Below are 57,671 nucleotides of genomic sequence, written 5' to 3' on the forward strand. Positions count from 1 at the left end.
TCCCTCAAATTTAAAGATGGAGCCAAATACCAGCGGTTTATTCAGTGCAACACAACTATCGTTTACCAGATAGCGGGTAGGGAAGTTATCAGATCCATCAATCACCAGATCGTATGCAGCGATGATTGCCATTGCATTTTCAGGACTTAAATGATGCGGATAAGCCTGTAGCTGAATCCCGGGATTGAGCCTGCTGAGCTTGTCGGCAGCAGTTTGCGCTTTGTTTTTTCCGATGTCATTCATCTGATAAAGCACTTGTCTGTGCAGGTTACTTTCTTCTACCACATCCCCGTCAATGATGCCTATTTTTCCCAGTCCGGCTCCCGCCAGGTAGAGTAGGAGCGGGCAACCTAAGCCTCCTGCACCAATTACGAGTACCGAAGTCTGATGTAGCTTTTCCTGCCCCTCAAAGCCTATTTCTTCCAGTAACAGCTGTCGGTCGTATCTTTTAAGTTCCTGATTATTCATTTTTTCACTTCGTTAAGCTCATGTCCCAGTCTTTCCAGACTGCTTCATATCCTTGTTTATGAATCATTTCTGCAATCTCAGCTGCCGTTCTTTCGTCCGAGATTTCAAACTGTTCCAGGGATTGAGGCTCTACAGCATAACCTCCCGGATTGGTTTTTGAGCCTGCACTGATGGAGGTAATCCCGAGTTTGATGACGTTGTCCCGGAAAGCGACAGACTCCCTTGTAGAGATCGACAATTCTATTTCCTCATTAAACAGACGGTAGGCGCAGATGAGTTGCACCAGCTCTCTGTCGTTCATAGCCACCTTAGGTTCCAGGCCACCACTAAAGGGACGAAGTCTGGGGAAGGAGATGCTGTATTTGCTCTGCCAGTATTTTTTTTCCAGGTAATTCAGGTGCAGGGCCGTAAAAAAGGAATCTGTCCTCCAGTCTTCCAGACCAATTAATACCCCAAGTCCCATTTTGTGGATACCGGCCTGTCCAAGGCGGTCGGGCGTATCCAGGCGGTATTGAAAATTGGATTTTTTTCCCTTTGGGTGATGTTTTTTGTAATCCTCTTCATGGTAAGTCTCCTGATAAACAAGTACCGTATTTAGCCCGTATGGGGTTAATTCCTGATAATCTGAAAGGTCTAGTGGCTGGACTTCCATGGAAATATGGGCAAAATGTGGCCGGATCAGCTCCAATACTTTTTTGAAATAATCGGTATGCACACTTTGATTGGCCTCTCCTGTGACCAGCAATACATGGTCATAGCCCATTTCTTTAATGACGGCGACCTCTTCCATAATCTCCATCGGCGACAATGTCTTGCGCCTCACTTTGTTATCGTAGCTAAATCCGCAATACGTACAGATGTTATTGCATTCATTAGACAGGTACAGCGGAACGTACATCTGTATCGTATTTCCAAAGCGCTTTAAAGTCAGCTGCTGGCTCAGCTGGGCCATTCTTTCCAGATAAGGTGCAGCTGCGGGAGAGATCAGCGCTTTAAAGTCCTCCAAAGTCCTTTTTGAAGCATTTAATGCCTGTTCTACATCTGCGCTGGTTTTTGCATAAATGCTCCTGCTGGTTTCCTCCCAGCTATGGCACTCAAAAATATCGTTAAAACTCATCGTCAAGGAATGCCGTTAAAGGGCTGCTGGCTACAGCCTGTGAATACACCTGACCTAATCTTGCCTCGTAGGCCATTCTGCCCGCCTGAACCGCTATTTTAAAGGCTTTGGCCATTTTTGTCGGGTTTCCGGAAACGGCAATCGCCGTGTTCACCAATACCGCATCTGCACCGATCTCCATTGCCTTTGCAGCGTCCGAAGGCGAGCCGATTCCGGCGTCAATGATCACCGGTACATTGCTCTGACTGATGATGATTTCCAGGAAATCTATGGTTTTCAGGCCTTTGTTGCTGCCAATAGGGGAGCCCAAGGGCATTACTGCTGCTGTCCCGGCGTCTTCCAGTCGTTTACACAAAACCGGGTCCGCATGGATGTAAGGAAGTACGATAAAACCCAGTTTAGCGAGTTCTTCCGTAGCTTTTAATGTTTCTATAGGGTCTGGCATCAGGTATTTAGGATCCGGGTGAATTTCCAGTTTCAACCAGTTCGTTTCCAGTGCTTCCCGCGCCATTTGGGCGGCAAAAACCGCTTCTTTGGCATTTCTGACGCCGGAAGTATTTGGCAACAGGTTGATGTGTGGGTAATTAAGGTGCTTTAAGAGGTCGTCGCTCTCATCCTGCAGGTCTACACGCTTCAGTGCAACCGTTACCAGTTCCGATTCTGAAGCAAGCAATGCACTTTCCATCGCGGCCGGAGAACTAAACTTTCCGGTGCCGGTGAAGAGGCGTGAGCTGAATATTTTGTCGGCTATTTTTAACATCGTTTTTAAGAATTTAGGGTGGTTGAAAGTTGGTGTTTCTGAAGCTCGGAATACATCCTCTTTATCCGGTTTTCAGCATCGGTTTTTCCGGTTAATATCCCCGAAACGGCAACACCGTGAAGACCGGTTTTCAGGAGTTCCGGAAGGTCCGCTTCGGTGATTCCTCCGATGGCAATTATGGGTAAAGTAAAGCCTGACTTTTTGACTTGTTCCATGATTTTTGCATACCCTTCGAAGCCGATAACCGGGCTTAAATTTTTCTTGGTACTGGTAAAGCGAAGGGGACCCAGTCCGATATAATCCGCACCTTCTGCAACTCTTTTTTGCAGGTCTGCAAAAGTGTTTGCCGTTCCGCCTATTTTTATTTTATTACCTGCTATTAATCTGGCTTTTGCAATGCTCATATCATTTAATCCTAGATGTAGTCCATAGGCAGAAACAGCCTTTGAAACTTCCGGAAAATCATTGATGATTAAGCGGGCTGCAAATTTTTTGCAGAGCTCATTTGCAGCTTTAGCCAGTTCTAAAACCGTCGTTTCCGGCTGGTCTTTTACGCGGAGCTGAATCCACTTTCCGCCGGCCTGAAGGACCTGCTCGATGGCCTCCAGATGGCTCGTGTTTTCGGTGGATTGGGAGATGTAATGAAGTTGATCTATCATGAGGAATGGTAGCCCAGAAGGCTCGTGTTACTGTTTAAAAAATGTTCGATATATTTCTTGCCCTGAAGGCAGGATTCTTCCAAGGAATTTCCCCTGGCCAGTGCTGCGGTGATGGCTGCCGAAAGCACGCAACCGGAACCGTGTTTCTGAAAGATTTCCGATACTCCTGGCTTGAGCTCCAGCTGTCCTTTTTTCCGGTACAGGTAATCCGTACCAGGGGCATCCGGATTGTGTCCGCCTTTGAGCAGTACGGCACAGGTTTCAGACCAGGACCGGCAAAGCTGATGGACATCCGGCCGGCCGCTCTCATCGCTTTCCTGTGCGCCAGCCAGGCTTTCCATTTCCTGAAAATTGGGTGTAATCAAATAAAGCTGTTTTAAGACCTTATTTAATTTTTCCGGCGCTAGGTTCCATTCATGGAATTTATATCCTGCACTGGCCTTTAAAATGGGATCTACGACAATTTTAACCTCTGGGTTCATTGATTTCAAAATAAGGCAGACTTCTTCCAGGGTATCCAGGTCTTTGATCAGTCCGATTTTAGCCAGGCCAACCGGAAACTTTTTCATCAGGGGCTGGAACTGATCGATGATCTGCCCGGCATCCAGCCAGTCGTTTTTTAAAAACTCCGAGTCCGTCTGAACCGTCAGGGCAGAGCAGATGCCGAAGCCGTACACGCCCAGTGCTTCGAAACATTTCAGGTCCGACAACACTCCTGCACCGGCCGTAGGGTCGAAGCCGGCAATGCTGATTACGTAGGGTCTTTGTGATGACATTTTTCTAAGATCTTTTTAAAAGTTTTCAAGGCCTGTTCCGGTTCATTCCAAAGGCAGCCTAAAATGGCGATGCCATCGAAATTCATCTTCTTCAGCAGCGTTGTTTTTTCCTGGTCGATACCTCCCAGTGCGATCACCTTTAACCCGGGAACAGGAGGCAAACGGAAGTCTGAATCCACTGTTCCCGGATAGTCCTTTTTAGAGATGCTCTGGAATACGGGGCCATAGAAAGTATATTTAAAATTTTCTAATTCAGTTAATTGTTCGGTTTGATGTATAGAAGTACTTAAAGTGAGGTATTTCGATTGGCTGAAGGGGAGGTGTGCTCCTATCTTTCTTTTTGCTTCCGGAAAATGTAACCTTTGGATGCCAAAGTCCGGAGCTATTTCATGGAACTGGTGTAGGGCAACACGCTCCAGGTATTCCGGTTTGATATTGCCCAGCAGTTGTTCATACCCTCGTCTTTCCGAGCCTTCTTTTCTCAAATGAAAACGTTGCATTCCCGACTCAAAGAGCTGGTTGATCAGCAAGGCCTCTCCTTTAAAAAAATCGGGTTTCGAAATTACGATCAGTTCCATTTATAAATAAATTTCGCTTCCTTTTTCAGCAAACTCTTTAGACTTTTCGGCCATCCCTTTGGATAAGGCATCCGCTTCATCTACCCCCTGTTTGGCTGCATAGTCCCTCACATCCTGTGTGATTTTCATCGAACAGAAGTTAGGGCCACACATCGAGCAGAAGTGCGCGATCTTGGCGCCATCGGCAGGAAGGGTTTCATCATGAAACTCTTTTGCGGTATCCGGATCCAGGGAAAGGTTAAACTGATCTTCCCATCTGAACTCGAATCTGGCCTTGCTCAAAGCATTGTCCCGGTATTGTGCACCCGGATGTCCTTTGGCAAGATCCGCGGCATGGGCTGCAATCTTGTAAGTGATTACCCCGTCTTTTACATCTTTCTTATTCGGAAGTCCGAGGTGTTCTTTTGGCGTCACATAACACAACATTGCCGTTCCAAACCAGCCAATCATCGCCGCTCCAATGGCAGAAGTGATGTGGTCATAACCAGGAGCGATGTCTGTGGTGAGTGGCCCTAAGGTATAAAAAGGAGCTTCAGAGCAATGTTCCAGCTGTTTCTCCATGTTTTCCTTGATCAGGTGCATCGGCACATGGCCAGGACCTTCAATGATCGTTTGCACATCATGTTTCCAGGCAATTTTGGTCAGTTCACCCAATGTTTCCAGTTCGGCAAACTGCGCTTCATCATTCGCATCGGCAATACAACCTGGCCTTAGGCCATCTCCAAGTGAGAAAGCGACATCGTAAGCCTTCATGATTTCGCAGATTTCTTCAAAATGGGTGTAAAGGAAACTTTCCTTATGATGTGCCAGACACCATTTTGCCATGATCGATCCCCCGCGGGACACGATTCCGGTAACTCTTTTTGCCGTTAAAGGAATGTAGCGAAGCAATACCCCAGCATGGATCGTGAAATAATCGACTCCCTGTTCTGCCTGTTCAATCAGCGTATCCCTGAACAATTCCCAGGTTAAGTCCTCCGCTTTACCATTTACTTTTTCCAAAGCCTGGTAAATCGGTACTGTGCCAATCGGAACAGGGGAGTTGCGGATGATCCACTCTCTGGTTTCATGAATGTTTTTACCTGTAGAAAGGTCCATGATCGTATCTGCACCCCATCTGCATGCCCATACTGCTTTTTCTACTTCTTCCTCAATCGAAGAGGTCACCGCAGAGTTTCCGATGTTCGCATTGATTTTTACCAGGAAATTACGGCCGATGATCATCGGTTCCAGTTCCGGGTGGTTGATGTTGCAGGGGATCACTGCCCTTCCTGCCGCCACTTCCTCTCTGACGAACTCCGGGGTGATGTAACCCTTTGGTGTATTTGCGCCGAAGCTATGACCCTGGTGCTGGTGACTCATCACACCATATTGACTGCCCAGCTGTTCGTTCAAAAGATCGATCCTTTGATTTTCCCTAATGGCAATATATTCCATTTCTGCGGTGATGATTCCTTTTTTAGCGTAATGCATCTGAGAAACATTACTGCCTGGAGTCGCTTTGTATGGTTTGTTGATGTAAGCGAACCTCAGGTCATCCAGTTTGGCATCTGCCAGTCGCTGTTGCCCATAATCTGAAGAGATGTGATCCAGTTGTTCCACATCATTCCGGTCGGTGATCCACTTCTCTCTCAGTTTCGGCAAGCCACGTTTCACATCGATATCCGCATTCGGATCGGTATAAGGGCCACTTGTGTCGTAAATGGTTACCGGTGGATTAGGTTCTGTGGCTCCGAATCCGTTATGGATTTTGGTATCACTTAAGGTAATTTCACGCATTGCCACCTGGATATCATGGAGCTGGCCTTTTACAAAAATCTTTTTGGATGCCGGAAAAGGAGTTCGGCTGATGACTTGTTCGTCTGGCGTCTTTTCGTGTTTCATAATTTGTGATTTCTTGGTTAAGAAAATTTATGTTGGATGGATTGGTATGTTTCGATGGGTTTAACCGCCCTGGGTGGCTTTGATCACCGTGATGCGGTCGCCATGCTGGACTTCTCGTCCGGGCCAGTCGGTTTTAGGAATGATGGTCTGGTTAATGGCCACAGCAATCCCCTGAACAGGGATTTTTAAGACCTCTGCAAGCATTTGTTCTACGGAACAATTATCGTTAAGCTGGTAGTTTTTTTGATTTACAGTTATTTCCATATTTTGAAAAATTGGAAAAACTATAGGCATGACCTTTTTACAGGCATGAAAAGACGGCAACTTAAGTTGCTTCTACTTTTCCCTTCGGCAGTACTAACTGCATCAGGTTCAAAGGGTATTTCTCAGCGCAAGGCACCCCTAAAGTTTTTTTGTAAAACTAGATTATTTTTTTGAAAAAAAGAAACCCCGGTTTTCGGGGTTTCTTTTCATTGTCATTTTTTAGTTTTCCAGTTAGGATAAAACGATCATGATGTTATTCTGATGTTGTCTCCTGGTTTGAAAGATCGTCCTGGTTTTTCGGTCTGAATCTAATTGCCGCATAATGCCAGCTGACATCCCAGGGTAGATTGAATTTTCCATTGCTAACTGTCGCATTTACGATTACCGCGGGGTTAAATTCTTTATGATTAACCGGGACGGTTAGATTTCCCTGATTGCGATAATAGTGTAATGCCAGACCGGTAACACAGATGCATCCGTCCGGGATCTCTATTTTCCATTCCCTGGAAGGTACCATTTTTTGTGCATTGGAAATTTGCAACGCTTCCAGACGTATTTGTTGTTGGTAACAGGTTTCGATAGAAAGAAGGTAGATACTTAATTCCACACTGCAGATGTTGCTGTGCGGTGGAAATTTGAAATCGGACGGGATTTCAAAATCAGGAATTCGGATCTGGAGCTCCTGCCCGACCAGTTGTACGGAAGGTTCCACCCATAAGCTATCCTTCAATGGTGATTTGGTGTTAAAATCAAAACCATTTAATCTTCTGAAACTATCCGGTTTAAATTCGTAACTTTCCGTTTCAGGCTGGTAGCATTGTTTAAAGATTGCGAAGTTTTCTTTATTCAGGCGGTTCACCATTCCTCCGTCGTAACGGTCTTCAATCAGGAAGCCGAAGCTCTGACGGAGACAATTAGAGAACCTGCTCGCTTTGCCAAATACAAGTGCTGCCTTTTTTGTTTCTTTAGTTTGTTTTACGCCACCCTTTCCAGGTTTTGTCTGCACAATCTGTTCTTTTCTGTGTTTTTTGAATGTGAGGTTTCCTATTGCACCAATAAGAAATTTTCCTTTTAATCTTGCCATATTTATTTGAGTTTATTTAATTTGAAGTTAAGTATAATTCGGGACGCGTCCAAGTTACCTTCGTAATGAATCCACTGCTTGTCCAGGCCAGGTACACGGCTGGTTCAGGTTTTTCCGAAAAAAACGTGGACTCACTGTGGACTCAGTGTGGACTTACTGTGGACTCAGTCCGGCGTCATATCGGGCTGAATACGGAGGATAACCTATGGATTATGGGGTAAAAAAAGGAAAGGACCGGGAAGGGTTTTTGGAAGAAACGATCTGTTTTCAGATTAAAACAAAGTACTTATTATTGATAATTAATCTTCTTATGATTAATTTAATTGGCGAATAATGACTTTATTCCAACAAATTTAGTTTCATTTTCGATTTAGGGTCTGTACCATAAAGACTTAGCGCCTGTATCATAAAAAAGTACTTCTGTAAGCCTGGTTTGAACCGTCTTGATCGAAAGCAGTTTCTGTTGCAAATTTAGTAATAGAAATATTTGTTTTTGCCCGGGATTTTGTGTTCCGTATTTCCGGGGGTAAATTCATCCATCCTGAGTATCTTTTTAAAAGGATAGCTGAAATTCAGGTACTCATCTTCTGGAGGTGTCCTGCCTTCATCACAATCTCCATACGTATACGCTACATTGACCTTTTTGGTGGAAAAATTGATGTCGTATTGAAAATCATACTCGCAGGTATCAAAATCATTGTAGGTCGCGCCAATCAGGAACCAGTCTCCGTTTTGATAGCGGAAAATGTTTTTATACTTATGAGAATGTCTGGAATTGGAATTGAAAGTTTGTTCAACGATCAAAGTATTATTTTTAATGCTAATGGTCAGGTCCGGAACTTCTTCAAAGATACGGCCATAACGCTGGTACTCCCAGATCACAGAATGATTTTCCTTCCAGAGCCTGATGGTCCCATTTTGCCTTTTGCAGATATACAATACCCGGTAAAAGCCATTTTCTCCACTTTTGCGGTTGGTGTTGTAGATGTAGACGATCTCATTAATCCCATCCTTATCCAGGTCCCCTTCGGCCTTCGTTACCTGTTTAAAGCCGGCAGGAGGGCGGAACTCTTTCCGTTCTTGTCCGTATCCGTTTAAACAAAAAAATAGCAGGAGGATGAGGATGTTTTTCATTGGAACATTATTGTTGATGTTCCACAAACATAATATCTCCTGCTATAATTACACAAGTTATTTGCTGATTGTCTTGTTTTAACTGTTTTTCGTTAACCGGAACTTCTTTTTTGCTAAAAATACGGACCGGTTTACTTTGGTAATTCAGGTGAACGCTCTTTCCAGGATTCTCCGGAAATGGCTTCCATAAAAGAAATCACCGCATCTTTTTCCATTTTGCTCAACATCAGGCCACGGAGTAATTTGTCATTTTTGGGATAGAGCGGATCATTTTCCTGTCCGGGTCTGCGTTTTTGATTTGGCATGCCCACATTGTACATGTTCATTACCCCATCCATATTGCCAAACAGGCCATTATGAAACCAGGGCGCCGTACGCATCACGTTGCGTAATCCGGGAGTTCTGAACTTTCCTACATCTTCCGGTTTTTTGCTGATGTTGTACAGGCCGAGATCTTCGTATTTACGGCCATAATAGGTCAGGCCCAGATTGTGAAATTCACCATCAGTAAATAAGGGGCCATTGTGGCAATTGACACAGCGGGCTTTGGTACGGAACAGGTGTAATCCCAGAATCTGCTGATCGGTCATTCTTTTCTTATTGCCTTCCAGGAAGTAATCAAAGTCCGATTTCCTGCTTACAATTGTCCGCTGATAGGTGGCAAGGGCAGAAAGGATTCTTTCCTCTGTGATTTTTTTATCGCCAAAGGCAGCATTAAACAAAGGCTGGTAGCCTTTGATCTTTTGCAGTTTGGAAGGGAGCTTCTTCAAATCCTGGTGCATCTCTATCGGGTTGGTAATTGGATTTACGGCCTGATCTTCCAATCCTTCCGCGCGGCCATCCCAGAATAGCTTACTGACCGACCATATGTTTTCCAGGGTAGGGGTATTCCTCTTCCCTGCGGCATGATCATGACCGATGGCGACCTCACGACCGTCCGCCCAGTTTAAATCCGATGCGTGGCAGCTGGAGCAGGAAATCTGATTTGAACCGGAAAGACGGGGATCGAAGAATAAAGTTTTTCCAAGTGAAATGATGCCTTTTAATTTTCCTTTTTGCCCTTCCAGAGGAGATGGAGGAAGTACACCCAGCTCCACAAAATTCACTCCTGAATCAATATTTGGTTTTGGCCATTGATCCGGAGATTTAGAATAGACCTTGCGCAGGGAATCTATTGGGATTTCATCATCAGGAAGGAACTCATAGGACCTGAAAGAGAGAAATAACAATATGCAGAACAATCCGCTAAGGACAGAAAATACCTTTTTCATGAATTAAAAATAGAGGTTTAAGGATAGATTGGTAGAAAACCTATTGTTTCCCGGAGTAGAAATGACCGTTCTGTCGAGGGTTTTAAACTTAAGCGCATCCATATAACTGAAACCAAGCCTGATGCCGGTCTGAATTTTTTTATAGGTAGGGAAGTTGTAATCTGCAGCTACAGAGCCACCAAAGAAATTGGAAGTATAATACAGATAATCGTTATAAATGACCATTCTGGCGAATACCGTTTCATTTCCCTGTGGCACATTGAACCGATCATTTAAGCTGATGGAATAAATACCTTCTGCATGTACCCCCCAGCTTTGCTCTCCCTTAAGCCGTTTGTTAAAGCCAATTCCTGCGTTCACTTTTAAACGGTTATAGCCAAGGAGGTTTCCGGTGAGGCCATCCTGCCGTTCTTCCCCATCCTTGGTCAGCCCTAAAATATAGTTATAACTGGTTTTGCCCGGACGGTTCAAAAATGCTTTTGCAGCCCATAGATTGTGGTTGTACAGGTAATTGTTGGCTTTGGCGGGATACTTAAAATCTGCTCCATCGGTATTCAGGTAATTAAAAGTAACGACCAGGTTGCTTCCCTGCATTTTCTTTTGCCACATCAAATCAAAATTATACGTCTTAAGCGTATAATCGTTCAGGTGTTCTCCGGTTTTGGCATCTTCAATCCGATTGACGAATTCCTGTTTCTCTTCGAGGTAATATCCGTTGAAACGAAGGGTTCCAAAATTGTTACCCTGATAAGAAAGGTAAGCATCGAAGCCAAATCTCGACATATCATTCCGAAAGTCTCTGCCCAGGGCTTTTTCTCCTTCTGTATTATAACCGCTGATCACATGGGTAATGAAGTCGAGGTATTCCAGGTTAGACACCTTATCTGGATTTTTATAAGCAACATTAGTGGCCTCTTCACCATATCCATATCTGATTCCCAGACCGGCCTTTAGTTGTTCGGACAACCGATACCCAAGACTTCCCTGTAAGTTGAGCTGATAATCTTTCAAGGTACCCCTGGGATCATTTGTGGAATAATGGTCGCCGATTCTATAGTCGATACCAATGGCTATCGGTAGATTATTGCCCAGCATATTCCGTTCTGCAGTGGCATTCAGCTGGTAAACCGTTCGCTGGTAATTTACATTGGCCGCCGATCCGTAGTAATACGGGCTGCTCGGATTATTTCTGGTCTGGTGTGCCCATCGGGTACTGTCTTCAGCGATTCTGTGGTAGGAAAAGGCACCCCATAATGCAATGCCGGCTAATGTTGATTTACCTTCTGTTGTCAGGTAGTTGTCCTTGATTTTGCCTGCCGACTGAAGTGGGGTATAACCACCTTTAGAAAACTGATGGCCAATGCTAAGGGTATTGAAACCATCCGGAATAGTAGAACTGAAAAATGCTTTTTTTCTGGCAAACTGGTAGGCTGCGAAGGAGGCAGAATCAGCTGCAAATATTTTATTCTTCAGACTTAGAATCGCAGTGGTATCTGCCTTTTGCGCATAAAGACAAAAGGTAGATACCTGCAATATAAACAGCATTATATATTGTTTTTTCATCAGTTATTTAAAGCCTTTTGGCTCTGCTCTATCAAAAAAATCAAAATCTTCGGAAGAATTGTTGGTGTCTTTCAGCACCCTTTTCCCATTTGTGGTTTTTTGTGTTTTTCTAATTACTGATTGAGAAGAGTAAGCACCATTAGGAGAGAATACCAGTCCGGCGTCGATATTGGCCGGTAATTTTTTAGGAAAACGGTCGCTGGCGATGTTGGATTGAATTTCTACACCATCGATTACATATTGTAGAGGAATCTGGTAATATTTTTTAGCTGTCGGGGCAGGTGTTGCCTTTGTAGGTTCATTATACTGAGGCCAGTTTCTTACTTTCTGAGTGCCGTCTACTTTAAAAATAACATAGCTATCACGTCCTTTATTGTCTAATATCAGGTCATTACCGGTATAGGAAAGCACTTCCATATTAGGAACCTGAGGGTTATCGATATCCGAGGCAAAAGGGGTTTCGCCTGGCAGGTTTCCATAATAAGCTTCAAAATCTGCTTTGCTCAGGTCTACTGTTAATTCCGGTTTTTTTACTGAAAATACTTTACCGTTATTGCCGGTGAAAGGAGATTTGTGATTTAAAGCAGTTTGGGCCAGAACAATGCTTTCTCCAGGTTGTACAGGATATTGTTTTCCCGTTCCGGGAATCATCAATAAGGTTTTTACATAGATGTAATCCCTGTTTGCATTAATGTTGGAAGGCATGTTTACTGATTTACTCCAGTCCAATTGTCCACCTGCTAAAGTATGTATCGTCGTGTTGGCTGTAGATACCCTGCCAAAGACCTGGCCAAAATACAGGCTGTCTGCATAAAGCACTACATTGGTGTTGTTATAAAATTCGATAAACTGGTCTCTGAATCCTGCACCCTCTGAGGTATTCGATCCGGCATAATAGATTTGTTTAATCACCCAGTCGCCGGATTTTCCTGCGATCAGTTTTAGCTCCAGATTTCCGCTGAAATCTGAATTGATTTGTTTTCCTTTTTCAGACGCATTAAAGGTTACCGCATCTTCCGTAGGAATACCAGTAATCCTGGAGTACTCAGCTGCAGGGATGCTTACTACGGCATCAATATCATAAGAGCCCACTGCAATGGCGGTAAAAAGTACTTTTCCATCGGTACCAACAGGAAGTTCCTGCGAAGCTTTTGTCAGGATATTGGTGATTTTAACTTTGGCGTTGGTTAAAGGTAAAGTATACCCGGAGCTGATGTCATAAGCAAGGCTTACGCCAAGATCAACAGGTTTAATATCCGGGGTTTTATCTTTTTTACAGGCCAGCAGTATACTGGATAGGCAAAGGGTAAATAGTAGTTTTTTCATGAGAAATATATTAGAGTTTTAATGATAATTCGGCGCCAAAAGTCGGACTAGGGTTAGGCATCATCAGGTTGCCTCCTGAAGTCAGATAGCTAGGCTGATAATTGAAAACGTTGTACACGTTAAAGGAGAACTTAAAACGCTTTTTGATTTCTTTGCTCAGGCTTAAATGGTAATTGGGCAGGATCCGGGGAAGGTCATCTTCCTGAAAAGCGGATTCGGGTATTACCAACAGGCTGTGTATCGGATCATTCTTGTCGAAATGGCTGATGCTGATGTATTCCAGGTCATTGTTGTAATAACCTAAGGGGATCCCGGCGCTGATTCTTCTTTTTGTTTTCCTAAGGAATTTGAAATCTGCGGTGAACTGGGCGATCAGGCTGATTTTCGGGATATGGGTTGTTGCGGTAATGCGTCCATTGCTCTCGTAAGAAGTCTGATTGCTGGGTTCATAAAGGCCTGTTTTCGGATATTCAGGGTTGGTGTTGTTTCCTGCGGCAACATCTCTTCTGGTCAGTTCAGTGGTACGGGAATTGGTTTTGAAAATCCCTCCGCTAATGTTAAAAGAGGTGGATATAGCTTCGATAGCCGGGGTACTTAACATCAGTTCCAGGCCCGTGCTTTTCGACTGCAGGGTATTGCTGAACGTAAAATAGTTGAGCTGATATTTTTTTAATCCGCTAGTGATAACGGTAGGTTTCTCTCCGGGAACAGGAGTTACCGTATATGTTGGCAGGGAAATGTTTTTCAGGTTGCTTATGGTACTGATTCCATTTTTTGCTTCTTTATGGAAAGCGCTCAGGGAGAGGTTGAAATCTTTAAGTTTCACCTGGGTGGTAAATTCAAAAGTCTGGTTCTGAGATGATTTCAGGTTTTTATTAGTAGGGTCATAACGCTCCACGTATAATAAATACAGGCTTTCGTTAACATTGCCATTGTAGCTAAGCAGGAGGGGAACCTCCATGAAAGTCGGACCTGGATATCGGTGTGCAAGACCTGGAGATTTAAATGCGATGCCGTAAGCCAGTCCCATGCGGACCTTGTCGCTGAGCTGATAGTTGACATTCGTTCTTGGTGCAACTGAGGCATATCTATTCTGTACATCCAGGCGGGCACCAGCACGCACATTGAGCTCTCTGTTTAAAACTTTTAACTTAAACATATCTTCCAGATAGGCTCCAACATCCTGTTGGGCAACTGCCAGCTTGAAATCATAGTAACGGTCTGAGCCATATCTTCCTCTGCTGAGGCTGGTTGGCAATTGTGCAGTAGTTTGAACCCTGGGCCTGTTGGGATCCGAGAGCTGTCCTTCTCCTTTATTGATGCTATAGTTATAACCAGCCCCGAAAGAGAAATAATGGATCAGTTTTCCGGTGTTAAATTCGGAGTTGAAATCAAGTCTGGCAGAAAGGCTGACCGGTCGTCCGTCTACCTGGTAAACTGAATTGTATATTCCTGTATCAAAAATACCTTCTGTGATCCCGGTACTGGTTGCATCAGAGTAAGCGATATAAGATTTATTGACAATCTCTTCTTTATAGGTCTGCTGATGGCCTTCGCTATATTTTACATTCAGGGCTATGTTTTTTAGAAAATCACCTTTCAAGCGATAGTTGAATCTGTTTCCTATTCCGAAATTCCAGCTGTCGAATCTGGTTTTAGTGCTTTTTGGATCGTCCGGGTCGTGTTTAATGCCATCTAGATTTCGTCCGTAGTCAATGCTAAAGGTGTTTTTCAGTTGTTTCTCGCGGCCAAAAGAGTTGGTCCACATGGCATTGGTATTGATTCTTTTATAGGCTTTGAGTTTCTCTCTGTTATCGGCGTAGGAATTTACATAGTTAAGCCCCAGATTTAAGGATCCAAGCTGGTCACTTAGTTTAAATCCTTTGGACAAGCCGTAGGAGGTGGCATTGTCCCTGATCTGCATGCGCAGGTATCCGGGAGATTTTCCTGCCTGTCTTTCAATGATAATCGCTCCGTCGGTTAAGTCTCCATACTTTGCAGAGGGTACTCCGGCGATGACTTCAATACTTTCTATATTGTCGGCAGGAATTTGTCTGAGGTCAGTTCCTCCAAAGGCATAATCTCCTGAGTACTGCCTGTTTTTAGCCCCTGACAGGCCATAACTGGATGGGCTGTAAATATGAGCGTCAGATAATCCGGAGATACCTGGATTATAGCTTTGCATGTTTGCATTATTACTGATCGCCTGTCCGTCCATGATGATCGCTACACCAAAAGCATTGTTAAGCTGGAAAGGATCTTTTGTCAGTCTTTCGGGGAAAGTCGCTCTTAAAGTCAGGTTCTGTACACTTTGAAGTGAAGGAGGGCTGATGGTCCGGTTTGGGATCTGGTTCAGCAAATCATTTATACTTAAAGCAGGGATCTGCTCGATCATGTCCCGGTCGATGATAAAGGAGGAGTTTGTAGAACCCTGATAATCTCTTTTTGCACTAATGGAGATTTCTTTAAGGCTAAGGTCCAGTGTTTTTAAGGTGATGATACCCAGATCGAGTTTTGAAGCGGTGATGTTAACTTTTTTACTGAGTTTCTTGAAGCCAATAGAGGAGAACTCTAAAGTGACCTCCTGTCCTGTTGGTTTTGCACCTGGTATGGAGAAACTTCCATCGCTTTTGCTGACCGCATATTGATTCGTTTCTACCAGCTTAATATTGACCAGTTCAATGGCTTTTTGCTGTTCGTCATAAACTTTCCCCGTTATGATGGCGCTATTTTGCGCATAGGTAGCCGTTGAGGCCACCATTAGAAGTGTAATGTAAAGTAATTTCAATTTAGACTGATTCTAATCCCTGCCGCAAAAGTGTAGATAATACACTAACAATGCAAGTTATTTAGAACAATTCTAGTTAAGTAATAGAGTTTTTACTTAGGGAGAGGGGGTGTGTGAGTGTGGAGTAGGAAGAGACGGGATTTGTTTTTATAAAAAAGCGGCAATTTTCAATTTGAAAATTGCCGCTTAAGCATATTAATTGTCGCGGTTTTTAAGTGCTTATCAAATCCTAAAGTGGATTTTGCACAATTTTTGGATTGGCATCAATTTCCTCTTTTGGAATTGGCATTAAGAATTTAGGATCACCAGGAGCCATATTTACTTTAGACCAGTGCGAACCGCCGGTTCTTTTCAACGTCTCTTTTCTTCTTTGGATATCAAAGATTCTAAAGCCCTCACCGTAAAGCTCTTTTCTTCTTTCTATCTGGATTTCTTCCTTTAATGCATCACCAGTATTAGTCGATTTTACTGCACCGGTAATTGAACGGCGTTGTATTTCAAATAAAGCATTTTGTGCAGCAGGCCAGTTCCCCAGTTCCGCTTCAGCCTCAGCTTCATTTAAAAACATTTCAGCAGACCTCATCAATACCACTGAAGCGTCAAATCCGGGTTTAAAATAAAATTTATTCATCAAATAACCAGCTGCGTCTTTCACTTCATAATCACGAGTCAAGGCATCACCGTAGCCAGCGTCTGAAACGAAAAACTGTTGTTTACGGATGTCATTAGTTTTAAACAAGCGGTGGAAATTGGTATCTGCCCTAAAAGTACTGTAACCCACATCATAAGGCTCATGAAATGAAGCTGCACCTACATATCCTGGAGTATTGTCCGGAGTGTATTCCATATCCCAGATCCATTCGCCTGAAGCTTTATAGAATCCATTCAGTAATGTGGCTTTATCATCTAAAGGATGACCAGCTCTTGCCAGTTTAGCAAAGCTGCTCGCTTCTGCCCATTTATTACCCATGCTTAAATAAACCCTTGATAAAAGCCCCTGAACTGCCGGTAAGGTAAGTCTGGAGATTTTTGAAAGAGAAGGTGACATGTTTTGTACTGCATAATTCAGGTCTTCAAGAATAAAATCGTAAATCTCCTTTACGGTTGCTCTTCCAGGTAATTCCGAATCTACACCAAGAGGTGTATCTGATTTTGCAACTCCAAGAGCATTAGGATCAAGTGAATATGGTTTTCCATAACACCTCACCAGGTTAAAATAGGCAATTGCCCTCATTGCTCTGGCCTCTGCAAGATATTTCTTTTTATCTGCATCGGTAAGAGGGGCAAGTGGAACTTTTTGGATCGCCTGATTACAGTTGGCAATCAATCTGTAGCCTTCTCTCCAAAATGTTTGTTGGAGACTGGTTGGAGTTTCCGCGTAACTATAAGCCTGCGCAAACCTGTTATAGTTTCCTGACCGTCTTACGTAAATATCTTCTCCTTTGATGTCTGCCTGTAATAGCATAGCGTTCATGTATGCACCAGAAGACAGAAGACTATACAAGCCTACCATCGCTGCTTCAACCCTTCCCGGACTGGTGAAAGCGTCATCAGTATTGATAGCAGTGGTTGGAGTAGGGCTAAGGTCGCTTTTTTTACACCCGTTAAATAATGTCGCGGATGCAATCAGCAATCCGAACGTGTAAATTGTTATATATCTGTTTTTCATTTTTTTTAAGACTAAAATCCTACATTAAGACCAAAAGAGAATGTTTTTACATTTGGAATCTCATTTCCTGCAACACCATCGAAATCAAATTCAGGATCTACTCCTTTATGTTTTGCCCAGGTTAGTATATTTTCTCCCATTACATAAATCCTTGCATTTTGAAGTATTCCGGTTTTGCTGATTAAACTTTTAGGCAAAGAGTATCCTAAGGAAACCGTTTTTAACCTTGCGTAGGTTGCGTCAAACAAATAACGGGTTGAACGTGAGTTGCTAAGGGTGTTGTTCGAAAGGATGAAACGAGGCATATTGGTATTGTCGCCTGGATTTTTCCAGGCATTCAGGGCATCTCTTGATAATTGTTTACCAGGGCTTAAGCCGTCTCCTGTCAGAGATTGATAGTTATTGTCCATGATTTTTCCTCCAAGACTGAAATAAACCATAAAGCCAAGATCGAAATCTTTATAGGTAAATCTGTTGTTAAATGCACCTGTTAATTTTGGAAAGGCTGAACCTTGTTCGTATCTGGTTGCCTCACGATAATCTGATGTGGTTACTTTTGTGGTAGTTCCATTTGCATCTGTTTGATCTTTGTACCATAGGGCATTTCCATTTGCAGGATCTACACCTGCATATTCTTCAATGTAATAACGATAGATATCTACTCCGACACGGTATCTTTTCGATCCAACGATCACTTCCGGTTGACTAAGTTTAGTGATTTTGTTTGTATTTCTGGCGAAGTTCAAACCAACATTCCAGGTAAAATCTTTAGTTGTCACGGCATCTGCATTTAAGCCAACCTCTATACCGCTATTGTCTAATGACGCAAGGTTGGTATTGATGGAAGGGAAACCAGTAATCATAGATAATGGCTTAGCAAATAACAAGTCTTTCGAGGATCGTTTGTAATAAACAATCTCTCCGTTAAAGATGTTAAACAAACGGAATTCAAGGGCAACGTCAGTGTTGGTATTTCTTTCCCATTGTAATTTTCCGTTTCCAAGCTGGTTATAAGAGGTTCCGCCCTGGCCATTGTAATTGAATCCAAGCTCATATAAATCCAGAGAGGCGTAACGGGATAATTCTGGATTGGTAGAAATGAATTTATCATTACCAACTGTTCCGTAATTAGCTCTTAATTTTAAATCAGTTAACCAATTCACGTTCTGTAAAAAGGCTTCTTGTTTTACTCTCCATGCTCCACCCACAGACCAGAAAGTACCCCATTTGCTATCTATTCCGAAAACGGATGAAGCATCTCGTCTGATACTGGCTGAGAAGAAATATTTGTTGTCATAAGAATAATTGAAACGGGAGAAATATCCGGTATTACGATAATCAGTCTGATAAGAATCAGCAGTTGCTGCTTTAGACGAAGATCTTAACTCATATACACCAGGAAAAGGAAAGCCTGTTCCCGCTGCATTTATCAGATCATAGTTTGTTTTGGATGCTTCATGACCAGCAAGGAATCCAAAAAGGTGTTTGTCAACACTTTTGCTGTAATTTAAGGTATTGGTGATGTTTAATCCCAGGTTTCTTGCAGAAAAGCGGGATGCTCTTCCGCCTACAGCAACACCGTCGCCATGCTCCATATTGTAGAACAATAGCTCACGGTTGGTCAGATAATCCACTGTGAACATGGATTTAAATTTAAAATCTTTAAGAAAAGAAATCTCGGCAAAAGCTGAGGAAAGTACCCTTGCAGTTTGTGTAGAGAATTTATCTTCTTTACTTAGGTAAACCGGATTGTAGTCCTTAAACATATTGTTGTCAAAGTTGTAAACCGGTTGTCCTTTTGTATCATACTGAATCGAGCCATCTGCGTTTCTAGCGTATAAAGGATATACATTTGATACGTTGTTGGTGAAGCCTAATAAACTTGAACCATTGGTGCCTCCGGATGGAGCATTCTGATCAGTGTAGGATAGTGTATTGTACATCCCTAAAGTAAGAAAATCAGTGGCTTTGTTCTCGAGGTTTGCTTTCGCTGTATAACGTTTAAAAGAAGAAGCTAAAGCAATACCTTCCTGGTCAAAATATCCACCAGATACGTAGAATTTGGTCGTTTCAGATCCTCCGCTAAAGCTTACATTGTAGTCTTCGTTTTTACCTGTACGCAATACTTCTTTTCTCCAGTCTGTATCATAAAGCAATGCAGCACCATTGCTCAATACTCCCTGTGCCGCATATGGTTTAGGTGTATTGTATGGATTTACACTCAAAATGTCAATGGTTTCCGCATTGGCATTGGTGGTGGCCAGGGCAGGGCTTTGTCCGGCATCAATGAAACCTTGATAACTGGCATCCCAGTAAACCTTGAAATATTCCGAAGCATTTAACATTTTATGTTGTTTTACTGCAAGATCAGAATAACCAAATGTCGCACCGGCCTGAATTTTTGTTTTACCTGCTTTACCTTTTTTTGTCGTAATGATCACCACACCATTTGCAGCTCTTGATCCATATAAGGCTGCAGAAGCTGCATCTTTTAATACGGTAACTGATTCGATATCTTCTGAATTCAGAGAGGATAAAATGTTCGTAGTTTGGTTATTCGAGGCGCTCAACATACTGATGTCACCCTGAGTATCCATTGGAACCCCGTCAACAACATATAAAGGGGAGGCTTCAGAGTTAATTGATCCAACCCCTCTGACCCTCACCTGGGCCACTGAGCCTGGTTGTCCCGAAGCACTTTTAACTACCAGACCTGGAACAGTACCCTGAAGTGCCTTATCCACCGAAGTTACTGGTCTGTCTTTAAGATCTGCCGCTTTTACAACGCCCACTGAGCCGGTATAAGATTCCTTGGTAGCAGTACCGTAAGCAACAACGATGACTTCTCCAAGTTCCGTAGCATTTACCTGAAGTGCTACATTAATGACGTTCCCTGAAATGGCTTTTGTTTGGGCAGTGTATCCGATGTATGAAAACTCCAGTGTAGTCGCACCGTCTGGAACACTTAATGAATATTTTCCTTCCCCGTTGGTCTGGGAACCACCCACACCTCCTTTTACTCTAACACTTACTCCTGGCAGTGGTTTGCCATCGGATTGATCCGTAACTGTACCTGTGATTGTCCGGTTTTGTGCAACCGTGGTCCCGGCAATGAGCATGAACACAAACAAGCTTAGTAAGATTTTTTTCATAAAAAATAGTTTAGTTGTTAATAAAGTTACAAGATAAACAGAAAATTACATTTACACTACAAATTTGTTATCGTTTAGATAAGAATACCTGGTTCCAGGTAGATGGAGTTGTATTATTGAAAAAATATTGATTATCAGTTTTTTACAGGCCGTTAATCGTCCAATTATTTGGCTTATTTATAAAAATATTACAGATATGTTGATAGACGATAAAATCCATATTCTATACCCGACTAAGGAGGTGGAACGAAAGGAATTGCTAAATTTGCAGAATAAAGATGATCTAATGATTTCCAAGCAAAAGCACCGTTTCTTTTTAAGTCTGTTTTTTTTCATATCGGGTTTTAGCTTTGCTACCTGGGCATCCAGGATTCCGACGATTAAAACAACATTCGACTTTAATGAGGCGGAGTTGGGAAGCATCTTACTGGCATTGCCTGTGGGATCATTATTAGGACTCCCAATTTCAGGCTGGTTAATTTCCCGTTTCAATAGTAAAGTACCCCTGGCCGGGGGCTATGCCTTAAACGCGCTTTCTTTATCCCTGATCGGTTTTGCGCAAAATACGTTTAGCCTCATAGTAGCGGTTATTCTATTTGCTTTTACCACCAGGATATTCAATATCTCAGTGAATACCCAGGCATTGACCCTTCAGAAGCAATTTGAGAAGAAAATTATAGGTTCTTTCCATGGATACTGGAGTATTGGTGGAATTGCGGGAATCTTGCTTTCTACTTTCCTGCTAACCCTAAACGTGTCCATCCAGCTTCACTTTTCTATTGTAGCAGGAATTATGTTACTGGTTACGGTATATTCTTATCAGTTCCTGCTTGGGGGAGACCGCTCCAAAACAGGAAATAAGCTCATTCTAAGCAAACCTGATCCGTATATCTTTTATCTAGGAGTGGTGGTATTCTTATGCGCCATCTGCGAGGGAGGGATGTTCGATTGGAGCGGAATCTATTTTCAGGAAATCATAAAAGTGGAGATCTTTACTTATGGTTACCTGATCTTTATGACCTTTATGGCAGCATCCAGATTCCTGTCAGATATTATTATTGCCAGATTTGGAATGCCTAAAACTTATATTATGAGTGCGGCCTTTATTATATCCGGTATTAGTCTTGCGATTATCTTTCCAACTTTCTGGACGGCTATGGCGGGCTTTTCTCTGGTTGGTTTTGGTACTGCATCGATTATCCCGATGTCTTATGCACTTGCAGGAGCTTCAAAAAAATATTCTCCGGGAATGGCGATTTCTATTATCGCTACTTATTCGATTACAGGAATGCTATTAGGGCCACCGTTGATTGGTTACCTGGCACATGCATTTAACCTAAGGGTATCTTTCATCATCTTCGCCCTTTGTGGTTTATTGTTGATCCCGATTACCAGGTTATTCTTTAACCATCAGCAAAAAGTAGGGTAGAACCGAAAGCTGAACGCAATTTTTTACAGGTGCTTTATAAGAAATATATCCACTAATGCAGCACGGTTTTCAACGAGGGGAAGTTCATCAGAAGCTAGAGGATCTGTTTTAAGAGAACCTGCTGGAATGGAAAACCAAGGGAGTGAAGTTAATGCTTTCCGACATGTATTATGGCAAGCAACAATTACCAGCGAGTTTGGAAGCGATGTAGCTAGTAAAGTAGGATTTGCTCATGAAGAGAACCCTAATAGTAATTGGAGTACTGATTATACGAAAAAATCTTTTGGTACACTGGGCGGTGCAGATGAAAGAATCGACTTAACCAATAATGAAATCGGTAGATCAATTGGTGAAGAGAATAAAGGAATGGGTATGAAAGATCTTGCTTTAAAAGTTTTAGACGCTTTCAAAACCGACGGATTATGGACCGCTACTAGACAGAGTGATGGAACATTCCGAATGACTCAAACTAAAATTAGTAATGAACAGCATAAATCCCTTCAGAAAGTCTTTAATAATTTGAATAACGATGGTTTTACTTTTGCTGAAGAAATGAAGCGTATAGCAGAAGCCAGAAAGGAAACAGGAACTGCCATAAAATAATGATGATTAGAATTAAGAATATGACCAAATTTACCGAAATTTCGTTTGATGTATTGTGCGTAATAGTAGTGGTGTTTTTTTTAACATCCTGTACTCAGGACATTAGTTTTGAGAAGACTAAATGGGCAGAGAAAGCTGATCCGATTTATCCTTCGGCATACCGTTCTCAGATGCTTAAGGATTTAACAACTAATCATAAATTAATAGGGTTAAGTTATTCTCAGTTAATTGGATATTTAGGTTATCCCGATTCGAAAGAGGCTAATACCGTTGTTTATAGAATTGCTATTGATTATGGGAGTGATATTGATCCTGTCTATTCGAAAAATCTAGAATTCTCCTATTCAAAGGATTCAATAATAACTTCTTTTAAAATATTAGAATGGAAGAAATAGAGGGATACTTCAACAAAAAATGGTAGGTAGTACGATTACGGGGCGAGATTCTATGATCCGGCAATAGGGAGGTGGAATGTTATAGATCCGAAAGCAGAAAAGGTACATGTTGTTATCCCTTATGTTTATACCGATAATAATCCCGTGAATAATATTGACCCTAATGGTATGGAAACCTACTATGGCGGAGAAGTGAAGGAAATATTTGACCAGATTAAAAAATCCATGGCGTTTCAGCGACCATAGGATGAGTATTATGTTGACGCCTCAGGTAAAAAAATAAGGTTAGTAATAAAGGAGGCTCTACCTACGATTATTATAATTTTGCTGCTGGTACAAAAATGCGTTATCTGGAAAAAATTTAGCGGTAACAAGGTTAGGTTCGCAGTTTAAGGGCTTAGCTGATAAAGCTTCTGATTTGAACTTTTATGTACCTAGGAGGGCAAGTCGTGGTCGGGTAGATATGAATCTGACCTTTGAGTCATTTTTATTCGGGGGCGATTCTCAAACCGGTAACGGGTGTAGTTGCTAAAGCAGTTGATTCTCTTTTTGGTAAATTGGTTGCTAGAGGAGAGGGAAATTTAGTTAACCTTAATGAGGAAACTTTCTCTCAAGCTTTGTTTAACGGAGCTGAGAATGTGGCAGGTTATTCTGTTTGGGGTACAAAAGGGCTAGTAGGTAATACATTTAATAGAAATGTTTTTTATTGGAAGCCTCAGGAGGTAAAAGTCTATCCGGTTTTAGGTCTCTAGTTATAAGCTTAGAATCAGAGGCATTGGGGGCTGGCACAAATAAAATTTCTATTTACGGCTCATCTGTAATTAACAAAGGCTTCCTCAATCCAAATATTGCTAGGTGTTTTGGTTATTCTTTTGAGAAGTCAGGCAGTGGTGTTTTCTTGCAAAAAGTTTTAAGATAATAGGTTATGACAGAAATTAAAAGTAAATCATCAATATTACTGTCAATCTTTAGACGGAAAGGGGGTGAAGGGGTATTAACTAAAATCATCAATGAGGATAATAAATTAAATTTTTCCAATCAGGTAGCATTGATAAAAGCTGATGAACAACCATTATTATGTTTTAAAAAGGATGAATTAAATTGGTTGTTCATCACCAGTGATCGGATTATAGAATCAGAGGAAAGTATAATATTATCTATCCCTTATTGTGAACTAGTTGAGGTAAGCCTTGCTATACAAGAAGAGTTTAGAGACAGGGTAATGAATAAAGAAAATTTTACACGTCTTGTTTTGAAAGCTAGCAATGGTCAAAGATATGTTCTAAAATTGGAAAAAGGAAAGCCTTACCAAGGGATTTATCAAATGTTACATCATGTAGTGACAAAGGGGGGAGATAATCACTGAACCTTCCAGTTAAGCGATCAGGAGCTTGAAGACATGGTATCGCATTTTGCGATACCATCAAACAGGCGCTAAAAGATGTTTTAACCTTATGTCTTCACTGAACATGGTGTATTAATGCGCTCCAATGTACTGAAAAGTGAAAGAGCAATACAGATGAATATCTGTTCTATAGAAATCTTTGTAACCCCCCAAAAACTACTTTATCGTAAAATACGGCTTGATCTTTAATAAAATCTATCTATTATATAGGTTAAATATTTTGTGTTTTCTGATAACTTTTTGTTATAGGCGATAACATTATTGAATTTCTTCTTCATTCCGGTTTCATCCATTTTTGTCAGGCAGTAAAAGCTATTAGCTGCTGTGATAACCCTAAAAATAATGGAAGATATTTTAAAACAGCTTCGTCGTGGACTGATTATAGTCATCTTACTTATCGTTGTAATGTTAGGCTTGATGGTCGCTATGGTGGTCGCTAATATACTCCCAGAATCTTCTCTATCGGCTAAAGTGGAAGGTATAGATTCTGCATCATCGTCCAAAGAAACTAAAAAAAATGCGATGTGGAAAGCTCCGGAAATTAGTTCCCTAACAGATAAGGATGAAAAGAAATTGGTGGAATATGGCAGGGACCTGATCGCCAATACCTCCAGGTATTTAGGACCAAATGGTACGGTTGGAAAACTGACTAATGGTATGAATTGTCAGAATTGCCATATGGATGCTGGCACTAAACCATTTGGAAATAATTATTCAGCTGTTTATTCGACCTATCCAAAGTTCAGGGCAAGATCAGGAACTAAGGAAACGATCGTGAAGCGGATTTCAGATTGCTTTGAAAGAAGCCTTAATGGCAGCAGACCCGGAAATGAGGAAATGAACGCAATGGTTGCATACATCAGGTTTTTGGGTACAGGCGTAAAAAAAGACAGCATTCCACAGGGGGCAGGACTGGAAAAGCTTGCGTATCTTGACCGGGCCGCTGATCCGGTAAGGGGAGCATTGATTTATCAGTCAAAATGCGCCTCTTGTCATGGTGCTAAGGGAGAGGGGATATTAACGGAAGATAAAAATTCCTTTGTGTATCCTCCTTTATGGGGACCGCAAAGTTATAATGATGCCGCAGGCTTGTATAGAATTTCCAATTTCGCAGGATACGTTAAAAATAATATGCCTTTTGGAGCATCTTACGAAAATCAGTTATTGACAGATGAGGAATCCTGGGACATCGCTGCCTTCGTAAATTCGCAACCCAGACCTCATAAGGATCAGGCGGGCGACTGGAAAGACATTTCGAAAAAACCGGTTGATTATCCCTATGGGCCCTATAGTGATGGATTTACAGAGCGCCAACACAAATACGGACCATTCAAGCCAATTGTACAACTTATCAAACACTCAAAATAAACTAAAGATCATATGAAAAAGTTCAGATTACTGGCAGTTACAGCTGTTTTGCTGTTCAGCTTAAATGTGGTAGCTCAGGAAAAGCAAGAGGTATCGAAACCCTTCCGCGGAGCCATTGCAGTAAAGAAAATCTATAAGGTGGTATATCAGTTGAATACAGAAGATGACAAGAAGATTGCTGCTACATTAAAGAATATAAACAATGCTTTACAAGACCCAAGGCTGGCAGGAAAGCTTAAGGTGGAATTGGTTGTTCATGGCGGAGGTGTGGTTGCATTTAAAAAAGGTTCAGCCTATGAACAGCAGCTGCTGGAACTCCAGAAAAAAGGTGTGCTACTTGCGCAGTGTGAGAATACGCTCAAAGAACGAAACATTGAAAAAGATGAACTTTATAGCTTTATTTCCTTTGTGCCTAGCGGTAACGGAGAACTGATCATCCGCCAAAGTGAGGGTTGGGCAATTCTTCATCCTTAATTTTAATCTTATCTGAAATAACATGAAACTGATTTATGCTGCTTTACTGGCAACCACGACAACGTTGCTGACCTTCAATACGCATGCCCAGGAATATAAATTCGACCCCCCATGGAATAAGCCTTTCAATGATGGACTGAATTTTACGATCAAAGGAATTGACAATGTACCCGATCTTTATGGAGATATCACTGACCCGCAATTGGTCATTTTTTTTGCGGGGAACCAATTTATGGTGATCGATGATTTGCTTAAGGGCTTCAAAGAAACCTACCCTCAATATACCCGTATCTTTGCCGAAACACTTCCTCCGGGGATCCTGGCGAAGCAAATACAGAGCGGTTCAATAACTATTGGTAATATGAGAATCTCACATCTACCAGATGTATATACAGCCGGCAAGTCAAGGATTGTGGAGTTTTCAGATTGGTTTTCCAGAACTGAAGTCTATGCTAAAAATAAGCTTGCAATCATGGTTCAAAAAGGAAACCCTGCCAGAATTGAGCGCTTACAGGATCTGGGTAGGGCTGATGTTAAAATTGCAATGCCAAATCCTGAATGGGAAGGAATTGGAAAAAGAATAGAGGAAGCCTATGTTAAAGCAGGAGGAGTAGCATTAAAAAAGAAGATTATGATGGATAAGGTGCAGGATAAATCTACTTATCTTACGCAAATACACCACCGGCAAACCCCGATGCGCATTCTTTATGGAGAATCGCAGGCCGGGCCGGTCTGGTACTCTGAAGCCTATTATCAGAAGATGATTAATCACCCTATAGAAATTATTGAAATCCCCGATAAAGAAAATATTCAGGCGACCTATATGGCAGGGCAGTTAAAAAAAGCGCCACATAAACAGGCGGCGAAAGATTTTATGGACTTTATAATCAGTAAAAAAGGTAAGGAAATTTATCGTAAATATGGTTTTACCACAAACGACTAACTGTTAGAATCATTAGGCGAATTCTTAAGAAAAAGATACTTTTAAAGCATGAAAATGGAGAGGTTAGCAAAGGGAATTTATGTTTGATTTTAGACTCAAGGTTTTTTATATCGTAGCAAAGCGACTTAACTTTACCAGGGCAGCAGAAGAGTTGTTTATTACTCAGCCGGCAGTAAGCCGGCATATACACGAAATTGAGGTATTCTACAAAACTAAACTCTTTGAGCGCAATGGGACAAAAATTAAGTTAACGCAAGCGGGGATTTTGCTTTTGAAACATTCGGAAGAACTGCTTAATCTACACCGTAATATAGAGTCTGATCTCGCGGCACTTTCAAAGAATATTAAGGGATCGCTTAAGATCGGGGCGAGCACAACGATTGCAAATTATTTTTTACCAAAATATCTTGCATCGTTCAAACTGAAGTTTCCTGAAGTGAAAATTGCACTTATCTCAAATAATACGGAAACGATTGAGAATTTGTTGTTAGGGAATAAAATAGATATTGGTTTAGTGGAGGGACAAACCAAACGTCAGTACATTAATTATAGATCGTTTGCCAGGGATGAAATTGTTCTATGTACAAGTAATGTCAATGCGGTCTCGAAAAAAACAACCATATCTACAGCTGAACTGCAAAAATTACCTATGGTGCTCAGAGAACCTGGTTCAGGCTCTTTGGAAGTCATCACCTCAGCACTAAAAAATGTAGATGTAAATCTATCAGATTTAAATATCGATATGGAATTGGAAAACACAGAGAGTATAAAATCTTATCTTCTGAATTCGCAATCATTTGCATTTCTTTCTATCCACTCGATGCTAAAGGAGCTTAAAAGCGGTGAATTAAAGGTTATTGATGTAAAAGGCCTTGATATTAAAAGATGCTTCTACTTCATTACGCAAAAGGGCGATGAACATTATTTGAAGGAAACTTTTGTTAAACATCTGTTATCCGATAGTTTCAAGCTTCAATAGGACATTATTTCTCACCATTAAGGGTATATACCTTATACAGGAAACTTCCTGATAAAGTATATACTCTGGGGATCAATAGAAATACCCAATTCCGGTTTTACGCTATATGTTTTCGACTAGCCGTTTGTTACCTTATCTGCAGCCGATTTAACCTCTTCTGAGATATCTTTTGCTTTAGATTTAGCCTCATCAACCAGCTCATCTTTAAGATCAGTTGCTTCTTTTGCTTTGGACTTTACTTTATCAACTACTTCGTCTTTTAGGTCAGTCAGTTCTTCCTCCTCGGTATGAAACTTGTTCTTTACAGCCCGGATTTTGTCTTTAGCAGTATCGGAAAGACCTTTAGCTTTATCTGAAATCCGTGTCCTGATGTCTGTGCCTCGTTCGGGGGCAAACAAAACTCCAATTACTGCACCAACTGCAAGTCCGGCTAAAAGAGCTACCACGGGTAGGGTAGAATCTGATTTCTGAGAGGTTAAAGAAGAGAGTACTTTTCGATAATTATTGTATTTCATAAGATAAGGTTTTTGTAGGCGATAGCCAATGTGGTGATAGCCTGTATGATATAGCAACACCTGACTTTTCAAAGTGTTTGAAAAAAAATGAATTAGCAGAAAGCATGATACTTTTCTTCTTGTGGCAATCTATTTGTAATTAATCTAAATTAATCTATATTTGCCGCTCAAAACCTCCATACATGAAGCTTAGACCCTTATTTTTATTTGTCGCACTTTTTGCGTGCTTTTTGCCCTGGAATTTATTTGCTCAAACAGGCAAAGGAACAATTTCAGGTATAGTTACCGATTCATTAAATCAAAATATTCCTTTTTCTAATATCAGCATCAAAAAGCTGAACCTGAAAACAAGCTCAGATAAGAGCGGTAAGTTTACATTTACCGGAGTTTCAGCAGGAAAGCATATCCTTAGCATTTCTATCACCGGATATGAGAAACAACAAAAAGAAGTATCTGTTTCAGCGGAGGGAACTACGGAAGTGGCGGTGGTTTTAAAAGAACAACAGGCAGATCTTTCAGAAGTGATCGTTTCTGCCAGCAGAAGGGCAGAATCTTTATCCCAAACCCCTTCTTCCGTAACTATCCTTACAGCAAAAGATATCAATACCCAATCTATTATCAGTCCTAACCTGGCTAATATTCTATCTTATAGTGTTCCTGGACTTGGAATGGCGACCAATCAGACCGGAAACTCCGGACAAACCCTGCGCGGCAGAAGTGTCCTGGTTTTGATTGATGGAATTCCGCAATCTACTCCACTGAGAGCAGGAGGAAGGGATATCCGAAGTATCGACCCTTCTGTTATTGAACGTGTAGAGGTGATTAAAGGTGCAACAGCCATTTACGGAAATGGGGCAGAGGGTGGATTGATCAACTACATTACAAAAAAAGGGAATTCAGGAAAGGAATTCGGCGGTTACTCGCAGATCGGCCTGACAGGAAATACAAAAGGTGATAGTACCATTGGCTACCGTGCGACACAACAGTTTTATGGTAAATTGAAAAAGTTCGACTATATCGTTAGCGGAATGTATGAAAAAACGGGTGTGTACCGTGACGCTAAAGGATTGGTGATCTCTCCGGAATACGGTCTTGGTGAAACCAAATCCTACAATGGTTATGCGAAATTAGGCTATGATATTTCTGAAACACAACGCCTGGACCTGATGTATAATTATTTTAGCTCCAGACAGGATTCCCGTTATGTGACTAAAGCAGGTGTTTACGGAGTTTCGCCAGCTATTGGTGTCAAAGGCGACAGACCTGGTGTGGACGAAGGAACACGTTTTAATCACAATGCGAATCTTCAATATACCAATAAAAAAATAGCAGGAAATACAGACCTTACTGCCAATGTATACTATCAGGATTTTTATACCATATATTCCAACAGTACTTCTTTTTTAGGCGGCGGACAGTCAGCGCTTTTATCTACTAAAAAAGGAGCACGTTTAAACTTAAACACACCTTTCTCACTTTCAGAGCAGGTATTGATGCAGGTGAATTATGGTTTGGATGTACTGAATGATAAAACCGCGCAGAATCTGGTAGATGGCAGGGCATGGGTGCCAAAGATGAACATGCTGAATCTTGCCCCTTATGTTCAGGCCAGCGCCAATATCATGACTGACCTGACGATTAAAGCCGGACTAAGATCGGAAAATATGGACATCAAGGTCAATGACTTTACCACCCTTGCCGGTCCAAACGGAACCGGAAATGTGGATGTTAAAGGAGGGACCTTAAATTATAACGCTTTTGTATTCAATGCCGGAGCCAGGTATTCTGCCTGGAAGGTATTTAACCCTTTTATAAGCTATGCACAGTCATTTTCTGTTTTTGAAGTAGGACGGGTACTTAGGGTAGCAACGAGTAATACATTGGCTCAGTTGGAAACAAAACCAATCATCGTGAATAATTATGAAGCTGGTTTCAGCAGTGCACTGGGAAAACTGAACCTGAGTGCTGCCTATTATTTGAGCACTTCGAAATTAGGTGCGAACCTGCTTGAAGTAGATGGAAGATACATCTCCCAAAGAATTCCGGAAAGAGTTTATGGATTTGAAGTTCAGGCGGATTACCCGGTATTGGATGAGTTGTTGATCGGTGGTAATTATGCTAAAGTAGAAGGTAAAGGTGATGTAGATGACGATGGTAAATTTGACGGGCCAACAGATGTTTACCTGAATACGACCAGAATCCCGCCTTCCAAAACCACGGCTTATATCCGTTATTCCGGCCTGAAAAACCTAAGTGTAGACCTGAACTGGGTGCATGTGGGAAGCAGAGACCGCTTTAAACGCAATGAAAAAACAGGTAAATATTTAATTGGGGAAGGCCCGGTTAAAGCTTACGATTTATTTAATTTCGCAGCCGCATACAAAGTAAATGAGGCCATGAGATTGAATCTGGGAATTGAAAACTTATTGAATAAAAGCTATTACCCAAGTATATCTCAGTTCTATGGAAGTGATATCAACTATGTGAGAGGTAACGGAAGAAGGTTTAATCTTGCTGTGGGATACGCTTTCTAACCCAACATATGAAAGCATTTAAAAACGCAATAAGGCAAATACACCTCTGGCTCGGTTTAGGTACCGGGCTAGTGGTGTTTATCATCAGTGTTACCGGTTGCCTGTATGTTTTTGAAGAAGAAATCAGGGATCTCACACAAAAGGAATACCTGTATGTACCGGTGCAGCAAAAGCCTTTTACAGGCCTGGATCAGATCATCAGGAACTTTGAACAGCTTGCCCCGAAAGAAAAAATAAGCGTGATCAGACTGACGGAATCTGAACCGAATGCTACAGTATCCATTACCAGCAAGAAGAAAAAGGTGTATTATTTTAATCCTTATGATGGACAACTGGTGAATAAAGGCGGTGCCGACTGGTTGAGTGTTGTTCTGGACATACACATGACCCTGCTAATGGGAGAAACAGGAAAATTTATTCAACGCTGGTCGGTGGTGATCTTTGTCCTCATGTTGGTTACGGGACTGGTTTTATGGTTCCCGAACCAGATGCGTTTAGTAAAGCAATCGATCTCTGTGAAATGGAAGGCCTCTTTTAAAAGGGTAAATTATGACCTTCATAATGTGCTTGGCTTTTATGCTTCCGGGATTTTAATCGTGGTCTCTTTATCCGGATTGTATTTCGCGTTTAAGGAAGTGAAAACAGGAGTTAGCTTTTTTACCGGATCAAAACTTGGAGATGGGAAAAAAGCTGCTGTAGCAACCGGAAAGGATAAACAGGAGCCAATAGCAGTCCGCTACAATGAAATGTATCAATCCATATTGCATCAATACCCGGGGGTAAGCTCGACTTCAATATCCATCAGAAAAAATGGGGAATTAAGGTTGAGAACGATGTATCCCTATCGCTGGGCGAGAAATCAAAATACTTTCTTTTTTGAGGAGGCCAGTGGGCAAATGCTGCGCTACAAGTTGTATAAAGAATTCAATAAAGCGGATTTGGTGGAGGCAACCAATTACGACCTTCATACCGGACAGCTCTTTGGCTGGTTTGGTAAAATCATTGCCTGCATCGCGAGTCTGATCTCTGCAAGCTTACCGGTAACCGGATTTATCATCTGGTGGAAGAAAAGAAAAAAGAAAAAGAAACCAGCTCCGGTGCCAGTTCGATATGACCTAAGTACGACGAATGTGACTGTTTAATTTTGCTAAATTTGCGCGGTGTATTTTTTACACTAACTATTAGCGGATTATGAAGAAAAGTTTACTCACTTTAACTCTCGGCGGACTCGGTATTGGCATCACTGAATTTGTCATGATGGGCTTACTGCCGGATATTGCCAAAGACCTGAACATCACCATCCCTCAGGCAGGACACCTGATTTCCTCTTATGCTTTAGGCGTGGTAGTAGGTGCCCCCTTGCTGGTTGCGATTGCGGGGAGTTATCCTCCTAAAAAGATCCTCCTGGCTTTGATGATCATGTTTACGGCATTTAATGCCCTTTCTGCTTTTTCGCCGGACTATCATATGATGCTCGCTGCCCGTTTTCTGGCCGGGCTTCCGCATGGTGCTTTCTTTGGCGTAGGTTCTGTTGTAGCCAGCAGGATTGCCGGAAAAGGGAAGGAAGCACAGGCGGTTTCATTGATGTTTGCCGGTTTAACGATCGCCAATGTGATCGGTGTCCCTCTGGGAACTTATATCGGACACCATTATTCCTGGAGGTATACTTTCGTGATTATTGTCATCGTTGGTTTGATTACCCTTTTAAGTCTTAAACTCTGGATGCCTAATCTTCCGGCTACCAAAGACCGGGATTTAAAGAAAGAACTCGCTTTTTTTAAGCTTCCTGAAGCCTGGCTGATCATCCTGATGATTGCCATTGGTACAGGTGGATTATTCTCCTGGTATAGTTACATTGCACCACTATTGACGGATGTATCTGGTTTTTCTCCGGATTCAATTACCTATATCCTGGTTCTTGCAGGTCTGGGAATGCTGGTTGGAAACTTTATTGGAGGGAAACTGGCAGACCGGTTTTCTCCGGCAAAAGCTTCCGTTTCTTTACTGATCGCGATGGCCATCACTTTATTTATCGTCCACTATATCTCCGAAAATCAGATTCTTTCCCTGGTGATGACCTTTATCACAGGTGCGGTTGCCTTTGCACTGGCTGCCCCGATTCAAATGCTGATGATCAATACCGCCAAAGGTTCTGAAATGATTGCGGCCTCGGTAAGTCAGGCGAGTTTCAATATCGGAAATGCATTGGGTGCATTTCTGGGAGGCCTGCCGCTGGCTGCGGGTTATGACTACACCTCACCGGTATGGGTGGGTACAGTAATGGCATTAACAGGAGCACTGTTCGCCTGGATGTTGATCAGCAGAAATAAAAAGATGATTTTGGCTAAATAATTCTATAATTTTATCCGATGGCAAAAGACTATCTGGACAGCGTTAAACAGCAACTGGAATATTATAAGGCATTGGGCGAGAAAACCATTGCGCAGCTCTCTGACGAACAATTGTTCTGGCAATATGATGCTCAAAGCAATAGCATCGCCACCATTGTGAAGCACCTGTCGGGAAATATGATCTCCAGGTGGACTGATTTTTTTACTGCAGACGGAGAGAAGAAAGACCGGAACCGGGATTCAGAATTTGAGAATGATTTGAAATCAAGGGTAGATTTGCTGGAACGCTGGAATGCCGGATGGAAATGTTTTCTGGATGTGATCTATGGTTTAAAAGAAGAGGACCTTGCTAAAGAAATCCTGATTCGTCATGAAACCCATTCTGTTACTGAAGCGGTTAATCGGCAGCTGGCACATTATCCTTACCATATCGGACAAATTGTATTTATAGGTAAAATGTTGTGCTCGGACAACTGGACTTCTTTATCCATTCCGAGAGGAGCCTCGGAAGCTTTTAACCAAGCAAAAGAAAATCAAAGTAAAAGATCATAGGGACCCCTGAGCAGGAGAATGGCGACTGTCCGGATCTGAACAGTGTTGCTGTCCGAATGTGAACATCAGGGTTTTAAAGGAGGTTTCTTTTTACATTGATGGTGGTTTTTTAGCCTTGGCATGTAGATTGGCATTAGAGGATAAAAGAATTATCATTATGTTTCAACATCATCTGTTGCTGATTTACAGGAACTTCAAAAAATATAAGAGCTCATTCTTAATCAACCTGTTTGGGCTTTCTGCCGGTCTGTGTTGCGCCCTGATGATTTACCTCTGGGTTGCAGATGAGCTGGGTATGGATAGGTTTCACGCCAATAACAGCAGGCTTTACCAGGTGATGGAAAATGAAAAGACGGTAGCAGGAATTAATACCGTAGATGCCACTTCGGGCTTGCTTGGTGAATCCCTGGCGAAAGAGATGCCGGAAGTAGCCATGGCGGTGACGGCTTCGCCCACCTATTGGCTGGAAGAAAGCAGGGCCTATACCGGGAATAATCCGGCAATAAAAGTAGCAGGTAGATTTGCCGGCAAAGACTTTCTGAAAGTGTTTTCTTATCCCCTGATTTCGGGAAATATAGACCAGGTCCTTACGGGGGTTAATAAAATAGCCATTTCGGAAGAACTGGCGGAGAAGTTATTCCATACTACAGATGTGGTTGGAAAGGAAATGACCTGGAGGAATGCTGAACTGAAAAATGAAAATCATGTGTTGATCTCCGGAGTTTTTAAAAATACTCCTGCTAATTCTTCAGACCATTTTGATTTTCTTGTTCCACTGGAGTTTTTGCTTGCCAACTCCAACTATCAAAAATGGGGCAACCATGGGCCCAATACCTTTGTGGTTTTAAAGGAGGGCGCGGATCCTGATCAGTTTGCTAAGAAAATTAAAAATTATATGGTGGGAAAGGGCCAGCTTTACCGGGAGTTATTGATCAGGCCTTATGCTGATGGTTACCTATATGGGAAATATGAGAATGGAGTGATGACCGGAGGAAGAATCGATTATGTACAATTGTTTTCTTTAATCGCTGTGTTTATACTGCTGATTGCCTGTATCAATTTTATGAATTTATCTACGGCTAAAGCTTCCAGAAGGATGAAAGAAGTCGGGATTAAGAAAGTAATGGGAGCAAGCAGAAAGTCATTGATCCTGCAATATATGTCGGAATCTGTATTGCTGACATTTCTGGCCTTATTCCTGGCATTATTAGGCGTAGAGCTTTTTATGCCGCAATTTAACCTGATCACTGATAAGCATTTATCGCTTCATCTTAACCTGAACCTGGTACTGACATTTCTGGGAATAGCCTTGTTTACGGGATTGTTGTCTGGTAGTTATCCGGCCTTGTACCTTTCCGGATTTAATCCTGCGGCAGCTTTAAAAGGGAAATTGGGCTCTACTTTAAGCGAATTATGGACCCGGAGAGGTTTGGTGGTATTTCAGTTTACCCTTTCTGTGGTACTGATTGTATCTGTTTTTGTGATCTATAAACAAATAGAATTTGTGCAGACTAAAAGTCCGGGTTTTAAAAAGGATAATGTACTGTATTTTGAAACGGAAGGCCGGGTAAAAGGAAATATAAATTCCTTTTTGTCGGAGGTAAAGAAAATTCCGGGAGTATTGAATGCTGCAGGAATAGATCGTAATTTTCTGGGTGACCTGAGCGCAACCGTAGGCGATTTCAGTTGGGAGGGGCGTAATCCAAAGGAAACCATCAAGTTCCAAAAAGGCAAAATTGGAAGTGGATTAATTGAAACACTGGGTATGAAAATGGCTGCCGGCCGCAGCTTTTCGGATCAATATGGATCTGATAGTGCTAAAATTATCCTCAATGAAGCGGGGATAAAGGTGACGGGCCTGAAAAATCCAGTGGGCAAAATCTTTACACTATGGGGTAAAGATTATCAGATTGTTGGTGTGCTGAAAGATTTTAATTTTGAGTCTCTGCGTCAGGAGGTGAAGCCGATGTTCTTCAGGTATGAACCTAATGAGTTAACCAGGGTCATGATTAAGGTCAAAGCCGGAATGGAAAAGCAGACGGTAGGAGATCTTCAGCAGTTTTATAAGCGCTTCAATCCAGGTTTTGTGCTGGATTACAGGTTTCTGGACCAGGATTTTCAGTCGCAATATGTATCTGAGAACAGGGTGGCTATACTATCCCGTTATTTTTCTGCACTTGCGATCATCATTTCCTGTCTGGGTTTGTTCGGACTGGCCACATTTACGGCAGAGAGAAGGTTGAAAGAGATTGGCATCAGAAAAGTATTGGGAGCTTCTGAATTGAGTATCATTATGATCTTATCAAAAGATTTCACCAGGCCGGTAATCGGAGCAATCATAATCGCCCTTCCACTGAGTTACATCATGACCAAATACTGGCTCAACACTTTTGCTTATAGAATTGAACTGCAAGTCTGGTATTTTGTGGCTGCCGGCTTGCTGGCCTTACTGATATCCTGGCTAACAGTGGCTGTACAATCCATAAAGGCAGCAAATGTGGATCCGATCAAATGTCTTAAAGCAGAATGAAATGAACTTAACTAAATTATCGTATGAAAACAACATCCATTTACCTTATTGCAGCAACAACGTTGCTTTTTTGTAATCTGATCCTGGGTTCAGGACTGAAAGCACAAGGGAAAGCGTATGTAATCAAAGATCTTAAGTTGTATCAGACTATACTGCATATGGACAGTGTTTGTTTTGATGCATTTAATACACAGGATCTGAAAACACTGGGAAGTGTCTTTGCGGAGAATGTAGAATTTTACAACGATGGAGGTAAGGTGACGAATTACCAGCAAACAATGGAGAGTTTTAAAAATATGTTTGCGAGCAATAGCCGCTCTCCCTTAAAAAGAACATTGATCGGAACGCCTGAAGTCTATCCGCTTAAAGATTATGGAGCGATAGAAGTGGGAGTACATCAGTTTACCCATATGGAAAATGGTAAAGAAGAGATCGGGATTTTTAAATTTGTTCAGGTTTGGGAACATAAAGAAGGGATATGGAAAATGACGAGAGTCATCAGCTATGATCATTGATTTTTATATTTCAGCTCTGAATTGTTATATTTGAAACACGCGTTCCCTTGAGGATTACGTGTTTCAAATATGCCCGAATTACTCCTGATATGTGTTTTACTAATTCCACAGACCGTGGCTGGAATTCTTGCTAAAAGTATGGGAAGGAGTTTCTTCTTCTGGTTTTTTATCTCCTTTCTGATTCCAATCATTTCTCTGATCGTGTTGCTCTTCCTGGATGATAAAGGAGAGTCAGGCGGTTACGAGCTTGCAGATCATGTGACAAAAAGGGACAACATTTCCTAACCCAGTTTTTTAACTTCATTTAGTAAGGTAGCGAGTTCATTTACTTCCTGAATGTTCAGGGGCTTTAACGGCCCTCTTAGTTCGCCACCTTCTTCGCCCAGAATCTCCAGACCCGATTTGATCGCTCTTGGAAGTCCCTTAGCCAGAATATATTTTAATAAATTCAATTGCTGATAAAAAATGTCCTGTGCCTTGTGCAGGTCGTTTTTTTAATGGTGATAAAAATTATTAAATGTCAATTCCTTTTGACAGGACAGATTTTGCGTATTTTTGGAGGATTGAAATCATCCAGTTTTTACTTAAACTAATGGGCCAGATGCTGAGACCTTGGAAAACCATATTGAACATCGAATTGGGGAGTCATAAGGCTGTTTTTCAGCAGATTGCCGATGGAATTATCGGAGAGATCAGAAAAGGAAGGTTAAAACCGGGAATGTCCCTGCCCGGAAGCAGGATCCTGGCTGCTGATATCGGTGTAAACCGTAAAACAGTAGTCCTGGCCTATGAAGAACTGATCGCGGAAGGCTGGTTGGAAACAGCCTATAAGAAAGGGACTTTTGTTTCAGAAAAGCTGCCAAAACAAAAGGAAAGACGGAGGCAGAGAAATGAAGAAAGCATTTCTTCTGTGAAGAACTTCTCCTTTACTGCATTTGGTTCCGGCATGCCGGCAAGTGTGAGTGCTGAGGTTCCATTAATTGTGTTTAACGACGGATTGCCTGATGTTAAGCTGGCCCCATTGGATGAATTAGCACGGGCTTATAAACGGATTTTTCAGCAAAAGGCGAGATGGAGGATGTTGGGTTATGCCAATGAAAGGGGAGAGGAGCGGTTGCGGACCGCCATTTCTACGATGCTCAGGATGGACCGGGGGGTAAGTTTTGATATTAATCAGATTTGCGTCACCAGGGGGAGCCAGATGGCGCTGTACCTCAGTGCTCAGATATTGATTAAGCCCGGTGATATTGTCGTTGTGGAAACACCAGGATTCCGCCCAGCTTTCGAAGCTTTTGAACATGCAGGGGCTAAATTGATACCGGTGGAGGTAGATGAGCAGGGAATTTGCATCCCGGAACTGGAAGAGCTGTGTAGGAATAAGACGGTTAAAGCGGTGTACGTCACGCCACACCATCAGTTTCCGACTACGGTAAGTATGAAAGCCGACCGTAGATTGAGATTGCTGGAACTGGCTAATAAATATGGATTTGCGATCATTGAGGATGATTATGACCACGATTATCATTTTGGAATGAGGAGCCTGTTGCCTCTTGCGAGTTATGATAATGCGCAGAATGTAATTTATATCAGTTCTTTGAGTAAACTCATTGCGCCGGCAGTCAGAGTAGGATATGTAGCCGGCCCGGAGCGTTTTATTGATGCGTTGGCTGCATTGAGGATGACGATCGATCGTCAGGGAGATCCGGTGATGGAAAATGCAGTGGCCGAATTGATGGAAGAAGGAACAGTCAATAAACATGCAAAACGGGCATTGGGAGTGTATAGGGAAAGAAGGGCATCGATGAGTAAACACCTGGATAAATATTTGAAAGAAAAAGCGGATTATCACCTTCCTGAAGGTGGCCTGGCCTTTTGGTTAAAATTCAAAACACCGGTAGATACCGCTGCCTTATCTGAGTCATTATTGAAACATGGTGTTCAGGTGATCTCGACAGAAAGATTCTCCTTTAACGGAAAAGCCCTGAATGCCCTTCGGCTCGGCTATGCGGATCTGGATGAAGAAGAATTGGAAAGAGGAATTCAGATCATCGCTTCTTTAATCCCTTAGTATTTTCATTTTTCTGAATCTTTACCTTACTTTGAAACACTTAAAATTACCCGACCGGAACTTGAAACAACACATCCCTGTACATAAAATGTCCGAACGCACCGGCTCAGGTCTGGAAATGATTTATTTCGAGAGCGTGAGTAACGAACGTGCATCATTATTAGGCGCACATCGGGACGATCATTATATTTTTATCTTTCAGGAAGAGGGAAATACAGAGCTGATGCTCGATTTTAAGACCATTTCTATTAGTGGTTGTATGCTATTATACATTGTCCCCGGACAAGTGCACCATATTCTGGATACTGAGCTTTCTTCGGGTTGGTTTATTGCGGTGGAAACCCTGCTGGTTGCAGAAGAATACCGTCAGATTCTGGAGCACGTGGTGCTGCAACAGCAGGCGCTATTACTGGACCCGGTCAGGAAAGACGAATTTAGACAGTGCATCCAGCTGGTGTATCAACGTTTTCAGAAAATCGACCAGCCTTTGAGCAAACAGATTGTACATTCCCTGCTTTCTTCTTTTATCGGGATATTTTCAGAAGCTTACCTGTTGAATAATCCTAAAAATGAATTGCTGAACTCCAGGCCTTTACAACTGACACGGCAATTCAGAAGTATGCTGCTCGATCATTTTAAAAGGGTAAAAGGGCCGGCTGAATATGCGGCGATGCTGAACATCTCTCTAACTTATCTCAACGAAGTTGTTAAGTCCAATACGGGATTCCCGGTGAGCTATTGGATCCATCATGAAATTATTCTGGAAGCGAAGCGCCTTTTATATTATACTGATCTCAGTATGAAGGAGATTGCTTTTTCATTGGGCTTTGCAGACCATACTTACTTTTCCAGGTTATTCACCAAGTTTTCGGGCATCTCTGCCGGTAAGTTTAGAAGAGCTTACCGCTAATCGTCCAATAATTACCTTTTATCCTGCATTGTTGTTCCTGTCTTTTTGCTGTTGCTTTGTAGGGAATACAAAATGATATGGGAATGAATATGCTAAAAAAGAAAGCGCTGCAACTGATCGAACGGCAGTTGGCTAAAAGCGGGACGGTTTTGGAAGTCAGAAGCTGGAGTCCTTCCACTTTTTACGAAGTAGATTTACACCTTCCCGGTGTGGACATGAGTAAATGGACTTCTGTTCAGCACATGAAAACAAAGGTAGCCGAATATGTTTACCGGGATTATACCCCCGCGAGCTGGGATGAAGAGACCGGTACCTGTACTTTATATATTGACGCGGCCCACGACGGAGAGGGCAGCAGATGGGTTTCCAGTTTGAGAAAAGGCGATCAGATCTGTTACCTTGGAATAGCCGGAACCAATGCCAGGCCAGTGGATGGTAAACGAATTGTATGTCTTGGCGACAGCTCCTGTGTCGGACATTTTCTTGCTCTGGAACAACTGGCAGGCAAGGGGAATGTGAGTGGTGCGCTAGTGATCAAAGAAGAAAGTCACCGCAGGGAGTTTGCCAGTTATTTCGACACCCTGCTGGAAGCCATTCCTCAACAGCTGAACAGCAATATTGATAACCTGCACAACTGGCTGAAGGAACAACAATGGGGCAGCAATGCAGTATACATTGCCGGGAATGTACCGATGGTGGTAGAACTGAAGAAAATAATCCGGAATTTACCTGATTTTGACGGTGCCGTAAAAGTACAGGGATTCTGGTGGTAAACTACTGCCCGCAGGTCATGAGGGGAATAGATAAACTGAACAGGGAAAGCACCAGGCAAAGTGGTACATAAGTTCTGGTGTCTTCTTTTGCAAAACTGGTCCCCTTAATGCTTTTCATCAATCCAATATATTTGAAATCCCCGATTGCGCGAAGGCCAAATATTCCTGCAATTACATAAGTTGCAATGTGTATGTATCTTCTGTCGATCAGGTGGTCAACGATTCCAATATTAGCGAGTGTAATAAATGCAAATAAAGCCAACCCCGCTGCTACGATAACGGTTCCGAATTTGCCGGGTTTTATGGCCTGCTCTTCGCTGGTTCTGACTGGTATGGCATTTTTTAAGGCCCAGGTTCCACCGCAAACCCAGTAAATGTGTAAGAAAGAAAGAAAAATAAATATTAAGGTATTAATGGCGACTAGTGCAAATATCATTGTAGTGTATCCTCTGTTTTTACAGTGTCAAAGTTAATCTTTGTGTTGAATAATTGTATCCTTCCTTTTCATATTTTGTGGAGATTTACAGTTATTAAGTAACAAATACAGGAGAAAACTAATATATAAAGATGGAAAAAGAATGGAATGACGAAGAATTGAAGGAAGTTGCGAGTCAACTGAGCTCGCCAAGCGGTGAAGCCGGAAAAAAGACAGGCGAACGGATGGCAGCTTCCAATGAAAATATGATTAACAGAACCATCAGCAGTTTGAAGCTGGGTAGTGGAGAAAAAGTGTTGGAAATCGGACAGGGAAATGGGAGCCATGTAGGCCTGTTGATGGCGCAGGCCACAGCACTTGAATATACCGGGATTGATATTTCGGATACGATGATTGCTGAAGCATCCAGAATCAATGCTGAATTGCTGGAATCGGGGCAGGTTTCTTTTGCACTATCCGATGGAGAACACCTTGATTTTCCTGCCGATACATTTCAAAAGATTTTCACAGTAAATACCCTTTATTTCTGGAAAGATCCTAGGGCATATGCAGCAGAAATTTTCCGTGTTTTGAAGCCTGGTGGTCGTTTCTGCATCACATTTGCAGATAAAAAATTTATGGAACAGCTGCCATTTACGAAATGGGAGTTCCAGCTTTATGATCCTCAAATGGTAAGTCAGCTATTAGAGGCCGCAGGTTTTCATATCATCGAAGTGATTGAAGAAAAAGACAATACCCGGAGTAATCTGGGGACTGCTGTTCAACGGGATATAGTGATCATCAGCGCAGGTAAATAGTTTACCAGCCGCCACCACCACCACCTCCGCCGCCGCCACCGGAAGATCCGCTACTGCTGCTACTGCCAGAGCTCCAGCTGGAACTTCCGGAGGATCCTGAAGAAGAACCGGAGGAAGAGCTGGAAATAGTTGGTGTTGCTGTTTCAAATGCGCGGCTAAGCGGCCGTGTAAAACCGGCACCGAATGTCCGGTAAGGAAAACTTTCCCCGGAATACCATTCCGGCTGGTAGTCTGTTCCGTCAAAGGCTTTTTCAAACTTTGCTCCCCAGGCATTTTCTACATCAAGAGCCATTGCATAAGGTAAAAACCGCTCAAAAAGCTGCGGGGTAAGTTCGGGTGGGTTGAGGAGGTTAAGACGTTCCTGTTCGGCCGTTTCCAGGTACATTTTGAATCCTGCTATTTCACTCATCAGGCTTGTGCCATAAATGGTTGGCGCCTTAATCAGGTAGATAAAAGTAATAAACATCAGGGTAGAAGTTCCGATGAAAACCAGGCTGCTGGTCTCCATCTTGTCTACAAACTGAAAGAGCATCCAGCAGGGAATTCCCGCAAATGCCAACCCAAAAAGAACCAGAAACAAGGATATTCCATAGGTGGAGCGTAAACCGGCAATACCTGTATAAATACAAAACACACCTGCACCGATAAATGGTACAAAGAAAAGGAGCACCAAAGGATAACCTCCGGCAACGAAATACATAAATAAAACGAATGCAATGATCGTAGCAATAACAGCCTTCAGGATATGGGAACTGTGTTTAATGAAATAGCTTTTAAAATCAATCTTAAGTTTAACCGCATTTTCATGGGCAGTCCTGGCTGCGTAGATGTCCTTACTTCTGGCGCTGGTAATCGTCATCTTTTCCCTCGACTCGAGAAGGTGTTTATAGATTTGCTGTTCTTCTGAACTGAGCTGAGCGGTATCTCCCGAGGAGCGTGCCAGCAGGTATTCACCGTCTTCATCTTTACTGATCCTGATGACTTTTTTTACTGCCATGTTTACAATTGAAGTGGCAAAGCCCTTCTGGTCTGATTTCTTTTTATTGAAGTAGCGGAGTACTCCGGGAGAAAGATCTCCGGGAATGTTAAAGCTGGGAATGACGGTCGGTGTTTCCGGATCTACACCATAACGGCGCCAGATAAAGAAGAGATATCCACCAAGAGCAATTAAAAGTAGGGCGGTGATGGCTACTTCTTTATATTCAGTAAACAACTGCTCGCTAAATGAAGGTCTTTTGATCAGCCCGGAACTGAAAGCTGCAGCAACGGTAAATCCTTCGCCCGGGGCAAGCGGCTGACCCGCTTTGAAATTAACGCTGCCATCACTGCTGTTGTAGAAACTGCAAACTGCAGCTTTAGAGCCGGCAGGCCCGGTATAACAAGCGGTATTTCCTGCTTTTGCTCCCACAGGAAACTGGATTCTGGCCGAAGCAGCCTCAATAGGAAAGGCCCATTCATTACCGGTCACATTCCAGTAAAGCTCATCATAATCTTTAAAGAAACCAACTTGTCCCCTGGTACTGTAATTGATCTGATATTCATAGATGCCGGGCTCAAGCGTAACCTCTTTGCTTCCCATGTAAATTGACCTGCTGCCATTTTCTTCCTTGGTAAAAAAGGGCTCGGTTTTACCATCTTTATAGACACTTTCCACCAAAAAATCCATTTTTTTACGGGTTCCGTAAATGTCCTTGCGATGAAGGGGGATGGTTCTGATCAACCCTCTTTTGATCTGATCTCCATTGGCGTATACTTTGATCAGCTCAGTGACGCTGACCAGGCCAGAGGTGTCAATCCGGATATTGGAATGAAAAGAAAGAATCTTTTCTGTCTGTGCCAATGAAGACTGAGAAAATTGAAGAAAAATAAGGAATAGCAGATAACTGAAGTAGCGGAGGTTTTTGTTGGTCATAGCATGGTTTCTTTAAAAGGATACTTTTTTATTTTCACGCTCCTCGGGGTTCTGTATTTCAAAGAAACGGCCCGGTTGAAAATTAAAAGCATTGGCAAGAAGATTTGCCGGAAAGGATTCAATAAGGATATTGTTTTCTCTGACCGTCCCGTTATAATACCTTCTGGACATTTCTATTTCTGATTCTATGGTCTCCAGTTGAGACTGGAGTTGCTGGAAATTGGTGTTGGCCTTTAAGTCAGGATAGTTTTCGGCAACCATCAGCAATTGCCCGATCGATTGTGTCAGTCCTGTTTCAGCAATAATTTTTTCCTGATTACCACTGGATTGCATGGCGCTGACGCGTTGCCTGGTAATGTTTTCCATCAGTTGTTGCTCATGTGTGACGTAGCCTTTTACCACCTCAATCAGATTAGGGATAAGGTCATATCTTTTTTTAAGAAAGACGTCAATTCCACTCCAGCCTTCCTTCATCAGGTTTTTCTTTTTTACCAGTTGGTTGTAAATCAGGATTCCTCCAATCAGGAGCAATGCGAGTAGTCCGGTGATAATTGGTATTGTCATAATTTAAATAAGTAGAGAAAGATAGTAATTATTCAATGATGTGAATGTTTACATTTGCATTTTTATGAGTATGGAGAACAGAGTAAGCGCGACGCTTGAGAAAATTCAGAACAATATTGAGCCTTTAAGGCAGGAAATTATTAACCATAAAGTATATTCAGTAATCAACGACCTGGAGGACCTCCGGATCTTTATGGAATATCATATTTATGCAGTATGGGACTTTATGTCCTTATTGAAAGCTTTACAAATTAACCTGACCTGTACCAGTATTCCTTGGTTTCCTGTTGGTTCAGGCAATATCAGGTCGCTGATCAATGAGATTGTGGCAGGAGAGGAATCTGATGTGGATGCGCTTGGAAATAAGAAAAGCCATTTTGAAATGTACCTGGATGCAATGGAGCAATGTGGCGCGGATACCCAGGAAATTGTCCGGTTTACGACTGCTTTGAAAAGTGGTTCAGATTTAAAAACGGCTTATCAGGCAGCAGGAACTCCTCAGGAAGCAATTGATTTTGTAAACTTTACTTTTGAAGTGATCAATGAGGGGCAGCACCATGTACAGGCAAGTACTTTCACCTTCGGTAGGGAAGACCTGATTCCAAATATGTTTTTGTCTATAGTAAATGACCTGAATAAAAAGTTTCCTGATCAGATTTCCTTGTTTAAATATTATCTGGACAGGCATATTGAAGTAGACGGCGATCACCACAGTCACCTGGCACTGGAAATGACTGCAGACCTTTGCGGGGCAGATGAAGCCCGGTGGAAAGCAGCTGAAGAGATGAGCATGGAATCTTTAAGAAAAAGAATCCGGCTGTGGGATGGGGCTTACCATGCGATCCTTAAGCGTAAACACTAGTTCATATGTATCGGAGGTAAGGAGTAATTGTCTGTCACCTTATCCATATATAATAGGTTGATGCCTCTGACTACAGAATTGGCATTTTTTTGCGTGATGGGGATGGCTACGTGATAAATCTCTTCCGGGAAGTCATTCTCATCATGTGAAATGAAAACCAGACGGACCTGTTTTGATTTGCCCGACTGATAAATGTTCTGCGCCTGTACCATCAGGCTTTTTCCGATTTTATTCGTCTGCGCAGCGGTCTTAAAGAAACCGTATTCATGCTGATAGCGAATAGACTTGGTATTGATGGTGAGGTGCTCTTTGCCATAAAAATTCCATAAAGAATACCTGATCAGAAATAATAAGATCAGCAGGGAAACAATAGCCAGTGCGGGAATTCCTTCTGTTACTGCCATAATCGCGATGCCGGCAACCGCCAGGTTCAAAAAAATGAGGATCAGTTTCCCAAACAAATGGGTTTTTAAAGTGAGGGTGATAAAAAGGCAGATCCCATCGGAATCTATCATGAAGCCATTATCCTTCATAAATGCATTGATAATTATATCGAAAGATAAACATAAAAATCATTATGTTTTCGGTAATAATTTTGATATAATAATTGTATTGTGTTTTTAACAAGTAAATTTCTGTAAAAATATCGCCTGTATTAATATTTGTTAATCTTCTGGTAACGCCGTGTTCATCTCTATGATAAGGGGATTGTGGCGGGAACCATCGATGAAAAATAAAAATAATTAACCTAAGTATTGTTTCGTACGAAAAATTTACTACCTTTAGATTATGAAAGGAAATACAACTGAAAATAACAGACAAATAGAACCGACTAAGGCAGAGCTGGAGATTTTACAGGTATTGTGGGAGCAGGGGCCGTTAACGGTTCGTCTCGTGAATGATAAACTAAACGAGAACAGGGAAGTTAATTATACGACGACTTTGAAACTCATGCAGATTATGGCGGACAAAGGTATTCTGACCCGTGATGAAAGTCAGATGAAACACATTTATCACGTGGCTGAAAAGGAACAGACCACAAAAGACTTTTTACTGGAAAAATTTATAGATACCATGTATAATGGTTCTGCCAGTAAACTGATGATGCAGCTGATGGGCAATAAGAAAACTTCAAAAGAAGATCTGGAAACCATCAAAGAACTGTTAAGTAAACTGGAGCAAAAATAATTCATCTCTTAAAGAACCACAGAAATGGAAACGATCATTTTTAAAACCTTATTACATTCCCTTTGGCAAGGGCTTATTCTTGCCCTGATCACTGCAATGATATTGATATTTACGGGCAGGCTCGGTGCAAGGTTGCGGTATAATTTACTGATTTCAGCATTGATGTTATTCACTGTAGGGATCTGTGCATCTTTTGCTTATGAATGGCAGCAGTTTTCGGAACGCGATTTTAACAGCGGGCAAGTTGTTGCTTCGCAGTTACAACTAGCTGCAACCGGACAGAACATCACTAGGGCAGGGGCCGAGGCCCCAACTGCGATGATTCAGCAGTGGCTCCAGCATTTTAATGGTTATGCACCTACCATTGTGTTGATCTGGTTTCTGGTGATCTGCGCCAGAAGTATCCAGCTTTTTGCCGGCTTGTACAGCATCAAAAGAATCAGAAATACACAGATTAGTCCAGCGGGAACATATTGGGAAGACCGGGTGAAAGCGCTTGCGCTTCAGTTTGGGATTAGTCAGGTGGTTCAGATTGTTCAGTCCGGAATTGTAAAGGTACCCATGGTTGTCGGGCATCTCAAACCATTAATCCTGATTCCGGTGGGGCTGATTAACGGTCTGTCTGCAAAAGAAGTGGAAGCAATCATCTGCCATGAACTGGCTCATATCAAAAGGAGAGATTACCTGGTTAATATTTTACAAAGCCTGATGGAAATTGTTTTCTTCTTTAATCCTGCTGTATTGTGGATCAGTAAACTGATCCGGGAAGAAAGGGAAAGCTGCTGTGATGAGATGACAATTTCAAACACGAATGATAAAGTGAATTATATCAGTGCTTTGATTTCCTGTCAGGAGTTCCAGGGAGAGAACCCGCAATATGCAATGGCGGTTTCCGGATCTGATAACCAGCTGGTACAGCGGGTGAAAAGAATGGTTTCAAATGATAGCCCTGGTTTAAATAAAATTGAAAAAGGCATCCTGGCAGTCGGGCTTGTTGCGGCAGTTACTTTAACTGCTGCATTTTCAGGGGCCAGCCATACGCTGAAGGAGTCGAAAAATAATGTTGCCCTGCAGGATACACTGCGAATTAAGAAAAAACTTAGTAATTCAAGGATACAGACAAGCACCAGCACCAGGGTGGAAGAACACCTGACCGAAAAAATACTTGAAGATAAACAAGCTTCATTGCGCGACCGGGAGGCGAGCCTGCGTGACCAGCAGGCTAAGGTAGATGACCAGAACGCCGCTTTAAATGACCGGAAGGCATCTGAAAATGACCGTTTAAAGAGCGCACAGGATGAACGCTTAACGGAAAATGAAAGGCTGAAATCAGAACAGGATTGTTTAAAATCAGAACAAGATCGTCTAAAAGAAGAACAAGACCGTTTGAAAATGGAAGTCGATGTTAAGCTTGACCTGGAGAACAAAAAACAAATGTCTGATGACAGGGAAGTTGCCAGGACCAGGAGTACGACCAGTACTTCTACAACAAGAACGACAACTAAAGAGCGTGAAAATCAGACTAAAAACAGGAAAGTGACTGTAAAGACCGGAATCACGGCCGATTATCTGAACAAAGGGGAATTTGACGACAATACCTCCGACTACATTACAGATGATTTGCTTAAAGATGGCCTGATCTGGAAAAATGAAAAGCTTTCTTTTAAAATCGATAAGAATGAGTTTATGGTGAATGGTAAAGCTTTGCCGGAAAGTACCCATAAGAAGTATGCAAAGAAATACCTGAAACGTCCGGATTGGATTCTGGTTTATAACTATGAGGTTCAGTAAACCAGAGCTTTTTAACCTTATTTCACGCACCTCCTAAATTAAATTGAATGAAACTATTTATAGCGGCTGTTTTAGTCGCATGGGCAAGTATTGTCTCTAATTTTACCTTTGCCCAGTCGTCTGCAGGACCTGGAAACCCCGGCAAAGGGCAGATTTCCGGTACGGTATTAAATGAATTAAAACAGGCTTTTGATCTTGCTACTGTGGCTTTATTCAGGGTTCAGGACAGCGCGTTATTAAAAAGTAGTTTCACCGAGCAGGATGGTAAATTTGTTTTCGAGCAGTTGAAAGAGGGGGATTACCGAATAAAAATATCTGCAATGGGGTATCAGAATTACCAAAGTGCGGTATTGCATATCAGTGCCTCAAATCCCGAATTAAGGCTGGCTGATATCAGCATGCTTTCTGCGACGAAAAACCTGAAGGAAGTATCTATTGTCGGCCAGAAAGCATTTGTAGAACGAAAGATCGATCGGACGGTGGTTAACGTGGACGCCTTAATTGCCAATGCAGGAACTACTGCGATGGATGTGCTGGAAAAGTCTCCTGGGGTATCGGTAGATCAGAATGGGGCCATCAGTTTAAAAGGAAAACAAGGGGTTACCATATTTATCGACGATAAACCGACCTATTTGTCGGGCGCTGATCTGGAAAGTTATTTGCGCGCTTTACCTTCAGCCTCGCTGGATCAGATAGAGCTCATGACCAATCCTCCGGCCAGATATGATGCTGCAGGAAAAGGAGGGGTGATCAATATCAAAACCAAGAAGAGCAATTCAAGAGGGTTTAACGGAGGCCTGAACCTGGCCTATACTCAGGGAGAACTGGCCCGGACCAACAACAGCTTTAACCTGAATTACCGCCACAATAAGCTGAACTTTTTTGGCGTCCTGAGTCACACCTATCAAAATAATTTTACAGATCTGGATTTATTTAGAAAGTATCAGAATGAAGATGGAAGTACCAAATCTTATTTTGAACAAAATAGTTATATCCGCAGGAAAGGGACTGGTTTTAATGGTAAGGTAGGAATGGATTATTACCAGACGGAAAAAACAACCTGGGGACTGGTGCTAACCGGTATGCACAGGTCATCACCGGAAACAAATAACAATGTCAGCAACCTTTTAAATGCCCAAAGGGGACTGGATTCAATTGTAAAGGCGCTGACAAAAGAGAAAGAAACGTTTAAAAATCTTGGTGTGAACGCGAATTACCGCCATCAGTTTGATAAAAAAGGACAACAGCTGACAGTAGATGCGGATTATCTGATTTACAGGACCGGGAATGATCAGGTGATCAATAACTCTTCTTACCTGCCTGATCAGAGTTTGAAATCGGAAGATATCCTGACGGGAAAACTGCCTTCAGACATTAAGATTTATACCCTGAAAGCCGATTATAGTAAACCTTTTGAAAACAACTGGAAAATGGAGCTTGGGGCTAAAACCAGTTATACCAAGACAGATAATGTTGGAGCGTACAGTTATACCATTAATCAGGTCACCAAACCTGATTATGAAAAGAGTAACCATTTTATTTACAAGGAAAACATCAATTCAGGCTACCTGAACATGAATAAAGAAGCCGGGAAATGGTCTTTTCAGATGGGACTTCGTCTGGAGCATACCAGTTCTGATGGACATCAGATGGGAAATCCGGTAAAGCCCGACTCGGCCTTCAACAGAAGTTATACCAACTTATTTCCTACGGTTTACCTTTCGTATAAACTGGATACCGCTGGAAATAACCAGCTCGGTTTAAATTATGGCAGGAGGGTAGATCGTCCTTACTTTCAACAATTGAATCCTTTTGTTTCTCCTTTGGATAAGTTTACCTATTACCTGGGAAATCCTTTCCTGAATCCTTCATTTACACATAGTATTGAGCTTTCCCATACTTTTAAGAATAAAGTCACCACGACGCTTAGCTATAGCGATACGAAGGATGAAGTGAATGAAACCATTGAAATTAAAGACGGACTTTACTATAGCAGACCGGGTAACATTGGTCGTAAGATTGTTAAAAGCATGAGTGTGAATGCGGGTCTTGACCTGGCGTCATGGTTGACCTGGCAGTTTTATGGAGAACTGACCAATTTAAATTCAAAGAGTAATGATTTTTATAATGGGGTATTGAATAGTAAAGGGACGTTTTTCTTTACAACCAATACCTTTCAATTCAAGCTGAGCCCAAGCTGGACCACAGAACTTGGTGGCATGTACCGGACAAAGATCAATGATGCCCAGTTTACCATTGGTAAACTTTATGCGATGAGTATAGGGGTACAAAAGAAGCTGTCTCCAAGTACGACACTGAAGCTAAATGCCAGTGATATCTTTTATACCAGGATCATCAACGGACAGATCAATAACCTGGCCCTGACTACAGCAGGCTGGCGTAACCGTTCTGATTCCAGGAATGTGCTGTTGAGTTTAAGTTATCGTTTTGGTAAGACCTTCTCTGATCTTAGGAAACACAATCAGACAGGAGCAGAAAGTGAGAAAAATCGGGTGAACAATTAAACTCGTGTTTTACGGTGTCTCGCTCCCCAGTCACAGAGCTTTTTCCATATCGGGATGAGCTCTGTTGCTATTTCCGTCAATTCGTATTCTACTTTTGGAGGAACTTCAGCGTATACAGTCCTGCAGATCAGCCCATCATTTTCCAGCTCTCTCAATTGCAAGGTGAGCATACGCTCGGTAATGTTGGGCATGGCTTTCCTGATTTCGCTAAACCTTAGTTTTTCCTTTTCCAGATTAATCAGGATCAGGAGCTTCCACCGGCCGCCAACCATAGCGATCGCATAACTGAGGTCATTGCCATCAACGATGCACTTCCTGTTCACATTATTGGTCGAATTTTCCTTTCTTTCTGCCATTACTTACATTTTTGTTAGTTCCGTACAATGGGCGGTACCGGGGGCAAATCTAAGGCTTACCTTTTACTTTTGCCGCTCATATTACAGTCAAATGAAGAAAATTGCATATATCGGATGCCTTGGATTAATCGGGATTATTACCACGGAACTGGGGGTTATAGGGATTTTACCTCAGGTAGCAACACATTATCAGATCAGTATTGACAAAGCGGGGGTGCTTCTTAGTGCTTTCGCCCTGGTTATCGCATTAACAGGGCCATTTATGACTCTTTTTTCTTCCGGGTTTGACCGCAAAAAGATCATGATGCTGAGTATCGCTGTTTTTTTATTTACAGGTGTAGTATCTTCATTAGCACCACCTTTCTGGCTATTAATGCTGGTTCGTTTATTACCGGCTTTTTTACAGCCGGTTTACATTTCTACTGCCATTGCTGCGGCTCTTGTGCAGGCCGACAAGAAGAAAGAGCACCAATTAATGGGAATTGTGCTGGGTGGAATTGCGATTGCGATGGTGACGACAGTTCCTTTTGCCACTTATGTAGCCAGTATGTTCAATTGGCAGGCGGCTTTTGTTGTCCAGGCGATGGTAAGTGCGCTGGCACTTCTTGCTATATTTAAAGGAATGCCTGCGATGCCTGTCCGGGAAAAAAAATCTTATGGTACTCAATTGAAAATTCTGAAAAACCCGGTTTTCCTGCTCAGTGCGGTAATGAATTTCCTGATGGTGGCAGCCTGGTTTTCCACCTATAGCTATTTTGCGGATTATCTTGGAAAGGTAAAAGGAATGGACACACAAATGATCAGTTATATGTTATTCCTTTTTGGCATTACAGGTGTCTTTGCCAACTGGTTGTCGGGGAAGATGCTCAGTGTCAGTATTCCCGGAACTACAGCCTTCTTTCTGGCGGGAACTGTGCTCGTCCCTTTTATGCTGGAGTATTCCGGAGGAAACAACTGGAACACCATCCTGGTGATCGCAATCTGGGGTTTTCTATATGCGCCATCTTTTCTCAATGCTTCTGCTTATCTGATTTCTGCGGCGCCACATGCCCTGGAATTTGCCAATAGCCTGTCTACCTCCTTTGGGAATCTGGGGGTGTCTGTGGGAACGATGGTCAGTGGCTGGGTCATTGCAGATATGGGGGTGAAACAAAGTCCCTGGGTTGGATTGTGCTTTGGCCTGCTGGCTTTACTAATGATAGCCTGGAGAACAATACTGGAACGTAAAAAAGAAGGATATACTGCCTGCATGGATTAGATTCTAAGTTTTTTTCTCATATTAGCGAGCAGTAACTGATACCCGATTTTTATATGAATTCACTGAACAATACCTCATTTTTTAAACGACAAGAAGAAGAAGCAATCCGCCTGTCCAGGATGGATTCAAATATGGCGATTTCTAATCAGGACGTAGCCGGAGTAGCCAAATACTGGATGGAAGATATTGTAGTGATCTCCGGCGAAGGGGGGCAGTATTCCGGTAAAGCGAAACTGCTGAAAGTATGGAAAGATATGTTTTCTAAAAAATCTCCTTCATTTGAGCGTTTACCCAGCGCAATTGTGATCGGCGATAGCGGGATTCTGGCCTGGGAAAGTGGGAGCTGGAGTTATAAAACTGAGCCATTCAGAGGAAATTACTCCGCCATGTGGAGAAAAATTAATGGGGTATGGATGACTCAGTCGGAGTTGTTCGTTTCTTTGGATTAATCCAGCTTTTTAAGCATCCAGATATTACAGGTATAATGGCCGGAGTTTCCCAAAGCAGTATCTAATGTTTTGAACCCGGCCTTTTCATACATCGTCAATGCCTGCGCAAGTTGGGGGAGGGTTTCCAGATACAATTGGGAATAACCCATAGCTTTAGCTGACTCAAAACATTTCTCTAATAGTTGTTTACCGATTCCTTTACCTCTGGAACTTTCAGAAAGGTATAGCTTAACCAGTTCGGCACAACCCTCCGGCAGGCGTTCTGTTGGATATATGCCACTTCCTCCAAGTAATTTGCCGTTTTCTTCCGCTACAAAATAGGTGCTTCCCGGTGTTTGAAACAAGGTGTGTAAATCGTCTGTGGTCGGATCAGCATGAGCAGTTCCTGCCTTGGGAACATTAAACTCTTCTAATGAGGTGCGGATAATTTTAGCAAGCTGTTCATTATCCTCCGGGAGGATGGTTCTGAATGTAATTGACATCTGATAAAATTAGAGAAATGAAGAGGTAATTTATAATAAAATAATTTGTTTTTTAGGCTGCCATAGGGTTGTCAGTGTCGGTGCTGAAATTTGATTCATAAACATTTAAAGAAATGAAAATGAATTTGCAAACCCTGACTAAAGACTTATGTGCCTATAATTTATGGGCAAATCATGAACTGGTAAAACAGCTGACTGAAAAAAAAGAAGGCACTGCAGCTGATTCTATTGAACTTCCACATATCAACCAAAAGTTATCCCGCCTGCTGGCTGTAGAAGAGGAGTGGATGCAGAAAATACGGTGTAAGGAAACGCGTTCGCCTGAAGAAAGAGTATTTGAAGGGGCAATCGATGCCTTGCTCAAAGACCTCGTCGTTCAATCTGAAAGTTTTCTAAACTATGTATCTGAACTGTCCGAAGAAACTTTAAAAGAGAAAGTAGCGTTTGATATTTCTGGAGGTGGTGATCTTAAAATGTCCAGATACGAAATGATTCAGCATACTGTAGGCGATAGTACCCATCATCGGGGAGAGATTGTGATCAGTTAAATGCCCGGCAGACTTTCAGACAGATAAGTGCCACAGAAAAATGTCAGCAAAAAATAGAATGATGAGAAAAAGGATCATATGGAAAGGGTTAAACCGGTTACAAACCACGGAGCATTGTGAACTGCTGCTGGAGGAGGATCGGATTATCGTATCCGCAGTGGTTGAGGGTAAGGTGGATGACCAGCAGGTCGATATTTCCTATCTGATTCATGCAGATCGCAACTGGAGAACTTTAGCGGTGTCGGTTCTCAATAAGATGGAGGGAGAGCTGAAGCAATTGGCCTATACCAGTGATGGTGCTGGAAACTGGTACCAGGATGGGCTGGAAGTAGCGCTTTTCAAGGGCTGTATCGATATAGACATCATGGTCAGCCCTTTTACAAACGGACTTCCGGTAAACCGGTTAAAGATGAAGACCGGAGAAAGTCAGCGGATCATCGTGATGTATTTTGATATTCTGGAATTTGAAGTGAAGCGGGTAGATCAGATCTATACCAGGATTACAGAAGACCGGTATAAATATGAAAATACACATAATGATTTCCAGGCAATTGTCAAATTTGATGAGCTCGGATTGGTGCGTTCTTATCCGGGATTATTTGAAATGACCTCCATTGAATAATAATTTCAATTATCTTCGGGCATGATTGATGTTTGTTGTGCCATTATCCTGAATGACGAAGGACAAATACTGGTTGCCCAGCGGAGCTCCAGTATGTCTTTGCCTTTAAAGATGGAATTTCCGGGCGGGAAAATAGAGCCGGGAGAAAGCCCGGAGGCTTGTCTGATCAGGGAAATAAAGGAAGAACTGAATGTCGACATTCAGGTCCTTTCGGCAATAAAATCCAACCGTCATGTATATCCTGAATTTTCCATTCACCTGATTCCCTTTATCTGCCGGATTATATCGGGGGAGGTTACTCTGAGAGAACATATTTCCTATGACTGGCTGGAGGCATCAGCATTGCCGGATTGTGATTGGGCAGCTGCTGATGTTCCCATAGTCCTGAATTATCTGGATTCGTTAAAAAACCAGCCAAACTAACCGTTTGCTTTCGGTGGCTCTTCATCGGGCGGATCAATGCCTGCAGCCCTGGCTAAAGCCACCATTTCCGAGGCCTTGGCTTCGTCCTTCAGCTCGTCATGATACCGGTACAGCCTGATCAGCGTTAAATAAGTATTGGTATGTCCAAGTTCCACTGCCTGATGGTAATGTTTTAAGGCTTTATCCAGGTTTTGCTGTACCCATATTCCATCCAGGTAAAGATCTGCGAGGTTTGCATGAGCACTTCCGTTTCCATACTCTGCCGCTCTTTCATACCACCGGATGGCCTGGTCTATGTTCTGCCGGACGCCTATCCCGTGGAGATGGCAAATTCCAAACCCGTTCATGGCATCAGACGAGCCGGCTTTCGTACCTTTACGGTACCAAAAGTAAGCCTTGTTGGCATCATAATATTCGCCCGTCCTGCTGTAGATAAAACCCAGGTCGTTCATGGAGTCTGAATCTCCTTTTTCTGCTGCCAACAAATGATATTTTATGGCATTATCCAGATCTCCCTCATCGAAAGCCTCTGATCCTTTGTGGTAAAGGTCAAGGGCCGGAGCGTTTGTGCCGGCAATATCAACGAGAATTTTCCGCTGCTCATCCGCAAGACTTTCTGGGTAATAAGCGGGGGACAGTTGCCTGGAGGCAATTTCATGATCAACAGGCTTAATCGTCTGATTGCTGTAAACCAAGGATGCTTCCTGTCCGAGGAAGCCCAGTATCTCCCAGCTGCCATCCTTATTTCTACGGATGTAATCGCGCATGGAATCAAACTGAGGGCTGATGAAAATGTTTCTCCCTTCCCAGGAATCAAAAAGACCTGCTTTTCCAGATTGAAATACACGGAAACAAGCCTCATTGAGTTCATCAATCCGGTTGTAGAGACAGGGGAGCAGCTGCCCATCATTCAGCCGAAACAATCCGAATTTTCCTTTCTGTTTCAGGATATAAACAAGACTACCGCTGCAATAACTGATTTGTTCATATTCAAGAGGGAGTATAGTCTGACCATCCTGCCTGATCAGGGATTGCAGTTTCATCCGGTTTTTAGCTCCCGTAGGTACGATTTCGTTCGTTACGAAAAAATGTTGCTGCTGGTCAAAACCAGCCCACTCTACGCTGGTTACTTTATGTGTTCCGATCTTTTGGAAATCCTGTAAAAAGAAATGCTTTTGCTTATTGGATTTTTGTATCCCTGAATAGAGGTTACATCCATCATATGCATAACAATCTATTTCTTTGAGGTATTCAAAAGGGAGTAAAATATCATTGTCAGGATTCACAACAGCCCATGTGTCCTCCTTACATGCGTTAAAATAATGAGGTTCCAGGCAGAGGTCTGTAATGTCATCATAAAGAAAAGCTACTTCAAGACTCTTAAGGGGTTGAAGGAACCCATATTTATCATTTAGCTTAACAATTGCAGTGCCTTTGCTCAGGTCGTAAGCATCATCATACTGTAAAGGCACGATTTCTTCTCCCTGACGGTTAACGTAACCGTATTTATCATCCTTCTGAACCAATGCCAGTTCCTCCTCCTCAGGAAAGTAATAAACCTCGTCATAACGTGCGGGAATCAGGATTTTTCCCATATCGTCTTTGAGGCCTTTAGCTTCGTTTTGGGTATAGAAAACCTGATCAGGATGATCCTCCTCCTCCTCTTCTTCCAGGTCATACACCCCGGAGGTCATCACTTCCCAGCCATAATCATATCCGGAATGGTTGAGATAAGGCCGGAAGCTCTGAAATCCAAAAGCTCCCTGGTTAAATTCAGGACAGTTGTCCAGTAAATCGGGATCATCCTGAGCAACTGCTTCTGCGATAATAGCATTGCTGGTATTGATTGCATTCAGGAGCTTAATGGCCTGTATTTTATGGGAGGTATCGTCCATATTAAATACATCCCATGCGTCGAGATGAAAAAAATCATGGACCACTTTCTGGTCAAGGAATTTGAAAATACGCTGCTTTGCAGCATCAAATGCAGCTTTGTTGTCGATTAACTGTTCTTTATGTTTATCTATGAATTCGTAAAAGGCTTTAATTCTTTGAATCCCTGAAGGAGCTGCTGCATAAATCCCACCTTCTGTGCCGTTGTATATCGGGGTTGAAATGTAGGCCTGATCACAAAGCAATGGATGAAGAAACAGAGGGAATTCATAGTTCCACTCTACCATAAGTAGGTTTTCTTCACTATTGCCCCCGATTCCGGCAAGGATCTGATCTAAAAATGCAGTACTTTCTTCTGTAAGCTGTTCTTGCTCGGGAAGCATGCTGCGGTTTAAATTGTATAAGTATATTCTATGAGCCATTAAATTGGATTATCGCGTTCTTACCTGAATAAATGATCGGTTCTTTCTGTACAATAATAGTGCAAGAAAAATCAAAAAAGTGACCGTATTTGTATAGCGATTGTAAAAGATTTATAGAAAGGAATTGTTACATTGTGGCATCAAAAAACATCATTATGAAAAAAACAAAAAATGCATTGATACTTATCGCAGCAATGCTTCCCTTTGTGGCGGAGGCACAGCTAAGTAATACAGGACAAAAAACTATGATTTATCCGGAGACAAAAAAAGAAAATGTAAAAGACACCTATTTTGGAACAAGTATAG

At 42.2% G+C, this 57,671-nt stretch carries 55 protein-coding genes, 1 pseudogene and 1 riboswitch (2 of these 57 only partly in view); of the genes and pseudogenes, 31 read left to right on the forward strand and 25 right to left on the reverse strand.

Annotated elements, in window-relative coordinates; genetic code table 11:
• The 16 genes from BFS30_RS19060 to BFS30_RS19135 form a co-directional block, all read right to left on the reverse strand.
• On the reverse strand, positions 1-468 hold the start of the coding sequence (locus BFS30_RS19060) for a HesA/MoeB/ThiF family protein (RefSeq protein ID WP_069380746.1). 579 nt of this gene lie to the left of the window's left edge; 468 of the gene's 1,047 nt are visible here — the first part of the coding sequence; it begins with the start codon at positions 466-468; its stop codon lies off the left edge, out of view.
• A gap of 4 nt (positions 469-472) precedes the next feature.
• Entirely contained in the window at positions 473-1,585 is a 1,113-nt protein-coding gene (gene thiH / locus BFS30_RS19065; RefSeq protein WP_069380747.1) for a 2-iminoacetate synthase ThiH, read from the reverse strand.
• Positions 1,575-2,345: a thiazole synthase gene (locus BFS30_RS19070; protein ID WP_069380748.1), complete on the reverse strand. Its 771-nt coding sequence runs from the start codon at positions 2,343-2,345 to the stop codon at positions 1,575-1,577. The genes thiH and BFS30_RS19070 overlap by 11 nt, the downstream gene beginning before the upstream one ends.
• A gap of 5 nt (positions 2,346-2,350) precedes the next feature.
• The gene (locus BFS30_RS19075; RefSeq protein ID WP_069380749.1) at positions 2,351-3,004 is read right to left on the reverse strand and encodes a thiamine phosphate synthase; all 654 of its coding nucleotides are present in this window, start codon (positions 3,002-3,004) and stop codon (positions 2,351-2,353) included.
• Positions 3,001-3,780 carry a hydroxymethylpyrimidine/phosphomethylpyrimidine kinase gene (locus BFS30_RS19080; protein ID WP_069380750.1) on the reverse strand — a complete coding sequence of 260 codons (780 nt, stop codon included), beginning with the start codon at positions 3,778-3,780 and terminating at the stop codon, positions 3,001-3,003. Before BFS30_RS19080 ends, BFS30_RS19075 begins: the two co-directional genes overlap by 4 nt.
• Complete coding sequence (locus tag BFS30_RS19085; RefSeq protein WP_069380751.1) at positions 3,756-4,358, reverse strand: thiamine phosphate synthase; 603 nt, start codon at positions 4,356-4,358, stop codon at positions 3,756-3,758. The genes BFS30_RS19080 and BFS30_RS19085 overlap by 25 nt, the downstream gene beginning before the upstream one ends.
• A complete protein-coding gene (thiC, locus tag BFS30_RS19090; RefSeq protein ID WP_069380752.1) occupies positions 4,359-6,242 on the reverse strand; it encodes a phosphomethylpyrimidine synthase ThiC in 1,884 nt (627 codons plus the stop codon). It lies immediately after the preceding gene.
• A gap of 60 nt (positions 6,243-6,302) precedes the next feature.
• Positions 6,303-6,506, reverse strand: coding sequence for a sulfur carrier protein ThiS (thiS, locus tag BFS30_RS19095; RefSeq protein ID WP_069380753.1), 204 nt, complete (start codon positions 6,504-6,506; stop codon positions 6,303-6,305).
• Positions 6,507-6,568: 62 nt separating this feature from the next.
• A riboswitch (TPP riboswitch) is annotated at positions 6,569-6,656 on the reverse strand.
• 103 nt (positions 6,657-6,759) lie between these two features.
• Positions 6,760-7,590, reverse strand: coding sequence for a hypothetical protein (locus tag BFS30_RS19100; protein ID WP_069380754.1), 831 nt, complete (start codon positions 7,588-7,590; stop codon positions 6,760-6,762).
• 471 nt (positions 7,591-8,061) lie between these two features.
• Entirely contained in the window at positions 8,062-8,724 is a 663-nt protein-coding gene (locus tag BFS30_RS19105) for a hypothetical protein (RefSeq protein ID WP_069380755.1), read from the reverse strand.
• Positions 8,725-8,855: 131 nt separating this feature from the next.
• Complete coding sequence (locus BFS30_RS19110; RefSeq protein ID WP_069380756.1) at positions 8,856-9,995, reverse strand: cytochrome-c peroxidase; 1,140 nt, start codon at positions 9,993-9,995, stop codon at positions 8,856-8,858.
• A gap of 3 nt (positions 9,996-9,998) precedes the next feature.
• Positions 9,999-11,540, reverse strand: a complete 1,542-nt coding sequence (locus BFS30_RS19115) for a DUF6850 family outer membrane beta-barrel protein (protein WP_157262962.1) — start codon at positions 11,538-11,540, stop codon at positions 9,999-10,001.
• A gap of 21 nt (positions 11,541-11,561) precedes the next feature.
• The gene (locus tag BFS30_RS19120; protein ID WP_069380758.1) at positions 11,562-12,884 is read right to left on the reverse strand and encodes a DUF4876 domain-containing protein; all 1,323 of its coding nucleotides are present in this window, start codon (positions 12,882-12,884) and stop codon (positions 11,562-11,564) included.
• Positions 12,885-12,894: 10 nt separating this feature from the next.
• Positions 12,895-15,672 (reverse strand): TonB-dependent receptor, encoded by a 2,778-nt coding sequence (locus BFS30_RS19125; RefSeq protein WP_157262964.1) that lies wholly within the window; start codon positions 15,670-15,672, stop codon positions 12,895-12,897.
• A gap of 229 nt (positions 15,673-15,901) precedes the next feature.
• Positions 15,902-17,341, reverse strand: a complete 1,440-nt coding sequence (locus BFS30_RS19130; RefSeq protein ID WP_069380760.1) for a RagB/SusD family nutrient uptake outer membrane protein — start codon at positions 17,339-17,341, stop codon at positions 15,902-15,904.
• 11 nt (positions 17,342-17,352) lie between these two features.
• Positions 17,353-20,493, reverse strand: coding sequence for a SusC/RagA family TonB-linked outer membrane protein (locus BFS30_RS19135; protein WP_083252115.1), 3,141 nt, complete (start codon positions 20,491-20,493; stop codon positions 17,353-17,355).
• A 196-nt stretch (positions 20,494-20,689) separates the two neighbouring features.
• Here BFS30_RS19135 and BFS30_RS19140 point away from each other — a divergent pair, with 196 nt between their 5' ends.
• From BFS30_RS19140 to BFS30_RS19180, 10 genes and pseudogenes are all read left to right on the forward strand, one after another.
• Complete coding sequence (locus tag BFS30_RS19140) at positions 20,690-21,922, forward strand: MFS transporter (RefSeq protein ID WP_237028608.1); 1,233 nt, start codon at positions 20,690-20,692, stop codon at positions 21,920-21,922.
• A 126-nt stretch (positions 21,923-22,048) separates the two neighbouring features.
• Complete coding sequence (locus tag BFS30_RS19145; protein WP_069380761.1) at positions 22,049-22,525, forward strand: DUF6973 domain-containing protein; 477 nt, start codon at positions 22,049-22,051, stop codon at positions 22,523-22,525.
• Positions 22,525-22,920: a hypothetical protein gene (locus BFS30_RS19150; RefSeq protein ID WP_167353168.1), complete on the forward strand. Its 396-nt coding sequence runs from the start codon at positions 22,525-22,527 to the stop codon at positions 22,918-22,920. Before BFS30_RS19145 ends, BFS30_RS19150 begins: the two co-directional genes overlap by 1 nt.
• Before the next feature lie 42 nt (positions 22,921-22,962).
• Positions 22,963-23,166, forward strand: a pseudogene (locus BFS30_RS27520) (RHS repeat domain-containing protein); the annotation flags it as partial.
• A 230-nt stretch (positions 23,167-23,396) separates the two neighbouring features.
• Positions 23,397-23,672, forward strand: coding sequence for a hypothetical protein (locus BFS30_RS19155; protein WP_069380763.1), 276 nt, complete (start codon positions 23,397-23,399; stop codon positions 23,670-23,672).
• Between the two features lie 173 nt (positions 23,673-23,845).
• Positions 23,846-24,286, forward strand: a complete 441-nt coding sequence (locus BFS30_RS19160) for a hypothetical protein (protein ID WP_069380764.1) — start codon at positions 23,846-23,848, stop codon at positions 24,284-24,286.
• A 381-nt stretch (positions 24,287-24,667) separates the two neighbouring features.
• The gene (locus BFS30_RS19165) at positions 24,668-25,693 is read left to right on the forward strand and encodes a c-type cytochrome (protein WP_069380765.1); all 1,026 of its coding nucleotides are present in this window, start codon (positions 24,668-24,670) and stop codon (positions 25,691-25,693) included.
• A gap of 12 nt (positions 25,694-25,705) precedes the next feature.
• Positions 25,706-26,167: a DsrE family protein gene (locus tag BFS30_RS19170; RefSeq protein ID WP_069380766.1), complete on the forward strand. Its 462-nt coding sequence runs from the start codon at positions 25,706-25,708 to the stop codon at positions 26,165-26,167.
• A 22-nt stretch (positions 26,168-26,189) separates the two neighbouring features.
• The gene (locus tag BFS30_RS19175; protein ID WP_083252117.1) at positions 26,190-27,110 is read left to right on the forward strand and encodes a molybdate ABC transporter substrate-binding protein; all 921 of its coding nucleotides are present in this window, start codon (positions 26,190-26,192) and stop codon (positions 27,108-27,110) included.
• 79 nt (positions 27,111-27,189) lie between these two features.
• On the forward strand, positions 27,190-28,089 hold the full coding sequence (locus BFS30_RS19180; protein WP_069380767.1) for a LysR substrate-binding domain-containing protein: 900 nt from the start codon (positions 27,190-27,192) through the stop codon (positions 28,087-28,089).
• 116 nt (positions 28,090-28,205) lie between these two features.
• On the opposite strand, the gene BFS30_RS19185 is transcribed toward BFS30_RS19180, so the two are convergent.
• Positions 28,206-28,604 carry a YtxH domain-containing protein gene (locus BFS30_RS19185; RefSeq protein ID WP_069380768.1) on the reverse strand — a complete coding sequence of 133 codons (399 nt, stop codon included), beginning with the start codon at positions 28,602-28,604 and terminating at the stop codon, positions 28,206-28,208.
• Positions 28,605-28,786: 182 nt separating this feature from the next.
• Here BFS30_RS19185 and BFS30_RS19190 point away from each other — a divergent pair, with 182 nt between their 5' ends.
• The 7 genes from BFS30_RS19190 to BFS30_RS19220 all read left to right on the forward strand — a co-directional run bounded on the left by BFS30_RS19190 (position 28,787) and on the right by BFS30_RS19220 (position 37,371).
• Positions 28,787-31,138, forward strand: coding sequence for a TonB-dependent receptor (locus tag BFS30_RS19190; RefSeq protein ID WP_069380769.1), 2,352 nt, complete (start codon positions 28,787-28,789; stop codon positions 31,136-31,138).
• 8 nt (positions 31,139-31,146) lie between these two features.
• Positions 31,147-32,280, forward strand: coding sequence for a PepSY-associated TM helix domain-containing protein (locus BFS30_RS19195; RefSeq protein ID WP_069380770.1), 1,134 nt, complete (start codon positions 31,147-31,149; stop codon positions 32,278-32,280).
• Positions 32,281-32,329: 49 nt separating this feature from the next.
• Entirely contained in the window at positions 32,330-33,490 is a 1,161-nt protein-coding gene (locus BFS30_RS19200; RefSeq protein WP_069380771.1) for an MFS transporter, read from the forward strand.
• 17 nt (positions 33,491-33,507) lie between these two features.
• The gene (locus tag BFS30_RS19205; protein WP_069380772.1) at positions 33,508-34,041 is read left to right on the forward strand and encodes a DUF1572 family protein; all 534 of its coding nucleotides are present in this window, start codon (positions 33,508-33,510) and stop codon (positions 34,039-34,041) included.
• A gap of 157 nt (positions 34,042-34,198) precedes the next feature.
• The gene (locus BFS30_RS19210) at positions 34,199-36,571 is read left to right on the forward strand and encodes an ABC transporter permease (protein WP_069382537.1); all 2,373 of its coding nucleotides are present in this window, start codon (positions 34,199-34,201) and stop codon (positions 36,569-36,571) included.
• Positions 36,572-36,594: 23 nt separating this feature from the next.
• Positions 36,595-37,086 (forward strand): nuclear transport factor 2 family protein, encoded by a 492-nt coding sequence (locus BFS30_RS19215; RefSeq protein WP_069380773.1) that lies wholly within the window; start codon positions 36,595-36,597, stop codon positions 37,084-37,086.
• 69 nt (positions 37,087-37,155) lie between these two features.
• A complete protein-coding gene (locus tag BFS30_RS19220; RefSeq protein WP_069380774.1) occupies positions 37,156-37,371 on the forward strand; it encodes a hypothetical protein in 216 nt (71 codons plus the stop codon).
• Here BFS30_RS19220 and BFS30_RS27790 read toward each other — a convergent pair.
• Positions 37,368-37,538 (reverse strand): hypothetical protein, encoded by a 171-nt coding sequence (locus BFS30_RS27790; protein WP_208602987.1) that lies wholly within the window; start codon positions 37,536-37,538, stop codon positions 37,368-37,370. The genes BFS30_RS19220 and BFS30_RS27790 overlap by 4 nt on opposite strands.
• A 65-nt stretch (positions 37,539-37,603) precedes the next feature.
• On the opposite strand from BFS30_RS27790, the gene BFS30_RS19225 reads away from it, so the two are divergent.
• From BFS30_RS19225 to BFS30_RS19235, 3 genes are all read left to right on the forward strand, one after another.
• Entirely contained in the window at positions 37,604-39,154 is a 1,551-nt protein-coding gene (locus tag BFS30_RS19225; RefSeq protein ID WP_083252118.1) for a PLP-dependent aminotransferase family protein, read from the forward strand.
• A 61-nt stretch (positions 39,155-39,215) separates the two neighbouring features.
• Positions 39,216-40,064 carry an AraC family transcriptional regulator gene (locus tag BFS30_RS19230; protein WP_157262966.1) on the forward strand — a complete coding sequence of 283 codons (849 nt, stop codon included), beginning with the start codon at positions 39,216-39,218 and terminating at the stop codon, positions 40,062-40,064.
• A gap of 83 nt (positions 40,065-40,147) precedes the next feature.
• The gene (locus tag BFS30_RS19235; protein WP_167353169.1) at positions 40,148-40,837 is read left to right on the forward strand and encodes an FAD-binding oxidoreductase; all 690 of its coding nucleotides are present in this window, start codon (positions 40,148-40,150) and stop codon (positions 40,835-40,837) included.
• Position 40,838: 1 nt separating this feature from the next.
• Here the strand turns inward: BFS30_RS19235 and BFS30_RS19240 are convergent, their stop codons facing one another.
• A complete protein-coding gene (locus tag BFS30_RS19240) occupies positions 40,839-41,273 on the reverse strand; it encodes a DUF3995 domain-containing protein (RefSeq protein WP_069380777.1) in 435 nt (144 codons plus the stop codon).
• 131 nt (positions 41,274-41,404) lie between these two features.
• Between BFS30_RS19240 and BFS30_RS19245 the strand changes: the two genes are divergently transcribed.
• Positions 41,405-42,070: a class I SAM-dependent methyltransferase gene (locus BFS30_RS19245; RefSeq protein WP_069380778.1), complete on the forward strand. Its 666-nt coding sequence runs from the start codon at positions 41,405-41,407 to the stop codon at positions 42,068-42,070.
• 1 nt (position 42,071) lies between these two features.
• On the opposite strand, the gene BFS30_RS19250 is transcribed toward BFS30_RS19245, so the two are convergent.
• Both BFS30_RS19250 and BFS30_RS19255 read right to left on the reverse strand, forming a co-directional pair.
• On the reverse strand, positions 42,072-43,982 hold the full coding sequence (locus BFS30_RS19250; RefSeq protein ID WP_069380779.1) for a DUF2207 domain-containing protein: 1,911 nt from the start codon (positions 43,980-43,982) through the stop codon (positions 42,072-42,074).
• A 12-nt stretch (positions 43,983-43,994) separates the two neighbouring features.
• Positions 43,995-44,546 (reverse strand): LemA family protein, encoded by a 552-nt coding sequence (locus BFS30_RS19255; protein WP_069380780.1) that lies wholly within the window; start codon positions 44,544-44,546, stop codon positions 43,995-43,997.
• A 64-nt stretch (positions 44,547-44,610) separates the two neighbouring features.
• On the opposite strand from BFS30_RS19255, the gene BFS30_RS19260 reads away from it, so the two are divergent.
• A complete protein-coding gene (locus BFS30_RS19260) occupies positions 44,611-45,408 on the forward strand; it encodes a DUF3050 domain-containing protein (protein ID WP_069380781.1) in 798 nt (265 codons plus the stop codon).
• On the opposite strand, the gene BFS30_RS19265 is transcribed toward BFS30_RS19260, so the two are convergent.
• Positions 45,405-45,941: a hypothetical protein gene (locus BFS30_RS19265; protein WP_069380782.1), complete on the reverse strand. Its 537-nt coding sequence runs from the start codon at positions 45,939-45,941 to the stop codon at positions 45,405-45,407. The two genes, BFS30_RS19260 and BFS30_RS19265, sit on opposite strands and share 4 nt — an antisense overlap.
• 256 nt (positions 45,942-46,197) lie before the next feature.
• On the opposite strand from BFS30_RS19265, the gene BFS30_RS19270 reads away from it, so the two are divergent.
• Genes BFS30_RS19270 through BFS30_RS19280 form a run of 3 tightly spaced genes read left to right on the forward strand, consistent with a single transcriptional unit; the run spans position 46,198 to position 50,912 of the window.
• Complete coding sequence (locus BFS30_RS19270) at positions 46,198-46,596, forward strand: BlaI/MecI/CopY family transcriptional regulator (protein WP_069380783.1); 399 nt, start codon at positions 46,198-46,200, stop codon at positions 46,594-46,596.
• Positions 46,597-46,620: 24 nt separating this feature from the next.
• The gene (locus BFS30_RS19275) at positions 46,621-48,387 is read left to right on the forward strand and encodes a M56 family metallopeptidase (RefSeq protein ID WP_069380784.1); all 1,767 of its coding nucleotides are present in this window, start codon (positions 46,621-46,623) and stop codon (positions 48,385-48,387) included.
• A gap of 47 nt (positions 48,388-48,434) precedes the next feature.
• The gene (locus BFS30_RS19280) at positions 48,435-50,912 is read left to right on the forward strand and encodes a TonB-dependent receptor (protein ID WP_069380785.1); all 2,478 of its coding nucleotides are present in this window, start codon (positions 48,435-48,437) and stop codon (positions 50,910-50,912) included.
• On the opposite strand, the gene BFS30_RS19285 is transcribed toward BFS30_RS19280, so the two are convergent.
• Complete coding sequence (locus BFS30_RS19285; protein WP_069380786.1) at positions 50,909-51,268, reverse strand: winged helix-turn-helix transcriptional regulator; 360 nt, start codon at positions 51,266-51,268, stop codon at positions 50,909-50,911. The two genes, BFS30_RS19280 and BFS30_RS19285, sit on opposite strands and share 4 nt — an antisense overlap.
• A 91-nt stretch (positions 51,269-51,359) precedes the next feature.
• Between BFS30_RS19285 and BFS30_RS19290 the strand changes: the two genes are divergently transcribed.
• On the forward strand, positions 51,360-52,526 hold the full coding sequence (locus BFS30_RS19290) for an MFS transporter (protein ID WP_069380787.1): 1,167 nt from the start codon (positions 51,360-51,362) through the stop codon (positions 52,524-52,526).
• 53 nt (positions 52,527-52,579) lie between these two features.
• Positions 52,580-52,975, forward strand: coding sequence for a YybH family protein (locus tag BFS30_RS19295; RefSeq protein WP_069380788.1), 396 nt, complete (start codon positions 52,580-52,582; stop codon positions 52,973-52,975).
• Here the strand turns inward: BFS30_RS19295 and BFS30_RS19300 are convergent.
• Positions 52,972-53,457 (reverse strand): GNAT family N-acetyltransferase, encoded by a 486-nt coding sequence (locus BFS30_RS19300; RefSeq protein ID WP_069380789.1) that lies wholly within the window; start codon positions 53,455-53,457, stop codon positions 52,972-52,974. The genes BFS30_RS19295 and BFS30_RS19300 overlap by 4 nt on opposite strands.
• 119 nt (positions 53,458-53,576) lie before the next feature.
• Between BFS30_RS19300 and BFS30_RS19305 the strand changes: the two genes are divergently transcribed.
• Genes BFS30_RS19305 through BFS30_RS19315 form a run of 3 tightly spaced genes read left to right on the forward strand, consistent with a single transcriptional unit; the run spans position 53,577 to position 55,050 of the window.
• Positions 53,577-54,005: a DinB family protein gene (locus BFS30_RS19305; RefSeq protein WP_167353170.1), complete on the forward strand. Its 429-nt coding sequence runs from the start codon at positions 53,577-53,579 to the stop codon at positions 54,003-54,005.
• 58 nt (positions 54,006-54,063) lie between these two features.
• Positions 54,064-54,627, forward strand: a complete 564-nt coding sequence (locus BFS30_RS19310) for a putative glycolipid-binding domain-containing protein (RefSeq protein WP_167353171.1) — start codon at positions 54,064-54,066, stop codon at positions 54,625-54,627.
• A 21-nt stretch (positions 54,628-54,648) separates the two neighbouring features.
• The gene (locus BFS30_RS19315; protein ID WP_069380792.1) at positions 54,649-55,050 is read left to right on the forward strand and encodes a (deoxy)nucleoside triphosphate pyrophosphohydrolase; all 402 of its coding nucleotides are present in this window, start codon (positions 54,649-54,651) and stop codon (positions 55,048-55,050) included.
• Here the strand turns inward: BFS30_RS19315 and BFS30_RS19320 are convergent.
• Positions 55,047-57,365, reverse strand: coding sequence for an SEL1-like repeat protein (locus BFS30_RS19320; protein WP_083252119.1), 2,319 nt, complete (start codon positions 57,363-57,365; stop codon positions 55,047-55,049). The two genes, BFS30_RS19315 and BFS30_RS19320, sit on opposite strands and share 4 nt — an antisense overlap.
• Positions 57,366-57,520: 155 nt before the next feature.
• On the opposite strand from BFS30_RS19320, the gene BFS30_RS19325 reads away from it, so the two are divergent.
• Positions 57,521-57,671: the 5' portion of a prolyl oligopeptidase family serine peptidase gene (locus tag BFS30_RS19325; RefSeq protein WP_069380794.1), read on the forward strand. Its footprint extends 1,985 nt past the window's final position; the window shows 151 of its 2,136 coding nt (coding positions 1-151); the start codon lies at positions 57,521-57,523; its stop codon lies off the right edge, out of view.

The sequence above is a fragment of the Pedobacter steynii genome (genome assembly GCF_001721645.1).
GTDB classification, from domain to species: Bacteria; Bacteroidota; Bacteroidia; order Sphingobacteriales; family Sphingobacteriaceae; genus Pedobacter; species Pedobacter steynii_A.

Bases quoted from the DNA above. Each gene is read 5' to 3' on its own strand.
- thiH (WP_069380747.1), bottom strand. From the start codon at position 1,585: ATGAGTTTTAACGATATTTTTGAGTGCCATAGCTGGGAGGAAACCAGC.
- BFS30_RS19070 (WP_069380748.1), bottom strand. From the start codon at position 2,345: ATGTTAAAAATAGCCGACAAAATATTCAGCTCACGCCTCTTCACCGGC.
- BFS30_RS19075 (WP_069380749.1), bottom strand. From the start codon at position 3,004: ATGATAGATCAACTTCATTACATCTCCCAATCCACCGAAAACACGAGC.
- BFS30_RS19080 (WP_069380750.1), bottom strand. From the start codon at position 3,780: ATGTCATCACAAAGACCCTACGTAATCAGCATTGCCGGCTTCGACCCT.
- BFS30_RS19085 (WP_069380751.1), bottom strand. From the start codon at position 4,358: ATGGAACTGATCGTAATTTCGAAACCCGATTTTTTTAAAGGAGAGGCC.
- thiC (WP_069380752.1), bottom strand. From the start codon at position 6,242: ATGAAACACGAAAAGACGCCAGACGAACAAGTCATCAGCCGAACTCCT.
- thiS (WP_069380753.1), bottom strand. From the start codon at position 6,506: ATGGAAATAACTGTAAATCAAAAAAACTACCAGCTTAACGATAATTGT.
- BFS30_RS19100 (WP_069380754.1), bottom strand. From the start codon at position 7,590: ATGGCAAGATTAAAAGGAAAATTTCTTATTGGTGCAATAGGAAACCTC.
- BFS30_RS19105 (WP_069380755.1), bottom strand. From the start codon at position 8,724: ATGAAAAACATCCTCATCCTCCTGCTATTTTTTTGTTTAAACGGATAC.
- BFS30_RS19110 (WP_069380756.1), bottom strand. From the start codon at position 9,995: ATGAAAAAGGTATTTTCTGTCCTTAGCGGATTGTTCTGCATATTGTTA.
- BFS30_RS19115 (WP_157262962.1), bottom strand. From the start codon at position 11,540: ATGCTGTTTATATTGCAGGTATCTACCTTTTGTCTTTATGCGCAAAAG.
- BFS30_RS19120 (WP_069380758.1), bottom strand. From the start codon at position 12,884: ATGAAAAAACTACTATTTACCCTTTGCCTATCCAGTATACTGCTGGCC.
- BFS30_RS19130 (WP_069380760.1), bottom strand. From the start codon at position 17,341: ATGAAAAACAGATATATAACAATTTACACGTTCGGATTGCTGATTGCA.
- BFS30_RS19135 (WP_083252115.1), bottom strand. From the start codon at position 20,493: ATGAAAAAAATCTTACTAAGCTTGTTTGTGTTCATGCTCATTGCCGGG.
- BFS30_RS19140 (WP_237028608.1), top strand. From the start codon at position 20,690: ATGTTGATAGACGATAAAATCCATATTCTATACCCGACTAAGGAGGTG.
- BFS30_RS19145 (WP_069380761.1), top strand. From the start codon at position 22,049: ATGGAAAACCAAGGGAGTGAAGTTAATGCTTTCCGACATGTATTATGG.
- BFS30_RS19150 (WP_167353168.1), top strand. From the start codon at position 22,525: ATGATGATTAGAATTAAGAATATGACCAAATTTACCGAAATTTCGTTT.
- BFS30_RS19160 (WP_069380764.1), top strand. From the start codon at position 23,846: ATGACAGAAATTAAAAGTAAATCATCAATATTACTGTCAATCTTTAGA.
- BFS30_RS19165 (WP_069380765.1), top strand. From the start codon at position 24,668: ATGGAAGATATTTTAAAACAGCTTCGTCGTGGACTGATTATAGTCATC.
- BFS30_RS19170 (WP_069380766.1), top strand. From the start codon at position 25,706: ATGAAAAAGTTCAGATTACTGGCAGTTACAGCTGTTTTGCTGTTCAGC.
- BFS30_RS19175 (WP_083252117.1), top strand. From the start codon at position 26,190: ATGAAACTGATTTATGCTGCTTTACTGGCAACCACGACAACGTTGCTG.
- BFS30_RS19180 (WP_069380767.1), top strand. From the start codon at position 27,190: ATGTTTGATTTTAGACTCAAGGTTTTTTATATCGTAGCAAAGCGACTT.
- BFS30_RS19185 (WP_069380768.1), bottom strand. From the start codon at position 28,604: ATGAAATACAATAATTATCGAAAAGTACTCTCTTCTTTAACCTCTCAG.
- BFS30_RS19190 (WP_069380769.1), top strand. From the start codon at position 28,787: ATGAAGCTTAGACCCTTATTTTTATTTGTCGCACTTTTTGCGTGCTTT.
- BFS30_RS19195 (WP_069380770.1), top strand. From the start codon at position 31,147: ATGAAAGCATTTAAAAACGCAATAAGGCAAATACACCTCTGGCTCGGT.
- BFS30_RS19200 (WP_069380771.1), top strand. From the start codon at position 32,330: ATGAAGAAAAGTTTACTCACTTTAACTCTCGGCGGACTCGGTATTGGC.
- BFS30_RS19205 (WP_069380772.1), top strand. From the start codon at position 33,508: ATGGCAAAAGACTATCTGGACAGCGTTAAACAGCAACTGGAATATTAT.
- BFS30_RS19210 (WP_069382537.1), top strand. From the start codon at position 34,199: ATGTTTCAACATCATCTGTTGCTGATTTACAGGAACTTCAAAAAATAT.
- BFS30_RS19215 (WP_069380773.1), top strand. From the start codon at position 36,595: ATGAAAACAACATCCATTTACCTTATTGCAGCAACAACGTTGCTTTTT.
- BFS30_RS19220 (WP_069380774.1), top strand. From the start codon at position 37,156: ATGCCCGAATTACTCCTGATATGTGTTTTACTAATTCCACAGACCGTG.
- BFS30_RS19225 (WP_083252118.1), top strand. From the start codon at position 37,604: ATGTCAATTCCTTTTGACAGGACAGATTTTGCGTATTTTTGGAGGATT.
- BFS30_RS19235 (WP_167353169.1), top strand. From the start codon at position 40,148: ATGAATATGCTAAAAAAGAAAGCGCTGCAACTGATCGAACGGCAGTTG.
- BFS30_RS19240 (WP_069380777.1), bottom strand. From the start codon at position 41,273: ATGATATTTGCACTAGTCGCCATTAATACCTTAATATTTATTTTTCTT.
- BFS30_RS19245 (WP_069380778.1), top strand. From the start codon at position 41,405: ATGGAAAAAGAATGGAATGACGAAGAATTGAAGGAAGTTGCGAGTCAA.
- BFS30_RS19250 (WP_069380779.1), bottom strand. From the start codon at position 43,982: ATGACCAACAAAAACCTCCGCTACTTCAGTTATCTGCTATTCCTTATT.
- BFS30_RS19255 (WP_069380780.1), bottom strand. From the start codon at position 44,546: ATGACAATACCAATTATCACCGGACTACTCGCATTGCTCCTGATTGGA.
- BFS30_RS19260 (WP_069380781.1), top strand. From the start codon at position 44,611: ATGAGTATGGAGAACAGAGTAAGCGCGACGCTTGAGAAAATTCAGAAC.
- BFS30_RS19265 (WP_069380782.1), bottom strand. From the start codon at position 45,941: ATGAAGGATAATGGCTTCATGATAGATTCCGATGGGATCTGCCTTTTT.
- BFS30_RS19270 (WP_069380783.1), top strand. From the start codon at position 46,198: ATGAAAGGAAATACAACTGAAAATAACAGACAAATAGAACCGACTAAG.
- BFS30_RS19275 (WP_069380784.1), top strand. From the start codon at position 46,621: ATGGAAACGATCATTTTTAAAACCTTATTACATTCCCTTTGGCAAGGG.
- BFS30_RS19280 (WP_069380785.1), top strand. From the start codon at position 48,435: ATGAAACTATTTATAGCGGCTGTTTTAGTCGCATGGGCAAGTATTGTC.
- BFS30_RS19285 (WP_069380786.1), bottom strand. From the start codon at position 51,268: ATGGCAGAAAGAAAGGAAAATTCGACCAATAATGTGAACAGGAAGTGC.
- BFS30_RS19290 (WP_069380787.1), top strand. From the start codon at position 51,360: ATGAAGAAAATTGCATATATCGGATGCCTTGGATTAATCGGGATTATT.
- BFS30_RS19295 (WP_069380788.1), top strand. From the start codon at position 52,580: ATGAATTCACTGAACAATACCTCATTTTTTAAACGACAAGAAGAAGAA.
- BFS30_RS19300 (WP_069380789.1), bottom strand. From the start codon at position 53,457: ATGTCAATTACATTCAGAACCATCCTCCCGGAGGATAATGAACAGCTT.
- BFS30_RS19305 (WP_167353170.1), top strand. From the start codon at position 53,577: ATGAATTTGCAAACCCTGACTAAAGACTTATGTGCCTATAATTTATGG.
- BFS30_RS19310 (WP_167353171.1), top strand. From the start codon at position 54,064: ATGATGAGAAAAAGGATCATATGGAAAGGGTTAAACCGGTTACAAACC.
- BFS30_RS19315 (WP_069380792.1), top strand. From the start codon at position 54,649: ATGATTGATGTTTGTTGTGCCATTATCCTGAATGACGAAGGACAAATA.
- BFS30_RS19320 (WP_083252119.1), bottom strand. From the start codon at position 57,365: ATGGCTCATAGAATATACTTATACAATTTAAACCGCAGCATGCTTCCC.